Origin of the sequence: Frankia sp. AgPm24, assembly GCF_023243055.1 — a bacterium.
GTDB lineage: Bacteria > Actinomycetota > Actinomycetes > Frankiales > Frankiaceae > Frankia > Frankia umida.
In genome coordinates, this window is sequence record NZ_JALKFW010000204.1 from 1 (window position 1) to 56,386 (window position 56,386).

Below are 56,386 nucleotides of genomic sequence, written 5' to 3' on the forward strand. Positions count from 1 at the left end.
CGAGGAGCAGCCAGACCCGGAACCGGCAAGTAGCTAGTTTTCGAACAACACTGCCTCAAACAGCTTGACGGGTTCCGCCGCACCGAGCGGTTGGCTGTGCTTCAACGGGTCGAGGCCCGCCTTCAGTCGCTCGCCGCGATTCTGGCCATTGCACGTTCCTTGCTGATTGTTTCCGTCCGTCAGCACAGGAACATGTCTTCCACGCGCGAGCGGGTACCTTCGTGGCGAGAGCGTCGACCCGGAAACGCCCAGCGGCCGTGGAGAACCCCGTGTCCTTCTTGGCCGCGAGGACATAGCCGATCCGGTGTGCTTCCAGCCAGTCGATTGGCTCGGGGTAGGCGCCATAAACCCCGATCTGACAGTTCTCGATCCTGCCTACCGTGCCACTGCACTGACGTTACACTCCTGCCGACATGGTTCCTTTCTTCACGAAACCTGTCTCATCGACCACCAGCACCTCGTCCGGTTCGGTCAGATGCTCCACCGCATAGGCCGCTACCACGTCGCGTACCCCGTCGGCGTCCCACGCGTACTCGTTCAACAACCGCTGCATCTTCTGCGGCCCGGACTCACAGCCGAACTCCGCGAGCGTCCACCCGTACTTCCGCTCGGTCCGAGACAACAACCCTGCCTCCCACATCACCACATCCACCTCGGATACACTCTGAGCCGCGGCCACCGTGGTCTCTCGCTTTGTTTCCACAAAACATGGAGAAACACACGGTGGCCGCTCTGTCGCCCGCACCGCACCGCACCCGAAGCAAGAGATCACATGCCGACCACTGTCACTGTAATACTGGTCCGAGAACGGACCAGCGCGGTTGGTCAGACCTCGGCGACGTCGCCGGTGTAGGTCGTGAACGTCGTGCCGCAGCCCGCCGCGTGGTTGCGGACCTCGGCCCTCTCGGGCGTCGCGGCCCAGGCATTGAAGGCGTCCTCACTGTGCCAGAACAGCTCGGCGACGAGGTACGGCGTGCCGCCCTGTGGGTGACTGAGCTGGAAGCTGACCAGCCCGGGCGAGGCCTTGACGAGGGGGATGTGCTCGTCGGTGTAGCGGCGGTCAAAGGCATCTTTGTCGGCAGGCTCGTCATAGACCACGGTCAGTCGGTACATCGGGCAGTTGCCTCCTTGAGTGGTTGTCGAATCTCTTGGGGTTGTTGGGGATATCGTAGGCGGCGTCACAGAGCTGGCCCGAACACCGTCCAGCTTCGCGCGGTGAGCAGCGCGATGAGTTCGGTCTCGATGTTGCGCCGGAAGTGCGATGTCCGCCGATGCTCCGCGAAGGCGGCTTGCGACTCGTAGCGTTCCACGAGCGCGAACTCGTCTGGGTTGTCGATGCTCTGGTGGGCGTCGAACTGTAGGCAGCCCGGCTCGGCTGGCAGCCGCAGCGCATGCACGGCGAAAGAGATCGCGTGGTACCAGCCGCGGAGCAGAAGCAGGTCGGCCGCGGCGTCCTCGACAACCGCGTCCAGCCGCGTCCAGCCGCGTCTGCCACTCGGCGTCGCCGAGGTCGGCGCAGCTGGTGCGGAGCGTCTACGGTCGTGGGGACGGCACGATCTGCAGGGGCGGTCCATCAGGCGTCTGCTGGGTCCCCGGTGGCCAGCGAGGCGACCTGTTCGTCGGTCAGGCCGGTCTTTCCGGCGTGGACAGCGATGTGGATGCCCCTTGGATGCTTTGAAGGAAGACACCGCGGCCTGCGACCTCACGACACAATGGAGCGTGCCCGAGGCCTCGTGTCGGAGGCAACCATCATCAGCCGCGCCCACGGGATCATCGCTGGCCTACAGCTGGTGGACCTCGTCATGCACCACATTGACCCCAGCGTCAGTATTAAACCTTACCTCGCCGGCGGCGACACCGCGAAACCGGGAGACATACCGGTTCAGCTGCACGGTCCGGCTCGAAGCCTCATCACCGGTGAACGGGCCGTCACTGAGCCTTTCCCGTGCGCCCAGCAGACTGGAGGTGACGCCGTGTAAACGGCTGATCTACCTTTCGTAAGCTCGTCGTCGCTTGCCGGTGGAAGTCCGGTCCGGGTAGCTGCCAGGAGGCCCGGTAGCAGGCTGGCGGCTTCGTCTGGAAACGGGTGGGGTCGAAGCCCAGCGTCAAAGGCCCTGTAAGGGGGAGCGACAGTGCGGTCCGTAGCATCACGCGAAGCCTGCGGCGTCGTTACTCAGCCCGTTCTGTGAACGGGACAAGGGAGTGCCGAGCCTCTCGGGATCGAGGCGAAGGCCATGGAAGCGGCGAAGAACCTGGAATTGCAGCCGTGAGGAACTCCCCGGCGTATAGGGGTGCGGAACGTACTGACAGTGGCGGCGGGAACTGGGGAGGCCCTCCCTGGCCCGGCAGGCTGCGGAAACCTGCCGGAGAGCTGTGCCCTATAACCGGTGATCCCGGGAAGTGGGTTACGGGCCGGGTGGGCGTCGGAGGCGGCCATATTACCGATCGAGCTGACCGGACAACATAACCGGCGGTGAGGGAAGGGCCGCTGCTTCGTCGATGCGTGGAGTTGAAAGGTGGGGCCCGGTGAGTGCCATGGTTGCTAGTCCCACCGCTGGAGGATCCCGTGCGGATTCGGTCCGAGCCTTGCAGCACACGCTCTACCGGACGGCCAAGGCCGATCCCGGACGGAGGTTCCATGCGCTCTCGGACAAAGTCCACCGTAGGGATGTCTTGGAGCGCGCGTGGGTTCAGGTGCGCGCCAACAGGGGGGCATCTGGCGTCGACCACACCACGGTGGCTCAGGCCGAGGAGTACGGAGTTTCCCTGCTCCTGGACGAGCTGGCCGCCGAGCTGCGGGAAAGAACGTATCGGTCACTACCGCTGCGGCGGGTCCTGATCCAGAAACCTGGGGTGAAGGGCGAGCTCAGGCCGTTGTCGATTCCCGCTGTTCGTGACCGCATCGTGCAGACAGCTACGAGGATCGTGCTCGAGCCGGTCTTCGAGGCTGACATGGCCGAATGTTCGTTCGGGTTCCGCTCACGGCGTTCGGCGCACGACGCCCTGCGGGTCCTCGTGGATGAGGCCGCGCGGGGCAAGCGGTGGGTGGTGGAGACGGATATCGCCGACTGCTTTACGGCGATCCCGTTTGACGGGTTGATGAGAGCGGTCGAGGAACGGGTCTGTGACCGGGGACTGCTCAGGCTGGTGCGCGAGATCCTGCGTGCCGGCGTGATGCGGGACGGCGAGGTCCGGCGGGAGGCCAGCGGGGTCCCGCAAGGGGGTCCTTTGTCCCCGTTGCTCTGCAATGTCTACCTACACCGGCTGGATCGGTCGTGGGATGAGGGTGACGGGACGCTGGTACGTTTTGCCGATGACCTGGTCGTGATGTGCTGGTCGCAAAGCCAGGCGGAGCGGGCGCTGGAATGCCTGACCCGGTTGCTGGCTGACCTGGGCTTGGAGCCCAAGGCAGCCAAGACCCGTATCGTCTGCCTCCAGCCCGGTGGAGGGGGCTTTGATTTTCTGGGCTTCCACCACCGGCTCGTGCGGTCCCGAGGAGACCGCGGCAGGCGAAAGATGACATTCCTCGCTCGCTGGCCTTCGGACAAGGCGATGCGACATGCCCGTGACCAGATTCGGGAGATTACCGACCGGTCGCGGCTGTTGTTATCGCCGCAGGTGATCGTGGAACGGCTCAACGCGTTCCTGCGTGGTTGGGCTGGCTACTTCCGCTTCGGGCATTCTGCCCGGCGCCTCGGCGCGATCAGGAGGTTCGCGCAGGAGCGACTGGCCCGGTTCGTACGGGCCCGTCATAAACGCAGCATGGGGTTCGGCTGGTGGGTGCTGTCGCGCTCGCGGCCGGTTGACCTCGGCCTGATCGGCCTGTATGGGATCACTGTTTCGCCCAGGGCTGGGAAGACCTGGCGGGAGAAATCGAATGCCGGCGGTGAACGGCGTCGGTAAGCCGTGTGCGGGAGAACCGCATGCACGGTTTGACGGGGGGCGGCTGGAAACGGAGCATTGCCAGGGACGGCCGGGATGAAAAACGCGCGGGAAACCGTACGGACAAAGGTACCGGACCATGTGCCTACAGCGAGATGCCGCCGCGCCAGTCGTCTACCCTACTGTAACTGGTCGTCGCGTTCCGTCTTCTGGCGGCGGAACGTGAGCGTGTCGGCACGCGGAACGGGAGGCGGAAGCTTGGCTGCGCCGACCAGGCCATGGTCGTGATCCGCTGGTTCTGCGACGGCACCAAGGTCAGAAGGCTCTGCGAGGATCACGGGATCAGGAGGAGTGTGTGCTACCGCGCGATCCACGAGGGTCGCGCGCTGCTGGCCTGGCAGATGCCTGACCTGCGCAATGCTCTGATCGCCGCGAAGATGGCCGGCTACGACCATGTGATCGTCGACGGCACGCTCGTGGAGACCGACCGTCTGTGCGTGCCCGGCCCGACGAAGAGCGTGGACCTGTGGTGGTCGGGCAGGGCCCACCACCACGCGGGCAACGTCCAGGTCGTCACCGCCCCGGACGACGGCTTCCGGTTGTGGGTCTGCGATGTCCGGCCCGGCCGGGAGCACGACCTGACCGCGCTGCGCGCCTCCGGGGCGATCCCGGTCCTCACGGAGTGGACAGGCGACGAGCTCCACCGGGTCCTGTTCGATCTCGGTTACGAAGGGTGCGCAACTCAGGAGGGTCCGCTCGCGATCCCGTTCAAGAAGCCGAAGGGTGGCTCCCTCACCGACGACCAGAAAGGCCACAACAGGATCCACAACGCGCTGCGCGCTGTCGGCGAACGCGGAAACGCCCTGCTCAAGGGCACTTTCGGTGTCCTGCGTAATGTCACGATCGACCCCTGGCGGATCGGCTCCGTCGCGAAGGCATGCCTCGTGCTGCTCCACATGGAGCACCAGCGCACCACCTGAAGACCAACCCATACACACAGGGTTGTCGCTACTGAAAGCGACGACAGGTTACCGGGAAAGGCTCACTGTATCGCCCCGGCTAGTGCCGTACGCGTACATCCGGCGGAAATGCGTCCTGACCATCGGTCGAAACATGCTTGACCTGCGCCGCGTCCTCGACCTCGAGCAGGGACTCGGCGTGTCGCTCCGCCTCGAACGCCGCCGCCCCGCCGCGCACCCCGAACAGTCGTTTGCTGGCGATCAGATAGGCGACCGCGGCGACGTTGACGACCAGTGCCCCGATTCGCAGCACCGTGATGCGCTCGGTCAGTTCGTAGATCTCCAGCGGTAGGAATGCCGATGTGGCGACGACCGCGAAGTACTCGCCCCAGCGCTTGAGCAGCCACAACCCGACCGCCTCGACGATCTGTACCGCCGCATAACCGAACAGCAGGCATGCCACCAGCAGCAGAGTGTTCGGCTCGGTGTGGAGAAGATGGCGCAGATGTTCGATGGTCGGCGAATGGTCCAGGTCGAGATGCAGCACGTCCGCCAATGGCCGAGCGGCGGGCACCGCCCGGTCGAACAGCTGCTGGACCTGCCCCTCCGAACGGCGAAACCGCAGGATGGCGTACCCGATCAGCACCATCAGCAGGGCCCGGACGAACCGCTCCGCCGCGAGCAGCCGCAGGACGGTGGCGTCGCGCAGCGCCCGTCCGCGCAGCAGCAGCGGCGCGTCCTGAGCCGGGCCGGCGAGCTTCGGCGCGCCCGGCACGAAGTCCCCGCACCGCAGGCACCGCCAGCTCGGGCCGGCCGGCGTCACCGCCGTCAGCCGCGCGGCGAGCTCCGGCTCGTCCGGCCGGTAGGTGACGTGCCCCTTGCGCGCACAGGCCCGCAGCTCCCAGTCCACCCGCATCCCCTTCAACCCGGCCGTCAGCGTCGGCCGTCGACGCCGACGGTCACCGAGTCTGGCAGCTTCGCCGACCGGTCGAGCGGCGCCTGGCGCTCACCCGACACCTCGGGGCGATGCGGCGGCGGCGGTTCGGCGATGGCCGGGCGTCCGGCCGTGACGGTGTGCACGCCGGCGGCCAGCAGGGCGAGGGCGGCAGACCCGGCGATCAGCAGGCAGACACCGGTCCAGCCCAGCAGGTCGTACTGGGCGACGGTGTGCTGTCCGGCCTGCCCGCCATGCGGCCCCCCTGGATCGAGAACCAGTCATACTGGTTCTCAAGGTACCAGTTAGACTGGTTCGACGAGGCGTATCGTCGGATCATGGCCTCCGCCTCCGTCGGGCACGCCTTTCGGTCCGGGTCGGGCCGCCTGTGCCTCGACTTCATCCGCACGCTGCGCCACCGCGGCACCTCCACCCAGGTCGAGGAGCTGCCCGACGCCGCCGCCGTGGCGGCCTGGCTCGACCGGTTCGGCCCATGGTCGGCGCTTCCCGGCCCCCGGCCGGTGCTGGACGGGCGGGCGGCCCAGACCCGCGAGCTGCGCGAGGCCATCCACCAGCTGATTGTGGTCGGCCGCGGTTCGGGCGGTTCCGCGCAACCCCCTGCCATCGTTGGCTGCCCCCCGTCCGCGCGGGAGATCGTCAACGCGGTGGCGGCCTGGCCGGTGCCGGCGCCCCGGCTGGACGACACCCTGGGCCTGTCCTGGCATGCGGACGACCCGGTGGCCGCGACCCTCGCCCTGATCGCCCGGGACGGCCTCGACCTGGTCGCCTCGCCCGCGCTCGCCCGGGTGCACGAGTGCGCCGGCCCCGACTGCCGCGCCCTGTTCCTTGACGGCTCCCGGCCAGGGCAGCGTCGCTGGTGCTCGATGAACACCTGTGGCAACAAGGCCAAGAAGGAAAACCTGCGCACCGCCCGTCCCCGGTAGGACGGCGCCGCGGCGGGTCACGGGAACCATGCGGATCACGGAGACCAGCGCGGTTCCGGCCGGCACTGGATTCACGACGTCGATTCCGCAACTGATCCCACCGAGCTGTGGGAACGGTTCTACGCCGAGGGTGAGCCATGGAGCGGTCGAGCCAACCCGGCCCTCGTCGACGAACTGGCCGAGCGCCCCATCGTGGTCCGCCCGGCCGGGTCCATCCCGTCCGGCACCGTGCTGGATCTTGGCTGCGGCACCGGGGGTGACGCGATCTGGCCGGCTGGTCAGGGCTGGCAGGTCGATGCCGTCGACATCTCCCCGACCGCACTGGCGCGCGGGGCCGCCGCGGCGCAGGCGCTTGGCCTCGGCGAACGGATCCGCTGGTCCAGCCACAACCTCGACACCGACGTCCCCGCCGGCAGCTGGGACCTGGTCACCACGGCCTACCTGCACTCGCCGGTCCGGCTGGACCGCGAGCAGATCCTGCGCCAGGCCGCCGCGGCGGTGGCCGCGGGCGGCACTCTGATCATCGTCGGCCACCTGGGCGCGCCGTCCTGGATGACCGAGCCGCCGGCACACCTCGACCTGCCCACCCCCGAGGAGATCGTCGCCTCCCTCGACCTGGCCGGCTGGACCGTCGTCGCGGCCCGCGCCGTCGTGGTCCCCAGCGTGGCGTCCCCCGAGGGTGTGCCCGGCACCCGCACCGACAGCGTCGTGCGGCTGCGGCGCACCGGCTGATCCGGGTCTCAGCCGCGCTGGCCGGCGGTGGACGTCGGGTGGGAGCGGGAGCGGGCGCGGATGTGGACGCGTTCGCCCTGCGGGCCGAAGATGCTGAGAATCTCGACGGGATGCTCGTCGGCGCCGCCGAACCAGTGCGGTACCCGGGTGTCGAACTCGGCTGCCTCACCCGGGCCGAGCACGAAATCATGCTCGGCGAGAACGATCCGCAGCCGGCCACTGAGCACGAACAGCCACTCGTAGCCCTCGTGGCTCCTCTGGTCCGGCTCGCGCCGCTGGCTTCCGGCGGGAAGGATCATTTTGAACGTCTGGATCCCGCCGGGCCGCCGCGACAGCGGAATCGCCGTGATGCCACCGAAGGAGATCGGCGTGCCGTGCACGCGGGGATCGCCGGTGGGTGGAGAGCCCACGAGCTCGTCGAGGGGCACCCCGTAGGCGCGGGCCAGCGGTAGCAGCAGCTCCAGGGTGGCCTTGCGCTGCCCCGACTCGAGTCGCGACAACGTGCTGGTGGAGATGCCGGTGGTCGCAGACAGGGCCGCCAGCGTCGTCTCCCGCTCCTGCCGCAGTCGCCGCAGCCGTGGCCCGACGGCCGCCAGCGCCGTCTCCAGTTCGCCGTCGTGCGCCTCGCGTGCCATTCCAGCAATCTATGCGCAACACGGGCGGTGCGTCGCACGCCGCCCGCTGTGCACCGGCCGTTGATGACCGCCCGGCTGGGTCAGGTACCGCGTTCGCGGTGCGGTACCGCCCAGAAATGTTGCATAGAGCACATAAATGAACGCCTCGAGTGGTCTTTCTGTCACTCTTCCCTTTCATATGCTCGCTTTGAGTGGCCCCCGGTGGCGCAGTGGTCGCCGCGGTGGACGAGCTCGAGCGGCGCACGGATCGATGAGAGATCGACGTTCGGGGGCATCTCAGTGGATCTTCATCTGGACGGTAAGGCTGCGCTGGTCACGGGCGGATCGCGAGGCATCGGCCGCGCCATCGCTCGGCGGCTGGCCGCGGAAGGAGCTCGGGTCGCCCTCTGCGGACGCGACCCGGAGACGCTCGCTCGCACCGCCCGCGACCTGGCGGCCGAGGGGCCGGACGGCGCCAGCGCCGACGTGTTCACCTGCGTGGCCGACGTGACCCAGCCCGGCGAGGTCGAGCGCTTCGTCGACTCCGCGGCCGGGGCGTTCGGCCGGGTCGACCTGCTGGTCGCGAACGTCGGCGGCATCGTCGGCGGTGGCCTGCTCGAATCCACCGCGCAGGACTGGGCACAGACCTTCGAGCTCAACGCCGGCCATGCCGTGCGCGCGCTGCGCAGCGCCGTCCCGCACCTGACGGCGAGCGGCGGCGGCTCGGTGGTCATCATCTCGTCGGTCGCCGCGGTGAAACCGGCTCCGTTGGCCCAGTACGGTGCGTCCAAGGCCGCGGAGGTCTACCTCGCTGCCGCCTTTGCGCGGGAGCTGGCCCCGTTGAAGGTGCGGGTCAACGCGGTCAGCCCGGGCTCCGTTCTCTTTCCCGGTGGGGCCTGGGAAAGCTACTCCAAGCAGGACCCGGACGGGTTCGCCGAGTTCGTCCGCCGGGATTTCCCCGCCGGTCGGCTCGGCACCGACGACGAGGTCGCCGACGTCGTCACCTTCCTGCTGTCGGAACGCGCCGCCTGGATCAACGGTGCCGACATCACCGTCGACGGCGCCCAGGGCCGCCCCACCGCCTTCGGCTACTGACCACGTCCCGGTGTCAGGAGTCAGGGGTGTCGGGAGTCAGGGGTGTCAGGAGTCAGGGGTGTCGGGAGTCAGGGGTGTCGGGAGTCAGGGGTGTCGGGAGTCAGGGAGGAGGGCGAGCCACGGCACCGCGCTGCGGGCGGCGACGAGGGTCTCGGCCTCGCTCGGATACTCCAGGCCGGAGAAGTACAGGACCGGCGTCCAGGCGCCCATGTCCTCCGGATCGCGGCGGAACTCCTCGAAACCGAACGTCCCGTCGGGGCGGCGGAAGATGTCGACACAGCGATCAGCCTCAGCAGTCTGCAGGCTGGCAAGTACCACCCAGGATCGATCGAGTCGCGCGGACATTCCTGGATGGTAGTGCCGCCCGCCGGCTGCATTCAGGCCGGCGGTGCGGTGCCGTTCTTCCATCCGCGGAAAGCGGTGAGCAGGGTTTCGCGCAGGTCGGGTGTCAGATCGTCCGAGGCCAGTGCGCCGGTGAGTCGTACGGTCTGGCGCATCTGTTCCACGTAGGTGCCGCAGCCGTCGCACAGGTCAAGATGATCGGTGAAACGGCGCCGGGTGTCCGGGTCGAGGGCGTCGTCGAGATAGGCGGTGACGAGCTCGACGAGCTCGTTGCAGTCGATGTCCAGGCCGCGGGTCAAGAACATGCCTCCGTCCTCATGCCGGTTCCTCGTGGATGTAGTCCTCCAGCGCCTGGCGGATGCGCGCTCGTCCGCGGTGCAGCAGCACGCGCTGGTTGCCCGGTTCGAGGCCGAGGATCGCGCAGACCTCGGCCGCGTCAAGGCCCTGGACGTCGCGCAGGTGCACGACCGCGCGCTGGCCGGGTGGCAGGGCGCGGATGGAACCGGCCCGGATCGACCGTCGGGCCGGCCTGCGCCTGCGGCCCGGTCTGATCGGTGGGAAAGGCACTGCTGAACGGGACGCTGCGGCGTTCCCGCGCGCCCCGAGTGCGGGCGATGTTGAGCAGGATGCCGAACACCCAGGTCCGCAGGCTGGATCGGCCCTCGAACCGGTCCAGCCCGGTGAGCACGGCCAACCACGTCTCCTGCACGACCTCCTCGGCCACGGTCCGGCCGGGTACCCGATCAGCTCCGCGAACGCCTGCTCATCCCCGCAGCGCCCGCACCAGATCGGCCTCATCGGACGTGGTGGTCGACGCCGACCCGGTATACCTCGGTTGCCGAGCCTCCACACCGACACCATAGGCAGTTTTCGTGAGTCAGGGGCTCCACGGTCGAGGTGCGAGGCGCGGTCGCTGGGCACGGCGGAGATCGGGCTGAGCGACCACGGCTCGTGGGATGGCTCCGAGCCTGGCAGCGACAGAGCCGCACCGCGCACGGGTGATGGTCGGGTGGTGCCGGCCACCCGACAGCAGATCGGCGAAGATGATCGGGCCCGCCCGTAACAGCGGGCCGGTTCAGCGCACTCACCGGTATGACCACTGTTCGCCACAGCCCACAGCCCACTGCCCGCCGGTCCGCGCTCGAGGCAGCTCCCGGGTCCGCCGGCGGCGCCGCATCCAGGTGTCGGAGGATCGCCGTTGTTCTGTGACCCCGCCCTCGCCGCCCGCATCGAGCGGGCCGAGGTGCAACTGATCACTGAGAGCAGTGTCGCCGCCCACGGCCGTCGACGGGGCGACCCGCCGGGGTTCGCGATCCCCGTGGCGAGCTTCGCCGAGGACGGGTCGCCGCTCAACAAGGTTGCCGGGCTCGGGTTCGACGGCGTGCCGGAGCCGGCCGAGCCGGCCGAGATCGAGCGGGCGTTCGCTGATCTCGGCACGCCGGTGCAGGCTGAGGTCGCCACGCTCGCCGACCCTGCGATCGTCCTCCTGCTGACCGGACGGGGCTACCGGCTCGTCTCGTTCGAGAACGTGCTCGGACGTGCGCTGCCCGGTGACCACTGCCCGGTCACCCCGGCCGGGATCGAGATCAGGCCCAGTGGGCAGGATGAGATCGACCGATGGCTCGAGGTCATGGCGGACGGTGTCGCCGTCGCGGACACCGACGGGGTCCCGTCGCACGAGGAGTTCGCCCGGGAGGTCCTCCTCGGGGCCATGCGTGATCTCGCAACGGCCGACGGGGTCAGGCGGTATGGCGCCTGGCACGACGGGGTGTTCGCCGGCGGCGCCAGCCTGCGGATCTCGGCCGGCATCGCGCAGTTCGGCGGGGCGGCGACCGTGCCGGCACACCGTCGCCGCGGCATCCAGTCCGCGCTGCTCGCGGCCCGGCTCGCCGACGCCACCGCGGCCGGCTGCGAGGTCGCCGTGATCACCACCCAGCCGGGTTCGACATCCCAGCACAACGCCCAGCGCCGCGGATTCGACCTGCTTTACACCCGAGCCATCCTCGTCCTGGAGACACGATGACCGACCCCTCCCAGCGGCCCGGCCCGGTGCGGCCCGCCGGCCAGGCCGGGCCGAACATCCAGCTGTACGAAGGGGACCGGCGTGAGCTGCGTGCCCTGTTCGAGCTGGCCGAGGACTCCGCCGTCCAGCTTGCCGCCTACCTGTCACTCGGCCGGGTGCTGGTGGCTCGGATCGGCACGGACCTGGTGGGACATCTCCAGGTGGTCCCGACCGAGTACCCCGACCACCCCGACCACCCCGTTCAGCCCGGTTCGTCCGAGGGGCGAACGCCCGAGATCCGGAACATGGCGGTGCTGACGGCGTACCAGGGCCGGGGTGTCGGCCGGGCCCTGATCGCGGCGCTGGTCGATCTGCTCGTCGGCGAGGGGGCGACGTCCCTGCTGGTCGCGACCGGGGCGGCGGACGTCGGCAACCTGCGTTTCTACCAGCGGTGCGGCTTCCGGTTCCGGTCCGTCGAGCGCGATGCCTTCACCGCGGCCACCGGGTATCCGCCGGGCCTCGTCGTCGACGGTATCGAGCTGCGGGATCGCGTCTGGCTGGACCTGGACCTGCCCGCCCGGCCACCACGCACGGGCCGCCGGGCCAGGTAGAGGAAAGGTAGGAGAAAGGTCAGTCTCCCAGTCGCACGGAGCCGCAGCCGGGCCTGCCCGACACGGCGTCGTTGTCCTGTGGCAGGGCGTCGAGGGGGGCCGGTGGGACGGTCATGCTGCGCAGGCGCACGAGACGGGCACCATCGAACCGGTAGTACGTCCGGGTCAGGGTATAGACGTTCGGGGCGGTGCTTGGTCCGTTCGCGATGGCGAGGGCGGCGTCCGGGACCGTCGAGGGCCGACACGACCAGGACTGGACCGATCCGGTCGAGCCGCCGTACGCCAGGGCTGCCTGATCGCCGTCGAGGGTGACCAGAAGCAGGTGACCGTCGACGTACCGGAACAGGGTCGAGACCTCGAAACCGGCTCCCCGGTCAGCCTGGACGAACACCTCGGCATGGCCGTCGCGGTCGGCATCGGCGGCGCCCAGCACGCGCACGCTCGAGGGGTCGCCGACCTGGAAGCCGACGCTGTCCGATCCGCCGCCGGAGTAACGCGTCAGCAGCCGGGCGCCGGTGACGCTCAGCGTGTCGGGTCGGCCGTCACCGTCGACGTCACCGTCGATCGCGGGTCGGTTGGCCGGCGGTGATCCGTGCGGGGGGGTCCCTCCCCCCGCCCCCGGCGTTCCCCGGCCGGCACCGCTGCCGGGTGATCGATGTGGTGTGGCCGCCCCGCCCGGGGCGGTCGTGGCCGGCGTGGTGACCGGCACGGCGGACGTGGAGATGGTCGTCGGGCTGGGCGGGACCGTGCCCACCGCTGCGGGTGACGAGGAACCGGCGGAGCAGCCTGCGCTGAGGAGGATGCCGGCGATGACCGTGGTGGGGGCAAGCCGGCGGGTGATCATGAGAAGGGAGCGCACCTCGAGGAACTCCTCGCAGAGTCGTGGCGGGAGGCGGTCATGGGCGGACCGTCAGCGGCAGAACCCGGTGACGTCCACGAAGATCTGGATGACGTCCCAGGCATCCGGTTCGACGATCTTCTGGACGGTTCGGGCGATCGGTACCTGCTTCGTCCTCGCGTCGAGCCGCTCCCGGGCGTGGGCCCGGGATCCGCGGTCCGGGGCGAGCGCCCTGACCAGCCCGGCCGCGCCGACGAGGGCCAGCAGGACGGCGGTGCGGTCGTCCACCGTGGTGTCCACGGTGAGGGCGGCGCGGGCCCGGGCGACGACGGCGTCCCGAAGGTCGGTCCGCAGCACCGGGTGCCGGGTGACCGGGACGAACAACACCTGGTCGCGACGTCGGCCGAGCAGTCCGCCCGCCACCATGTGATCCACCAGGCGAGATCGCATCCCGTCGAACTTCTCGTCGAGCCGGCGCAGCTGGGTGGTGCCGCGTCGCCCCCGGACGGTGCCGAGGTACTGGTGTACCTCGGCGAGCAGGGGGTGCGGGGGCGGGCCGCCGATCGACACCAGCCGCCCACGTTCGACCGTCGCGTGCCCCGAGAGGGCCAGCTCCGCGACGAACGCACCGCACAGGGCGACGGAAACCGTGTCCCCGGACGTGCCGAGCGCAGTTCCACGCTGCGGATCCAGCGCCAGCAGCAGCAGCTCCTCGGCCAGCAGCAGGGGGTCTCCGGCGGTACCACCGTGATCCATCCAGGGCGGGGTGACGCCCGTCGTGGTGTGGTCAGCCCCGGCGCCCGGTGGCGACTGCCAGGATTCGCTACTCATCGTCACTCCTGCTCGGCTGGTCGACCTTCACCTCCATGGCGTGACGCGGCTGTTCCCGCGCCGTGCCATGTCCAGAAGTACCGGCCTGCGAAGGTGACAGGGGAACCTCGGCAGGGGGATCGCCGACCGGAACCCCGGTGATCATCTGACTGCCGATGCGTTCCGAGCGGGCCTGGGACGGACCACGGCCGGTTGCCGCCATGGCACGCCGATGGCACGACCGTGGCACGACCTCGGCTGCTGACGTCGGCTGGATGACAGCCCGGCGGGGGATGGCGGCACGGCTGCTGTGGGTTGCCACCGACATGCCGCTGGGCGAATTCGACAGTAGTGTGCACTCACGGTGACAGCCGACGTGGTGAGGGTCGAGATCGAGCCTGAGGCCGAGATCGCACCCGTAGCCGGGCCTGTCGCCGGGCCCGCGGTCGCGCTCGGGATCGAGGCGCAGGCGCCGCGTGGCCTGCGGCGGTTCGTTGGCCGGGAGCGCGAACTGGCGATCCTCGCGCGGGCTGCGGAGCTTGCGGCGGGTGGGCGTCGCCAGCTGGTGGTGGTGTCGGGCGAGGGCGGGATCGGCAAGACCCGGTTGTGTGAACAGGCCGCGGAGCAGGCCGAACAGCGGGGGTTGCGGGTGGTGTGGGGATACTGCTGGCCCTACGGCGGAGCTCCACCGCTGTGGCCGTGGTCGGCGGTCCTCACCGGAATCGTCGGTGATCAGGGCGCGCGGCTGCTGGCCGACGATGACGGCGGCGCGACGGTCGACCGGGAGCGGTTCGCCCGCTTCCGCGCGGTCGCGGACCTGCTGGCCCGTGCCATCGACGGGACACCGACCATGGTGGTCATCGACGATCTGCAGGCCGCCGACGAGGGCACGCTGCTGCTGACCCGTTTCGTCGGGCGAGTGCTCGGCCGGGCCCCGCTGCTGGTCGTGCTGGCCCGGCGTCCGGGCGGGCGGCCCGGAGAGGCGGCCCGCGGCGTCGAAGCAGGTGGGAAGGCCGGGGAAACGGTCGAGGAACCTGACGACTCGGATCAGGCCCGACTGCTCGCTGATCTCGAGGGGGACGCGGTCGTCCTCCCGCTGCGCCGCTTCGACCTTGCCGACACGGCCGCCTTCCTGACCGCCCACGGTCTGGGCGGTCAGAACACCGCGGGCGCGGACGGCGCGGCCAGGACCGAGGGAGCGGTCGGTACCGAGAAGGCCTCGGATGGCCGGCGGCTGGCGCGGACGGTGCTGCGGGTCACCGGGGGCAGTCCGTTGCTGCTGGGGCGGGCCGTGGCGCGGGATTCCGTTCGGCCGGGCCTGGCCGGAGTGGAATGGATGATCGACGGAGCGGTGGCCGAGCTGTCCGCGGCGAGCCGCCACGTGCTGGGGCTGTGTGCCGTGCTCGGTCCCGGTGCCTGGGCCGGGGACATCGCGGCACTGGCCGGGCAGCCTGTGCCGGTGGCGCTCGAGGCGCTCGCCGAGGCCCAGCGCGCCGGGCTGGTCGAGCCGGCGGGCCTGGACCGTTTCGCCTTCGGCCACGACCTGGTCCGCCAGGTTGCCGCGACGACGCTCACCGCGGCCGAGCGGTTCGACGCCCATGCCGCGGCCGCCGCACTGCTGGGTGGACGGCGAGGCGGTGAGCCCGAGCCGTGCCCCGAGGTGCTGCTCCGCCGGGCCCACCACGCCCTGGCGGCTGCCCCGCGTTCGGGGATCGACGCGGCCCTCGCGGTCGAGGCCGCTCGGGCGGCGGCCCGCGCGGCCCGAGCCGCCTGCGACCACCGGCAGGCCCTCGCCCTGGTGGAGTCGGCGGTCGCCGTGGCCGACACCCACCCACAGCTGGCCGGGCGCGCCGAACTCCTGGCCGAACTACTGGTGGAACGCGCCGAGGCGCTGCTGGCCCTCGGCCGGCTGGCCCCCGCCCGGGTCGCCTTCGCCGAGGCGGCAGCGCAGGTCGACGGCAGGCGCACCCCGCAGCTGTACGCCCGGGTTGCGCTGGGCTCGGGCGGCAGATGGCTCAACGACCAGCGTGACCCGCTGGACCGTCGTCGGATGCTGGCGATGACGCGGGACGCCCTCGCGGGTCTGGCGACCGAGGAAGACGCCGTGCTCCGCTCGTTGCTGGCCGTGCGCCTGGCGGCGGAGGCCGTCCACGACGGTGGTTCGCCGGACGCCGTGCAGGTCGCGTTGACCGAGGTCCGCCGCACCGGCAACCGCAGGGCACTGGCCCAGGCGCTGTCCCTGGCCCACCACAGCATGCTCGGCCCCGAGCAGGTCCACACCCGGCTCACCCTGGCCGAGGAGATGCTCGCCGTCGCCTCCGCCGCGGGCGAGGAGACTCTCGCGCTGGTCGCACTGATGTGGCGGACCGTCGATCTGCATCAACTCGGTGCTCCCCAGGCGGATCACGCCTGGGCACAGCTGCGGAAGCGGGCCGAGGCACAGGGCAACGAAAGCGTCCTGCACATCGCCGCCGCGATGGCGGTGATGCGACTCATCCGGGCCGGGCGTCTCGACGAGGCGGAGGCCGCCGCGCGGGAGTGCCGTGATCTGGGTAACCGGGTCGGTGATCTGGACGCCGTCGCGTACTACGTCACCCAGATCGCCAGCCTGCGCTGGTTGCAGGACCGCAACGTCGAACTGCTCGACCTGGCCGCCGCGGTCACGACGACCCCCGACCTGCCCGCCGCGGACTTCGCCTTCGCCGCCGCGACCGCGGCGATGGCCGCCAGAGCCGGGCGGGTGGACGACGCCCGGGTGGCGCTGGCCCGGCTCGTCGGGTCAGGCCTGAGAAACCTTCCCAGCTCCAGCACCTGGCTTGCCGGCATGAGCGCGCTCGCGGAGGCCGCCGCCCTGACCGGCGACCAGGCCGTCGCGGACGAGGCCTACCGGATGCTCCTCCCGTTCGCGGACCTGCCGGTGATGCCGTCGCTGGCGGTCGCCTGCCTCGGCTCCGTCGAACGGGCGCTGGGGACGGTCGCCCGCCACCGGGGCGATCCGGACCAGGCGGTCGGGCACCATGAACGCGCCCTGAGCGCCAACCTGACGTTCGGGAACCGGCCCGCCGCGGCGATCTCCCGGGCCGACCTCGCGGATGCACTGGAGGCGCGGGCGAACGCGGGCGATCGTCGCCGGGCCGGCGATCTGTGGGCGCAGGCCCACGCCGATGCGGTGGCGATGGGCCTGACGGTTCGGGCCGAACGGTGGTCGGCCCGGCTGACCGTCTCCGCCTCGGGTGCCCTCGCGGTGCTGTCCCACGAGCCGGGTGGCTGGACGATCCGCGCGGACGGCCGCAGCCACACCCTGCCCGACCTGCAGGGGCTGCGTTACCTGGCAGTGCTGCTGGAACGACCGGGTCAGGACGTCACCGTGCTGGAGCTGCGCGGGGCGGCGCTGCTCGAGGCCGGCCACCAGGAGACGGCCGACCGCCAGGCACTCGACGCCTACCGCCGCCGGCTGCGGGAACTCGACGAGGCCCTCGCGGACGCGCAGACGGATGCCGAGTCGGCCGCCGCTCCCGCCTCCGCCCTCGACCGCATCCGCCGACTCCGGTCGGAACGGGAGACGCTGCGTGACCACCTGGCCCGCATCTCGGGTCTCGGCGGACGAAGCCGGACCTTCGCCTCGTCCCAGGAACGAGCCCGGACCGCCGTGCGCAAAGCCGTCACCCGCGCGATCGACGCGATCGACGGGGGCTCACCCGGCCTCGCCGCCGAGCTGAGGACCGCCGTCACCACCGGTCTGACCTGCCGGTACACCCCAGATCCAGACCATGGCCGGCAATGGACCGTGCGCCACTGAGCGCCGGGGATCCTCAGGTGAGGCTACGGCTGCCGGCGACGTCGTACTCCACCACCGAGGCGGACAGCATCGCGGCACCCTGGTCGTCACTCGGGCCGCTGCCGCGGAACGCCTCGACGTCGGCCTGCGTCTCCCACCGCTCGAAGATGTTGATGCGGCCCGGGTCCACCAGGTCGGCGGTGATCGAGAAATCCAGGCACCCGGGTGCACTGCGAGCCTGCTCCACCACCCGCACGCAACCCGCGAGATAGCCCTCCCGCTGGTCCGACGCCACCACCAGATGCCCCGCGACAATCACCATCCGCTGCTCCCATCCTCGTCCCCGATGCGGCCAGTCCTCGTGGCCCACTCTGATGGCCCATCCTCACGGCCCATCCTGGCCGCCATCGGGCACGGCCCCTACGCCTGGCGGTCCGGGCTCCCACGCGCAAAGCCGTGGTCGCAGGTTGCCACTGACAGTGACCGCAGAAGGTGAAATAGTTTTTACCACGAAGAGCCTTATTCATAAGTCACCATCCGAGTCGGTAGAACTCCAACCGGGCGACGATTCGGATGATGTTGGGGAGTTCGGTGAGGCGGCCGCGGTGGCCGGTCGCGAGGATCCTCCAGTTCTTCAGGTGTGCGATGGCGCGTTCGACGGCTGAGCGGCGGCCGGAGATCGTCTTGTTCACGGCTTTCTGGTAGTCGGTGAGCTCGTCGTTCTTCGGTTTCTTGGTGGGTGTGGTGGCGGTGGCGCCCTGGTAGTCGGGGTCGGCGGTCCAGACGGTGGTGTCCAGGAGCGGTTCCCAGCCGCACTCGGTGATCGCTTTGCGGTCGTGGCGGGCGCCGGGGACGGGGGCGGAGACGGCGAGCAGGGTGCCGTCGAGGTCGGCGGCGACCTGGATGTCCAGTCCTTGCCGGTGGCGCTTGCCGGAGTAGTTCTCCTTCGTCCCGGCCCGGTTGCCGGTCGGGACGTCGGTGCCGTCGACGAGGGTTTCCCGGTTGGCCAGGACGTCGACGAAGACGGGTTCGTGCGGGCAGAGGACCTGATCGAGCAGTGGCATGAGCCGTCGGTAGCGGCGGGCGGCCCGTGCGACGGGAGGCGAGGACCTCCTCGATCCGGCCCACGATCTCGGCGATCTCGTCCGTGGACAGCCCCACGGTAGACTGGTAGCGCACCGGCTCCTGCTTCTGTCGAGGGTCGCGATGGCGTCCGCGGCGAGCCGTTCGGTGATCGCGAGCACGGAGGCGTCGGCGGCGCCGAGTGGGAAGTCGCTACTGGGCTTGCGCGGCGGACAGCTGTTGCGCGGACCGCTTGGCCCAGCGCAGGTCGATCTTGCCGGTCGGGGTCCGGGTGAGCGCGTCGACGATGTGGATCTCTCTCGGTACCTTGTAGCCGGCCACGAGGGTGCGGCAGTGCGCCTGGAGTTGCGCGGCGTCGATGCTGTGTCCGGTCCGTGCGACGACGAGGGCGACGACCCGCTCGCCGTAGCGTGGATCGGGTGCCCCGACGACCACGGCGTCCGCGACGGCGCTGTGGTCGGTGAGCGCGTTCTCGACCTCTTCGGGGAAGACCTTCTCCCCGCCGGTGTTGACGACCGAGTTCGCCCGACCCAACAGCACGGCCGTGCCGTCCGCCGCGATGGTGGCCAGGTCGCCCGGCAGGACCCAGCGCACGCCGTCGGCGTCGGTGCGAAAGGTGGCCGCCGTCTTGACCGGGTCGTTGTGGTAGCCGAGCGGGATCCGGCCGCGCCGGGCGATGCGCCCGATGACACCGGAGCCGGGGACGACCGGACGCAGGTCGGTGTCGTCGAGCACCGCGGCGTCCTCGGCGAGGCGGAACGTGCGTGAGCGGCGGGACCAGCCGGTCTCCGTGCCGGTGTGCGCCATCTCCGAACTCCCGAAGACGTTGAAGATCCGTACACCGGGCAGCAGCTCGCCGATCCGGTCGCGCGTCGGCTCCGACAGCGGAGTGCCGCTGTTGACCAGCACGGTCAGCGCGGACAGGTCGTACCGGTCGCGGCCGTAGGTGTCCAGCAGCGGGGCCGCCATCGCGTCACCGACCATGGCGATGGAGCCGACCCGCTCGGCGGCGGCGATCGTCAGGATCCGGGTGGCGTCGAACCGGCGGCCGGTCCACAGCACCACCGTGCCCGCGGCCGCGAAGGCGGTGAGGATGGCCATCGTGGCGGTGCCGTGCATCAGCGGCCCGAGTACGAAACTGCGAGTGGGGGGCGCGGCCACGTGCCGGGTCAGGAACTCCTCGAGTGGCTCGGGGATCGACCCGTCCGGCAGCGGGCGGCGGCAGCCGGCGAAGAACATGTCCTCGCCGCGCCAGATCACGCCCTTGGGCATCCCGGTCGTGCCGCCGGTGTAGATGATGAACTGGTCGTCCCCCGAACGCGGGATGCGCACCGGTGCGATGTCTGCGGGCTCCTGCTCGTACGCGAGCAGCGCGTACCCGGCCGGCCCGGTCCCGGCGGCAGTTCCTTCCCCCACGGGAGTCCCGTCATCCACGGGAGTCCCGTCATCCACGGGAGTTCCGTCATCCACGGGAGTTCCGTCGCCCACGGGAGTCCCGTCCTCAAGGACGACGACGGAGCGCACGCTGGGGACGTCCGGCAGCACGTCGGTCAGGGTGGGCAGGTAACGCTGCTCGACGACGACACTGACCAGGTCGGCGTCGTCGAGCAGGTAGCGCAGCTCCGCCGCGACGTAGCGGAAGTTGACGTTGACCGGGACCGCCCGTAACTTCAGGATGGCGATCATGGTCTCGACCCATTCCGCCCGGTTCATCGCGTACAGGCCGACGTGATCGCCCGGCCCGACTCCGGCCCCGCGCAGCAGGCGCGCGGCCCGGTCGGCCCGCGCGTCCAGCTTGGCGTAGGTCAGGCGTACGTCCCCGGCGACCAGGAAGAGCTGCTCGGGCACGGCGTCGGCGACGAACTCGAAGATGTCCGCGAAGTTGACCGTCAGATCTCCGGCATCGCTCATGAACCCCCCTTGTCGTCCATGTCCCGCCGGGGGGCGTCGGCGAGGTCGGCGGAGCAGCCCGCGGCGATACCTGTTCCGGAGCGTTCCAGGACTACCGCGTCCTCGTCCCGGACGACGGCCTGAATCTGTGGGGTGTAGTCCTTGAAGAAGGCAGCCACCGCGTCGTCGGCCAGCGGGAACCGGGACAGGACGGTGTGGCGGATGGTGCTGCTCGCCGGGGTCGGTCCGGGGTAGAACCGCAGCAGCTCGCCGCCGAGCGGTGACGTGGCGATCACCGAGCACGGGTGGATGCAGTAGATGCAGGTGATGTTCTCGCCGGGAAGCGGTTCCGGTTCCGCGCCGAGCATCTTCAGCGGCACTCCCAGCCGGTGGTGGCGGCCGAACTGGTCGAACGTCACGATGTTGGCGACGGTGCCATGGCCGACGAGTGACTGGGCGTGGACGTACGGGAAGTGGTATGTCTCCTGGAACGCCTCCAGGGCGCATTTCCAGTTCGCCTCGACCTTCACCTCCATCGTCGCCACGACGTCGTGGTGCTCGTAGTCCCAACGCGCGAGTTCGGCATCCAGCGGCCCGAGCTGCCGGTGCACGTCGATCACCCCGTGGGGATCACGGACGGCCCAGACGAAACCGTTGCGTTCCTCGCTCGGGGGTTCGACGAGCCCGCGGGTGGCGGGGTCGTCGAACCCCTTGCGCCGGTCGGGTACCCCGACGAGGGAACCGTCGCTGTCATAGGACCAGCCATGGTAAGGGCAGGTGAACCGGCGGGTGCAGCCAGATCCCTCGGCAACCGTCGCGCCCCGGTGCCGGCAGGCGTTGACCAGCACGCGGGCCCGCCCATCGCCACCTCGGGAGACGATCACCGGCGTACCCATCAGGTCGAACGTGAGAAAGCTGCCCGGTTCGCGGATCGCCCCGCTCGGCGTCACCAGCAGCGGCGCGGAGAACGCCGTGCGCAGCTCCGCCGCCGCGATCCGCGGATCGGTGTAGTTCGCGTTGGGGATACGCATCGTCGTCGGGGCACGATCCCCCACGCCGGCGAGGACGGCGGCGTGCACCCGCGGGGTGAGTTCGCGGATCGGAGCCGGAATCGCGGTGGCGTTCATGACCGCACCCCTCGGGTCAGGCAGGTGTCCTAGTTGAAGGGCTGGAGGCTGTTGGCAACGATCCACATGGAGAAGTACTGGCTCTGCGCGCCGTAGGCCATTCCCAGCGCGACCTTGGCGCCGTCGACCTGGTGCTCGCCGGCAGCGCCGCGCACCTGGTTGGCCGCCTCGGCGAACCGCAGCAGGCCCGAGGCGCCGATCGGGTTGGTCGAGAGCACCCCGCCCGACGGATTGATCGGGAACGACCCGCCGAGTTCGGTCTGGCCCTTGTCGACCAACTGCCAGCCAGCGCCCTCGTCGGCGAGGTGATGGGCCTCCAGCCACAGCGGCTCGTGCCAGGAGAACGGGACGTAGAGCTCGGCGGTGTCGATCTGTTCCCGCGGGTTCGTGATCCCGGCTTCCTGGTACACGTCCTGCGCGCACTGCAGGCAGGCCTGCGGGCGCACCGGGTCGCGGCCGGGGAAGCCACCGGCCTCGCTGCGCGAGGACATCCCGAGGATCCACGCCGGCGGGCGGCCGTCGGCCGCGGCGGCCCGGCCACCCTCCTCGTCGGTGATGACGACCGCGCAGGCCCCGTCGGAGGACGGGCAGGACTCCAGGTAGCGGATCGGGTCCCACATCATCGGCGAGTCGCGGACCTTGTCGATCGAGATGTCGGCGATCTTCAGGTGGGCGTAGGGGTTCTTCAGCGCGTTGAGCCGGTCCTTGACCGCCACCGTCCAGCCGATGTGCTCGGGTGCCCCGCTGCGGTGGATGTACGCGCGCACGAACGGAGCGAAGGAACCGCCTGCCCCCAGCGACGCGCCCCGCCCGCTGCCCAGGGCGAACTGGGCGTTGCCCTCGGACTGCTTCTCGAAGGCGACCGCGAGCACGGTGCGGTGCTTGCCGGCCCGCACGTGCGAGGCCGCGACCAGCCCGGTCGTGCCGCCCACGGAGCCGGCGGTGTGTACCCGGAACATCGGCTTGCCCACCGCGCCGAGCGCGTCGGACAGGTACAGCTCCGGCTTCATCACCCCCTCGAACAGGTCCGGTGCCTTGCCGAGGACGACCGCGTCGATGTCGGCCATCGTCATCCGGGCATCGTCGAGAGCCCGGAACACCGCCTCACGGACCAGGCCGCCGAACGACACGTCGCGCCGCTTCGACCTGTGATGGGTCTGGCCGACGCCGACCACCGCGCAGGGAATCATGACCGGCCCTCCAGCACACAGATCAGGTTTTGTTGCAGGCACGGCCCGCTCGTCGCATGGGCCAGCGCCCGGGTACCGCCGGCGAAGACGTGGTCGGCCGCGTAGCCGATGCGGGCAAGGCCCGTGGCCATGATCGGGTTGGCCCGCAGGGCGCCGCCCGACGGGTTGACCGCCACGTCATCGCCCAGTCCCAGCACGTGGCGCAGCAGCAGCTCCTCGTGGGTGAACGAGGCCTGCAGTTCGGCGACCTCGACCGGGGCGCCCGTACCGAGCCCGGCCTCCCGGGCCGCGATCCGGGTGGACGGCGAGTCGTCGAGGCGGCGAAACGCCGGGTTGTGGCATTCGGTCCGGTGGTCGAACCCGGTGATGTAGGCGGGACGCTCGACGAGCTGACGGGCCCGCTCCCCGGTCGCCAGCACCATGGCCACCGCACCATCGGTGATGGGCGGCAGGTCGTGGCGGCGCAACGGCTCGCGGACGTACTCGCCGGCCAGCAGTTCCTCGACGCTGCCCTTGCCCCGGCTGCGTACCGCCACCTCGGCCATGGCCTTCTCGTCGGCAAGACCGGCGGAGATCACCGCACGGGCCTGCAACGCGGCGAAGGTGACCAGATCGGCCCCCAGCGGCGCCAGGACGTAGGGATCCATCTCCATCGGGTAGATCAGCGACGGGTCGCCGGTGGACGTGCGACCCGAGCCGGTCACGACCGCGATGTCGATGTCACCCTCGTGCAGGCGCAGCCACGCCTCGTAGAGCGCCCAGGCGCCGTCCATCTCGACGTGGGAGTCCCGCTTGGGCGGCCAGGCGCCGATCGCGTCGAGGTTGGCGACGAACGAGAACGCCTGCCCGGTGATGTAGTCGCATGACCCCAGACAGGTGAAGTCGACATCGGCCCGGGTCAGGCCGAGCGGCGTCAACGCGTCGGTGATGGAGGTCATGAGCATCTGGGTCTCGGTCTGGTCGGTCCGCCGCGAGATCGCGGCCTGCGCCCATCCGATGACGGCGATGTCCGTGCTCGTCCTCGGGGACGTGCTCGTGTCTGTGGTCATCAGTAGATCCGATTCACGAGGTCGGGGTCGTTGACGTCCGGCTCACCGCTCGGTGTCCACCCGAGCAGGCTGCCCATCGGACGGCCGATGCCACTGAACGTGTCGACCGGTGCGTCCCTGGGCGCCCACACGGCCGCGACCCGGACGCCCACGTGGATGTCGCCGACCGGCAGGTCGATCACGGGCTGGTAGGTGAGCACCACGTCGGTGCCGTCGAGCAGCACGAACACCCGCGCGAACGGCTCGGTGACGGTCTGCCCCGGATACTGCACCGGTTCGACCACGATGAAGTTGGTGATGGTTCCCACGTTCGGAAGGTCGACCTCCGCGTCCGCGTCGAGCTCGAGGGCGTCGACCGGGCAGTACGGCCGGTCACCTCCCACGTACACCCGTTCGCAGGTCGGGCAGCGCAGGCCGATCAGCCGGTGCTCCCGGGTCGCGGCCAGGGCATGATCGGCCATCGCCAGCACCGGTGTGCTGTAGGTGACCGCGGCCGTGTAGTCCATCAGCTCGACCGGCTGCCCCGGCCCGCCGACGTCGTCGCCGTCGACCTCGGACCGTTCACCGGGCACGAAGCAGGCGATGTCGGTGATGTGGCCGACGCGCCGCCCCCGCCAGCGTGGCGCCACCCGCATCCCCGCGGACAGCGCCGCGGGCGAGGCGGCGTCCACCGCGTGCAGCAGCGGGCTGGACGCACCGTCGAGGCGGATGAACGCGAACGCGAACGGCCGGTCGAGCGGATGCTGCTCGGTCGGCTCCGGCACCCAGGTCCACGACTCGACGGTGCCCGCCGGTCCGACCTCCACCAGATCCGCGCCCAGTTCGGCGCCGGTGGCGGGATCCCATTCCATCGGCGGCACCAGCACACCCGCATCGCTGCGTACACCGAGAATGCGCTTCTCGGCGAGAGCGGTCATGAAGGCACCCGTCACCGGCCCCAGCGATCGCTTGTACGGGAACGTGATGGTGCTCTCGGCATACCTGGTCATAGAACTCCTCGACCATCGACGGCGGGACGCAAAAAGATTCCGCTAATCCTGAAACGTGATGACGCCGCGGACGATGTCCCCCGCGGCCTGGTCCGCGTATCCCTGGTTGACCTGGTCTAGCGGGTAGGTCCGGGTGACCATCTCGTCCAGCTTGAGCCGGCCCTGCCGGTACAGGTCGAGCAGGTACGGAATGCGCTCACGGGGGCTTCGGCTGCCGTAGATCGTCCCGACCAGCGTCTTGTTCATCATCGCGAAGGTGAACGCGTTCAGCTGGGCGTCGCTTTCGGCCTGCGGCGCGATGCCGGTCAGGCAGCACACGCCGCCCTTACGGGTCAGCTGAAGCCCGGGCTCGATCATCGAACCGTGCAGCGTCGACGGCGAGAGGATCACGCGGTCGGCCATGACGCCCCTGGTCAGCTCGCGCACGGGCTGCAGTGCCTCGGCCATCGAGGCGAAGGTGTCGGTCGCACCGAAGATCTTCGAAGCCTCGCGCCGGCTCGCCAACGGGTCGACCGTGATGATGCGGGACGCCCCCGCGAGACTCGCGCCCTGCACGGCGGACACGCCGACCCCGCCGACGCCGACGACCACCACCACGTCACCCGGCTGGGTGCCCGCCCGGTCGACGGCGGAGCCGAAGCCCGTCGCCACACCACACGACACGAGGGCGACCGCGTGCCACGGGATGTCGGGGTCGACCTTGACCACCGACTGCTCGGACAGCAGCTGCCGTTCGCTGAACGCACCGAGCTGGGAGAACCGGGCGATCGCGCGGTCACCGATGCGGTGGGCGATCCGGTTGTCGGCCATCATCCCGACCTGGAAGAGCTTCGCGCCCTCGTCGCACAGGTAGGACATCCCCTGCGAGCACCACCTGCAGCGACCGCAGGCGGGTACGAACGACAGCGCGACGTGGTCGCCGACCGCGACGCTGGTGACGCCGGCCCCGACCTCGACGACCTCACCGGCACCCTCGTGACCGCCGATGAACGGAAAATGCGGCACGGGCAGGTCACCGGTGCGGACATGCTCATCGGAATGGCACATGCCGCAGGCCATCATGTCGACGACGACCTCCCCCGGCCCCGGGGCGTCGATGTCGACCTCCTCGATCTTCCAGTCCTGGCCCGTTTCCCACAGCACCGCGGCGCGTGTCCTCATGAAAGCCCGTCACTCCACATCGTTCGCTCGGCCCACATCGTTCGCTCGGCCCACCGGGTTCGCTCGGCCCACCGGGATTGTTCGGACACCGGGTTTGTTCAGCCCACCGGCGGAATGATGGTCTGGGTCTCGAGGTACGCCTCCAGGCCCTCACGGCCGAGCTCGCGGCCGAGCCCCGACTGCTTGAAACCACCGAAGGGGTTCAGCAGGTCGAGCACCGCCCCGGAGTTGACCGCGAAGGATCCGGTCCGGATGCGCTTGCCCAGAGCGATGCCGTGCTCCACATCGCCGGTCCAGACCGAGCCGGAAAGCCCGTAGTCCGAGTCGTTGGCGATGCGGACGGCCTCGTCCTCGCCGTCGTAGGGAAGCACGGCCAGCACCGGGCCGAAGACCTCCTCGCGGGCGATGCGCATCTGGTTGTCGACGCCGGCGAACAGGGTCGGCTCGACATACCAGCCCCGGTCGAGGTCGGCGGGTCGGCCACCGCCGCGGACCAGCTGGGCGCCCTCGCCGACACCGGCCTCGATGAGCCCCTCGACCCGGGTGCGCTGGCGTTCGGCCACGAGCGGCCCGACGAACGTCTCCGGGTCCGCGGGATCGCCGACCTTGAGTGCACCGATCGCCGCGTCGAGCGCCGCCACCACCTCGTCGTGGCGGTGGCGCGGCACGAGCACCCGGGTCTGCGCGACGCAGGCCTGGCCGCTGTTCATGAACACCGCCGGCAGCAGGCCGGGGATGGCCGTGGCCAGGTCGGCGTCGTCGAGCAGGATCGACGCCGACTTGCCGCCGAGTTCGAGCGTGCACCGCTTGAGCTGCTCGCCGCAGATCGCCCCGATCCGGCGGCCCACGGCGGTGCTGCCGGTGAACGACACCTTGTCGATTCCGGGGTGGCGGACCAGCGCCTCGCTCGCCTCCCGGTCGGCGGCGATCACGCTGACGACGCCGGGGGGCAGCCCGACCGAGTCGAGGATCTCGGCCAGCAGATAGCCGGTGAGCGGCGCCTCGGGCGCCGACTTGATGATCAGGGTGGCGCCGGCGGCCAGCGCGGCACCGAGCTTCATCGCGATGATGAACAGCGGCACGTTCCACGGCGCGATCGCGGCGGCCACCCCGACCGGCTGCTTCACGACCTGGCAGCTCCGTCCGCCGAAGCCCGGTCGTTCCTCCTCGAACGCGAAGTCGTCGGTCAGGGTGGCGAACCCGTCCAGCACGAGCGCGGACGCGTAGGTGTTGCCCGCCAGGGCGAAGCTGCGCGGCGCCCCCATCTCGGCGGTCGTCGTGTCGGCGATCTCCTGCGCCCGCGCCTTGATGGCCGCGCTGATGGCGCGGATCACCTCGGCGCGGTCCTTGGGCGACGTGTGGGGCCACGGGCCCTCGTCGAAGGCCCGGCGGGCGGCGGCGACGGCGCGGTCGACGTCACCGCTGTCGGCCTCCGGCACCGTCGCGACCAGTTCCTCGGTGTGCGGGGAGATGACACTGATCGTGCGGGAACTGTGCGGATGCACCCATTCGCCGCCGATGTACAGGGTGTCCTTCGTGATGGTCATACTTCCTCCTTCGCCGAGCGCGCGGGCGCCGGCGGGACGCGGTTGGCCTCAGCTGTGGTCGTCCCTAGTGGACAAGCCGGTCGGCACCGGCCCAGTACTGTGCGCGCAGCGCCTTCTTGTCCGGCTTGCCCAACGGGCTGACCGGGATCGCGTCGACGAGGTCGATCGACTTGGGCGCATGGTGCGAACCCTTGTGCTGCTTCACCAGCGCGATGAGCTCCGCGATGTCCACCGTCTGCCCAGGCCGGGGCACCACGACGGCCTTTACCGCCTCGCCCCACTTGTCGTCCGGGACGCCGACGACGGCCACCGCGGCGACCGCGGGATGCCGGGAGATGACATCCTCGATCTCGCGCGGGAACAGGTTGAACCCACCCGAGATGATCATGTCCTTCTTGCGGTCGACGATCGTCAGGAATCCCTGCTCGTCCTGTCGGCACACGTCTCCGGTGTGCAGCCAGTCGCCCTCGAACGCCTGCGCCGTCTCGTCCGGCTTGTTCCAGTAGCCCCGCATCACCAGCGGACCACGCACGCACAGCTCGCCGGGCTCGCCCCTGTCCACCTCGTTGCCGTCGTCGTCGAGCAGTGCGATCCGCGCCCAGGGGACGGGCCGGCCACAGGACGCAAGCCTCGCCAGGTCGTCGACGAGATGCTCCTCCTTGCGCAGGACGGAGACGGTCATCGGGCACTCCGTCTGCCCGAAGAACTGGACGAAGATCGAGCCGAACTTCTCGATCGCCTCCCGCAGGCGGGACGGCGACATCGCCGACCCCCCGTAGTAGATCGACTCCAGGCTTGACAGGTCCGTCTCGGCGAACCGCGGATGATCGAGCAGGGCGTAGATCATCGAGGGGACGAACATCGCGGTCGTGATGCGATGGCGCTCGATCGCCTCGAGCACCGCACCCGCCTCGAACGTCGGCAGCACGAACATCGCCGCGCCCTGTAGCTGCAACGGCACGAAGATCGACGAACCGGCATGGCTCAGCGGGGTGCACACGAGGTGGCGGACCTCGTCGGGCCACTGCCACTCCGTCATCATGATCTGCGCCATCGCCGCGCTGCTGCGATAGGTGGCCATCACACCCTTGGGCCGCCCGGTGGTGCCACCGGTGTAGGCCAGCGCCGAGATGTCCTCGGCGTCCACGTCCGGGGCCACCAGCGGCTCCGGCTCGAACGCCGCCGCGAGGCCCAGCAGGTCCTCGCCGACCGGTGCCTCGCCGTAGGAGAGCAGCAACAGGTCGGGCAGGCGTTCGCCGAGCTTGCGGACGTGCTCCGCAAAGGACGGATCGAACAACAGCGCCTTGATACCAGCGTCCTCGAGAACGTAGGCGTGGTCCTCCAGCGAGCCGAGCGGGTGCAACGCGGTGTTACGGCACCCGGACACCATCACCGCGCCCATCGAGAACAGCACCTCGACGCGGTTCTTCGACAGGGTCGCCACACCGACGCCCCGCACCATGCCCCGGGAGCGGAAGGCCTGCACGAAGCGGCTGATCTCATCACGCATCTGGTGGGCGGACAGCATCTCGCCATCGATGTGCACCGCGGGTCGGTGGCCGTTTCTTTCCAACGCGCGGATCAGGAGATCGGGCAGGAACATGGGACGGTACAGGTCTGTCATTTCGCGGCATCCTCCCGTGGCGACGGCATCAGCGCACCTGGTGGTGCGGACCATGCGTTCGGACACCGCGGGCTGACCGCAGCCCGCGGTGTCCGAGGTGACCTCAGCTGAGCAGATGGGCGGGAACGAACTGGTCGAGCTCCTCCAGGGACCACGGCGGGGACGTCTGCGCGTCGCCGCGGTAGATCGCCCGAACCTCCTCGTAGTCCGACCACACGCTCACCTTGCCACCCCGGGCGTTGAACACCCGGCCGGTGACGTCCGCGGCGGCGTCGGTGCACAGCCACGTCACGATCGGCGGCACATGCGTCACCGGACCCGGGCCTGCCTTGGCACCCTCGAACACCTCGCGGGTGATCTTTCCCTCCTGGTAGGCCTGCTCCAGATGGGGAACCATCACCTGGGACAGCCGCGTGGTCGCGCCGGGTGCCAGGCAGTTGGCGGTGACACCCGCGCCCCGATAGTCGTTCGCGATTCCCTTGACCAGGGAGACCACACCGCCCATCGCCGCCGCGAAGATCGGGTTGCCGACGGTGCCCCGCGCCCCCTCGGACGTGGCGGCGATGAAACGCCCCCAGCCGCGCTCGGCCATGCCCGGGACGGTCGCCCGCGCCAGCCAGAACTTCTGGGAGAGGAACAGGTCGATGAACCTGTGGTACGACTCGTCCGACGCGTGCAGATCACCGGGCAGGATCGCCCCCGCGCAGCCGACGACGATGTCGACCGGACCGAACGCCTGCTCGGCGATGTTCACCGCGTTCGCCACCCCGGCCGAGCTCGCGACCGAGTCGTAGCTGGGCTCCGCCTGGCCACCCGCGGACCGGATCTCCCGCGCTGTGGCGTCCGCGGCGGAGGCGCTCTCGCCCTGCGCGAACTCGCTGGTCCCCAGGTCGTTCACGACCACCGAGGCGCCCTCGGCCGCCAGCGCGAGCGCGCAGGCCTTCCCCACACCGTTCCCGGCCCCTGTCACCAGGGCGACTCTGCCCTTCAGTCGGCCACTCATCACTGTCTCCTCACTCGTCGAGCATCGCTGCTGGCGCGCTGCCCTCTTCGACTGTGATCAACTTTGTGCTTCCTGTCGCGGGTCGAGGCCGGCGGGCTTCGACCCGCGGCGCCGAGCACGTGCGCGCCATCCGTGACCGCGGACCATCGAGATCACGCGACTCACCTATGCGAGAGCGGACCGAATCTGCCGGTGGATGTGCTGGCATCCCGGCTCGTTGCGGCCCAGCAACGCGAAGTCATGCGCCGCGTCGCTGATACCGCCGCCCGAGGAGGTGATCGCAGGCCCATCCTCATCACGGATGACGGCCCTGATCGCCTGGAGGTACTCCTCATTGGTGTGTGCGGCGACCAGTTCCGGATCGACCTTGCTGAGAAAGGTGTGCCGCAGCACGGAACGGCCCGGCGAGCCGGCCGGCCGAGCCTCGATCAGTTCACAGCCGAGCACGGTGTTGGCGATGATCAGATTCGGATAGACGAAGTAGAGGACGCTCATGTGGATGTCGGCGGGGGAGGCGTCGTCCGGAAGACCCTGCATCTGCACGCCGGGCACACCCAGCCGGGCGTGGGCGCCGAAGGCGTCGTACGACACGATGTTGGCGATCGAGCCCTTTCCCACCATCGACGTGCTGTGCACGAACGGGAAGTGGTAGGTCTCGAAGAAAGCCTCGAGCAGGCACTTCCAGTTGGCCGACAGCTCCACTTCCATGGCCGGGTTGGCCTGGAAGGAGGCGTAGTCGTAGCTCGCGAGCGGCTCCGCGAAACTGCCCAGATGCGCCGTGACTCCCGGTGAACCGGCTGGCACCAGCCAGACGAAGCCGAAGCTCTCCTCGCTGGGCAGCTCGGCCAGACCGAGATCGCTCGCCTGGACGTCATCGAAACCCGGCCGGCCGGGCTGACCGACGAGCGCGCCCGTGGAGTCGTAGCTCCAGCCGTGGTAGGCGCAGGTGAACCGGCGGGCGCAACCCGAACCCTCGGCCACGCGGGCCCCACGGTGCCGGCAGGTGTTCACCAGGACGCGGGCGACGCCGTCCTCACCGCGGGAGACGATGACCGACCGACCGTCGTGGAGCTGCCGGGTGAGGTAGGCGCCTTCGCCGTGTAGGGCGGCGCTCGGGGCGAGCACGAGCGGGCTGGCGCCGAGGACGTGCTTCAGCTCGGCCTGGAGAACCTCGGGATCGCGATAGTTCCCCATGGGAATCTTCATCGTCGACTCGGCGAATTCCGTACGACGTGCTCGCACCAGTGCGGAAACCCGCGGAAAGAGCTCGGAAACCGACTCCGACGCCTCGGTCAACACGGACATAAGCATCGCTCCATGATGGTGTGGCGAATATCCCGCTCCCGCAGTCGAGGATCTCCGGATCCGTGCCGCTCGTCGGCCCTGGCGATGGGGATGGTCGTCATCATCGGCGCTGGAAGTTCGGTGCGCGCTTCTCGGCGAACGCCCGCGGGCCCTCTTTGGCATCCTCGGAGGCGAACACCGCGCGGCTTCGGTCCAGCTCCCTGGCGAAGCCCTCGTCCTCGGTCAGACCCGACGACTCGCGGATCGTCGCCAGAATCGCCTCGACGGCCAGGGGGCCGTTCGCACTGATCTGGTCGGCGATTTCACGTGCCGTGGTGAGCGCCTCGCCGTCCTCGACGACGCGCCCGATCAGCCCGATGCGTTCGGCCTCCTCGGCGTGGAGGTGCCGGCCGGTCAGCAGGATCTCGGCCGCTCTGGTGTAGGAGATCTGCCGCGGCAGGCGGACCGGCGAGCCCATGTTCGGATACAGCGACCAGCGGGCCTCGGACAGGCCGAAGCGGGCGCTGCGGCCGGCCACCCGGATGTCGGTGCCGAGCAGGATCTCGGTTCCGCCGGCGATGCACACGCCTTCAACGGCCGCGATGATCGGCTTCGGCGGCCGGCCGATCTTCAGGAAGCCCCGTTCGACGTACCGCGAGTCGGTGATCCGCCGCTGGGCGAGGTCGGCGGCGCCCTCGTCGTCGGGATCACCCGCCATCGCCCGCAGGTCGGCGCCCGCGGAGAAGTTCCCCTCGGCCCCAGTGATCACGATGCAGCGGATGTCGTCGTCGACGGCGGCCTCGGCACACGCGTCGACGATGGTGGCAAGCATCGTGCTGGTGATGGCGTTGAGCCGTTTGGGACGGTTCAACGTCAGCTGCATGACCGCGCCGTCACGCTCGACGAGCACCTGCGCCATGGCAGTCCCCTCTCGGAATCTGGTCGACCTCGGGTTCCCGGCAGCTGACGGCGTCGCGCGCCGTGTCAGATCTGATCACGCACGGACCTCCTCGGCCCCGATCGGCCGGGTGGGGGTGAAACGCACCGGAACGCTCTCGTAGCCGCTGACGAAGTTCGCGGCCCGGTGCCTGGGCTCCTCGGTGCCGACCAGCGTGAGATCGGGCAGCCGGTCGAGGAGCTGGTCGAGCACGGAGTGCAGCTCGAGCCGGGCAAGGCTCGTTCCAAGACAGTAATGGGGACCGAAACCGAAGGCCACATGTTCGTTCGGGCTGCGCCGGATGTCGAACGTGAACGGGTCCTCGAACGCGGTCTCGTCCCGGTTGGCCGACGGGTAGAGCAGCAGCAGCTTGTCACCGGCGGCGATCTGCTGACCGGCAAGCTCGACGTCGGTGGTCGCGGTCCGGGCCATGTTCTTGATCGGGCTGACCCAGCGCAGCATCTCCTCGACGGCCGAGGGGATCAGCTCCCGGTCGTGACGCAGCGCCGCCCAGTTCTCGGGCGTGCGCAGCAGCTCGTAGATGCCGCCGGAGATGACGTGCCGCGTCGTCTCGTCGCCGCCGTTGAGGATCAGCAGGGACTCGCTGATGATCCCGGCGTCGTCGAGGTGGTCGCCGTCGACGTCGGCGTGTACCAGGATGCTCATCAGGTCGCTGGTCGGGTTCTCCCGCCGGGCGTCGATGATCCGCTGGGCGTAGGCGTAGTACCCGCCGCCCGCCGCGGCGGCGATCTTCATCGCCTCCTCGTCGGCCTGCCCGAGCGCTCCCATCATGGCCTCGCTCCACCGCAGCAGCTGCTCGCGGTCGGCCGGGTCGACACCCAGCTCGTTGGCGATGACGATCAGCGGCAGCCAGGCCGCGATGTCCCAGACCAGGTCGCACTCGCCGCGCTCGCACACCCGGTCGAGGATCACGTCGACGATGCTGCGGATCGACGCTTCCTTCTCCCGTACCCGCCTGGGCGTGAAGCCCTTGTTCACCAGCTTGCGTCGCTGCCAGTGCTCCGGATCGTCCATGTCGATCATCATCGGCGCGGCCGCGTGGTCCGGCCGGATCCCGCCGGCGCTGCTGAACAGGTTCGGGTGGGTGGCGACGTGCTTGACCAGGTCGTAGGTGGCGACCCCCCACACCCCGGTGCGCGGGTCGCGCCACACCGGCGCGTTCGCCCGTAGCCAGGCCAGTTCCTCGTGCGGATTGCGTCCCCAGAAGAAACCATCAACAAGATCAATGCGCTCTTCGATGCTGCTCATGGAGCCTCCAAGTCGGCCACTGTCGCCTGAACCCGTTGTCGTGAAACGTCGCCCGAACCCGCTGCCCGGCACTCGGGGAGCACGGCTCCACGGCTGTTCGCGGCCGCCTCGACCAGGGTCGACGGCGACGCCCGCACCCCTCACTGCTGGCTGCGTCCCTGCCCGGTAGGCACTGCATCCATGCCCGGTAGGCACTGGCCGAACAGCTGCTCAAGGGGCGCACGGACACGCCGTGGCCGTCGAACCTCCGCCCTCCGCCTCGCCTGATTACACACAAACGGCCTACATGTATCTTCAGATAGACTTAGTCCGTTGATCACTGAAAGTCAACCGGTGCGGCGGTGCAGGGGCTGGAGTGGCCCGCCCTCCGGAGACGGCGCCGCGCGCGCCGCTGGCGCCGGGGTGGACGCTGTCGGTGTCGGGGAGGCGCCGGCTGTCCCGAGGGGTCAGGTGCTGTCCCGAGAGGCCGCGGTCAGGGGCACCGCCGGTGTCTCCATCCGTGCTGAACACGGACGGCAGCTCGGGGTTCGGCATCATCAACCGGGGCGGCAAGCTGGACGAGGCCATTGCGAAGGCCGCTTTTTCGAATGGGTATGAGTTTTTTTGTACTTATCTCGTCCGGCTCGGTGGTGCAGGAGGTGTCACCGGAGTCCTGTTCGGCGACGCGAACCCCTCGGGTCGACTGCCTGTCACCGTCGAGGTGACCAACACCGATCACCGGGCCGTGGCCGTGGCCGTGGACGTGATGGTCGGACCCAATGCCGCCGACACGGTCTCGATCGAACTCGAGGTTCTGCGCCGATCCCGCCGCCTGAAGATACACATGCTGTTATGTGTATCTTCAGATAGGATTCGACCGTGGATCAGCGAGAGTCGACCCGAGTTGGGGCGTAGGGGCTGGGGTGGTTCGCCGCCCAGGGACGACGGCGACGCGCGACAGCGGATCCTCGAGGCGGCCATCCGGTGCATCGAGCAGCAGGGGCCGGCCGGGACCACGCTGTCCGGCGTCGCCCTCGAGCTCGGCATCACCCGCAGAACCATCTACCGCTACTTCACCAGCACCGAAGATCTCTTTGGCGGCGTCACGAACCTCGTGCTCGACGACTGGGTCGAGCGGGTGCGGGCCGTCGCCGAGGAAGCCGGCAACCCGACCGACATGGTGGTCGAGTCGGTGGCCTACGTCATCGAGGGGCTGCCCAACGAGGTCTTTCTGACGCTCCTGCTCGGCAGCGGACGGGCGGAGCTGTTCAGCCGGCAGATGCTGACGCCCACCGTCATCGCGCGATGCCGGAGGATCTTCCTGGGTGGTCGTGTCGACTGGGCCGCGCTCGGCTACGACGACCTGGCGCTCGACGAGTTCGTCGAGTTCCTGCTCCGCATCATCCAGTCCATGGTCGTGGCCCCATCCGAACAGCCTCGTTCCGGCGATGACCTACGCAGGTACCTCCGACGCTGGGTCGCACCGGCGCTGTACGGCGCGGCGACGGACGCGGTGGCCGACAGCTCGGCCCGGAGTCCGGTCGGATCCCGCGGGTAACACCACGAGAGCACGAGAGAAGGGCGACCGTGACCGAAACCCCGCAACAGGCGACCATGTCCGCAGGCATCTCACCGGATGGCAGGCCGGCACGGTCCGGCCGGGGGCCGCTCGCCGGGCTGCGGGTCGTCGAGCTGGCGAGCATCGGGCCGGGGCCGCACGCCGCCATGGTGCTCGCAGACCTGGGCGCCGACGTCATACGGGTGGAACGACCGGGGACGGGGCAGCCGACGGACCACACACTGCGTAACCGGCGTTGGATTCGTGTGGATCTCAAGGATCCAGCCGGTCGCACGACCGTGCTGGACCTGCTCGACCGTGCGGACGTCCTGCTCGAGGGCTACCGGCCCGGTGTCGCCGAGCGGCTGGGGCTGGGGCCGGAGGTCTGCCTGTCCCGTAACCCACGCCTGGTGTACGGACGTATGACCGGGTGGGGTCAGACCGGGCCGCTCGCTGACCACGCGGGGCATGACATCAACTACCTCTCCCTGACGGGACTGCTGCACGCCATCGGCCCGGCGGACCGGCCCCCGGTGCCGCCGCTCAACCTCGTGGGCGACTTCGGGGGCGGATCGATGCTGCTGGTCTGCGGGGTGCTCGCGGCGTTGTGGGAACGATCGGTCTCGGGCGTCGGGCAGGTGGTCGACGCGGCCATGGTCGACGGTGCCAGCGTCCTCGCGCAGCTGATGTGGGCCTTCCGGGGAATGGGCCTCTGGACCGACGACCGGGAGGCGAACACCCTTGACGGCGCCGCCCCCTTCTACTCGACCTACACCTGCTCCGACGGCCGGTATGTCGCCGTGGGGGCCCTCGAACCGCAGTTCTACGCACTGCTGCTGGCGGGCCTCGAGCTGGCCGGGGAAAACCTTCCAGGTCAGTACGACCGGACGGGCTGGCCCGTGCTCAGAGCCCGGTTCGCCGGGGCCTTCGCCAGTCGGACCCGCGACGAGTGGGCGGCGGTCTTCGACGGTACCGACGCCTGTGTCACCCCCGTCCTGACGTTCGCCGAAGCGGGCAGTCATCCACACCTGGCCGCCCGGTCGACGATCGTGACCATCGACGGGGTCGAGCAGGCAGCACCGGCCCCCAGGTTCTCCAGAACACCTCCGGCGCCGCCCCGCCCACCCGATCCCGGTGCCACCGACGCCACCGAGACCCTGCGCGTCTGGACTCCGTGACCGGGACCTCGTGCATCTGAACGCGACCGGCTACCAGGCGTGGGTCGAGGTTCTGCGTCGGCACTGTCGCGTTGGCGAAGTCCGCCATCTCGGCTACCGACCAGTGACCGTCCACCGGTGGGTGCGCCGGTCCACCCCGATGCTGATCGACGCGGCCCGGCCATGCCGACACACACCGGGTGATCGTTGGTCCGTCGACGAAACGTACGGGTAGGTCGCCGGACGATCGACCTACCCGTACCGGGCCGCCTCCTGATCCACCCCACCTTTCCACAATCTGGAGAGAACAGAACAACGCGACGTTAGGGGATCGGGCTGGCGCCGACGACGTGGTAGGAGGACGGCTGGCCCCTGCCGTCCAGCTGTGCGGCCAGACCGCCGCGGGTGCACACCGCCGGGGTGGCCGGGTATGCCCTGCCGTTGCAGCGGAACCTCAGGCCACCGGCCCCCGGAATCTCCTTCTCCGGCATCGACTTGAGCGTCGAGATGACCGTGGCCGGGGTGATGGCGCCCCTGATATCCGCCAGCGCTGTCTGGAAGGCGCCCAGCTCCGCGAACATGTCCATGCCGATGGCGTCGTCGGTGTCGATGTTCTTGCCGTAGGCCGCCACGACCGCCTTGTACAGCCGGGTCGACGGGTTGTCGTTGTTCACCGGCGCCACCGCGTTCACCGTGACCCGCTCCAACACATCCGCCGGAACCGCCTTACGGGTCGCATCCGTGATGCACGGCCCGATCGCGAAGTACGGGCCGGTGAAACCGGCCGTGCGCAGAGCATTGAACGCGCTGATGCAGAACGCGTCGTTGCCAACGATCTCGACGACACCCGGTGCGCTGCCGGACAGGCCCTGCAACTGAGGGGTCATGTCCGCCGTACCCAGCGGGATGGGGATCAGCTTGAGTTTGATCCCGGCCTTCTTCAGCACCGCCGCGTTCTCGCCCTCGAACTGGGCCAGCGCCGGCGGCACGTCGATGACGATCCCGGTCAGGTTCCTGGTCTTCGCCTTCTCCGCCAACGGCAGGATCCCGCCGACCACAAGACCGTTCGGGTCACCCAGGATGAAGGTCGACTGGGTGTCCTGCAGCTGTTCCGGGATGGTCGTCGAGAAGAAGAGCACCGGGATCTTCGCCGCGTGCAGCGGGGGCCAGATGGTCTGGGCCACCGCGGACGCGCCCACGACCACAGCCGACACCTTCTGCTCGATCGCCTGGTTCGCGCAGTCGGCGCCCCTGCTCGGATCGTTCGCCGTCTCACACGTGACCAGCTGGATCGGTCGGCCACCGATACCGGAACGACGCTCGTTGAGGAACTTGACGGTCACGTCCGCCGTCCGCAGCTCGATCGAGGTGTCACTGGACGGAGCCTTGCCGTCCGAGATCAGACCGATCTTCACCGGGGCCCCCGCAGCGCGTGCCACCGGACCCAGCGGCGCCGCACTGTCCGCGGCGCTGGTCGTGGCACCCGAGGTGGCCCCCCCGCCGCCATCGCTGCCGCTGCTCCCACAACCAGCTGCCACCGCCAGCAGCACTCCTGCGGATAAGGCGGCAACGGCCACGCTCTTGCGCGGCTTTTTCCACCCAGACCGGGGGCGCCTCGAATCCGCTCGGTGGCGGAGAACGCCAAAACGATTTCTGAATGTGAACATATAATTCCGATCTCCTGGCTCATTGCCCCGCACAGACGGCCTGCGCGACGCTGCCCGGCTCCTGGACGTGCACCATGCCACTTGTCGGGTCCAAACGTCCTGCCCGCGAGCCGACGGCAACCACGACAACCGCCCAGAAACGTCTGGATCAAATATTGTTTGCGGTCTGGCGTCTGAGTTGCGCTTTTAGGATTTTTCCGGTTGAGGTGCGGGGGAAGTCGTCAACTCGGTGATCGTGAGGCGGCCCGTCGCGTCGAGAACGCCCACGTCCTCTGTCCGGTACCAGCCGTCGGCGTCGAAGAACGCGGCGGTGAGCGCCGGATCGGTGTAACCGACGCTGAGGTCTGGTCCGCGAGACCAGACCTCGCCGGGCTGTCCGGTCGAAACCGGCTCGCCGGCGTCGTCGAGCAGCTTGATCTCCACCCCGGCGAGCGGGCGGCCGTCGGTGTGAAGGCGGGACCGCGCGTCGTCCTCGTGGCGGGAGCCGGTGATCGACGGATGCTCGGTCGAGCCGTACATGCGAACCACCGACACGCCCGCCGCCGTGGCCTTCTCGGTGAACGCCGCCGGTATGGACGCGCCTCCGAGGCCCACGTGGCGGATATGGCGCATGTGGTCGTCGGTCAGGTCGGGATGATCGAGCAGGCTGCCAAGGAAGTAGGCGGACCCGGAGCCGGCGGTCAGGCCGTGCTTCGCGACGATGGCGAGCACTCGGGCGGGATTCCAGACGTCGATCAGAGGGACGGGTTGACCGTTGCGCAGCGGTAGTTGCAGGCCGCCCTGCATGCCCATGAAGTGGCCGACCGGGGTGCCGGTCAGAGACGGTCGGTCTCCGCCCGCGTTCATGCCACCCAGCTGGTTCGCTTCCGCGCAGATGGTGTTGTGGGTGTGGATGACCCCCTTGGGGGCCGCAGTCGTGCCGGACGTGTAGGCGATGATCGCTGGCGAGTCCGGGTCGGTTCTGGCCGCCTCGACCAGCGGGGCACCGATGTTCTCCAGCGCCTCGAACGGGACGGCCTTCGCCGGGAGGGTCCCGTTGTCCGCGCCGACGACCGCGACCACGGACAGCGAGGGAACGTCCTGGCAGACCTCGGCCAGGTCGTCGAGGTAGCTCCGTCGTCCGAACCCCGCCGCGGGCGCTCAGGCCGCCGGCCAGGGCGAGCGCCCGCCTGCGCAGCGCGGCATACGAGCCTGTCCAGGGCCGCTCCAGAGAATGAACCTGAAACGTCTGCTCGCCGTGTGCGCGCAGCGCCTGGTCGATCATCTCACCCAGCGGGATGTCGGCCCATAAGCCGTCCTGTCGGTACCGCGCCGCGAGGTGCGAGGGCACGGCCCGGGTATGCAGATGCTGCAGTGACACGGCGATATCCTCAGTGCTCGGGCAGGTACGGCGACCTGCCGGCGACCTGCCACACCGGATGTGACCCGGAGGTCAGAACGTCGCGATCGGGTTCACGGGACTGCCGCTTGTGCCGGCGAAACGGACCGGGCACACCGACAGCTGGAAGTCCCACTGCTTCAGCCGCGCCGCGGTCGAGGCGCAGGCTTCCAGGTCACAGTTGTCGACCAGCCACAGGCCCATCGCGACCAGTCCGACGGCATGTACCGGCATGAAGATCTCGGCGTAGCCGCTGGGGTTCACGTCCTGCGCGGTGTCGGCACCGATGTAGGCGACGTCGCGCTCGCGCAGCCAGGGCAGGCAGGCGGCATGCCAGCCTGCCTGCTGGTACGAACCCTCCTGCGCCCACTCGCTGCCGGTCGCATGGCGGCGGCGGCCGTGGCCGGTCCGCAGCAGCACCGCGTCGCCGGGCTGGACCCGGACGTTCTGGCGCCGCTCGGCCGCCTCGAGGTCGGCGGGTACGACCGGTTCGCCCGGCTCGAGGGCGTCGACGCCGCGTACGGCCGGGATATCGAGCAGAATCCCGCGCGTGACCATGCCGTCGGCGGCGGCCGTCACCGCTCCCCAGGTGGCCCCGTCGCGCGGGTCGACGAGGTCCGCCCCACGGCCGTTGTACATCGTCCCGTTCCAGAAGATGTGGCTCAGGGAGTCCACGTGCGTGTAGGCCCCGCCATGAAACGTGAAGGTGAGCGATTCGGCGGAAAAACCCCAACCGTGATCGTGGGCCTCCGTGGGTCTCCCGCCCGCGTCCTGCGACAGCTCGGCGACCCGTGGCACCGCGTGCGTCGCGCGCTCCAGCACGCCGGGGCCGACCTGGACCTCCCACGCGCAGGAGACGCTGATACCGTGGCGCACCGCTGCGGCGGCCCGCAGGCGGGACTCGGCATTGATGTGGTTCAGGGTGCCGAGCTGGTCGTCGTCGCCCCATCGGCCCCAGTTGGACAGGCTGTCGAAGTAGCCGAGAACGTCGTCCTGCGTGGGTAAGGGAGCCTGGTCGGATGTCATGATAAAGCCCTCTCTCCTTGATCCTGAACCGGATCAGATCCGCGGATCGCTCTGCCGCGCGACGCCATCGTCGAGCAGCCGTTTCACTGTGTCCGGAGCAAGGCCAAGTCCGGTCAGGACGTCGATCGTGTGATCGCCGGGCAGAGCCGGGCGGCCGGGCGATGCCGGCGGTGTCTTCGAGAACCGCGGTGACGGCGCCGGCTGCCGCACACCGTCGACGTCGACGAACGTGCCACGGGCGACGTTGTGCGGGTGGCTCGGAGCCTCGGCCAGGCTCAGTACCGGTGAGGCGCACGAGTCCGGGGTGACCAGATCGCGTTCCCACTCCTCGCGGGTGCGTTCGCGAAAGCGAGCCGCCATTGCCCTGCCGTGCCGGTCCCACGCCTCATGGTCGTCATAGTCCTGCGGCACCTCGACGCCGAGCCGGGCACACAGCTCGGTGTAGAAACGGCTTTCCAGCGCGCCGACGGCGAAGTGCCCGCCGTCAGCCGTCTCGTAGGTCCGGTAGAAGTGGGCGCCGCCGTCGGTCAGGTTCGCCTCGCGCCGGTCCCGCCAGGTTCCCTGGGCGAGCATTCCGTAGAACACCGCCATCAGCGTGGCCGAACCGTCCAGCATGGCGACGTCGACCACCTGCCCGGTACCCGACCGGGCCGCCTCGAGGATGCCGGCCAGCAGGCCGACGGCCAGCAGCATGCCGCCTCCGCCGAAGTCACCCAGAACGTTCAGCGGTGGTACGGGACGCTCGGCCGGCCCGCTCGCGTGCAGCGCCCCGCTCAACGCGATGTAGTTGATGTCATGCCCGGCCATCTGGGCGTACGGCCCGTCCTGCCCGTAACCGGTCATCCGGGCGTACACGAGCCGCGGGTTACGCGCCCGCAGGTCCTGCGGACCAATGCCCAGGCGTTCGGCCACCCCGGGCCGGTAGACATCGACAAAGGCGTCGGCGTGCTCGATGAGCGTGTGGATGAGCTCCAGGCCCTGTCTGTTCTTGGCATCGAGGGCGATGGAGCGCTGGCCCCGGCGCAGGACGACGTCCACCGGTGGGGGCGCGCCGACCTCGCTGGGACGGTCGATCCGGACAACCTCGGCGCCGAGGTCTCCCAGCAGCATCCCGGCGAACGGGCCTGGGCCGAGACCGCCCATCATGACGATCCGGACGCCGGACAGTGGGCCGGCGGCGGTCACCGCCTGCTCCAGGCGGCCCGGGCCCGCGCCGCCTCCACGGTGGCATGCGTGATGACCTGATTGCGGTTCTCCACCTCGAGTGCGGCTGCCAGGCTCGGGGCATCGGTGTTGAGCTGCAGGGCTCGTTTCGTCATCGCGACTCCCAACGGCGAGTGCGAAGCAATCACGGTGGCGGTCTCCATCGCGCGCGCGAACAGCTCCCCGTCGGGGTGGACGGCGCTCACCAGCCCGGTCCGCAGCGCCTCGTCGGCGGCCACCAGCCGCCCGGTGAGCATCCAGTCGGCGGCCACGCTCGTCCCGACGACGCGCGGCAGGTGGTAGCTCATCCCCATCTCGGCACCGGACAGGCCGAGGCGGATGGCGGCGTTGCCGAAACGGGCGGAGGCGGCGCAGATCCGGATGTCGGCGGCCAGGCAAAGCGCGAGCCCGCCGCCGACCGCCACCCCGTTCACGGCGGCGACCACCGGTTGGGGGAGCGCGCGCAGGGCCTCCGGCAGCGCGGCCATCATCTCCTGGAACCGGAGCCGGTCGATCGCCGGCGCCTGCGGGCCAGGTACGTCCGGCCCGAAGCCACGCAGGTCGATCCCGGAGCAGAAACCACGGCCGGCGCCGGTCAGCACCACCACCCGGACCGCACGGTCGCCGGCGATCGACGCGCAGGTGTCGCGCAGCGCGTCCGCCAGCGTCGCGTTGATCGCGTTGAGCCGGTCGGGGCGGTTCAGCCGGAGCACGGCCACTTCATCCGATCGCTCCAGGACCACCACGTCTGAGTCTGGTGCCGGGGTCATACCCATCGGTTCCTAGCCGTCATGGTCCTGGTCCACCCGCGCGGTCGCATAACCACTGATCACCTCGATACCGTCGCCGTTCACGGTCACCACCTCGAGATCGACCAGATCCTGGCCGTCTGACTCCCGGACCGCCGTCACTGTCAACCGGGCCGTCAGCGCGTCCCCCGGCCACACCTGACTGCGGAACCGCACGCCATAGCGGACGAGACGGCCATCGCCCACCCAGTCGGTCAGCGCCCGCGCCGTCATTCCCATCGTCAACATGCCATGCGCGAACACCCCCGGGTATCCGGCCACCTCCCGGGCGTACACCTCGTCGGTGTGCATCGGATTGAAATCGCCCGACACACCCGCGTACATCACCAGCTGGGTCCGGGTCAGATCTCGCGTGAGCACCTGCTCATGGATGTCTCCCACGGCGAGATCCCTGCCGCGCAGGCTCATGCACTCTCCTCGGCATCGACCGTGTGCTCCGGCCGCACAATAATGTTACGGCTCGTGATTATCAGTTCACCCTTGGCGTCCCGGTACTCCGAAATCGTCTCCTCGAAACGGAGCCTGCCGCCGCGCCGGCCGACCTTCTCCCAGGCCTTTCCGGACCGGAGGGTCACCGTCAGCACATCGCCGGGCCGAATGTGGCGGTGATACTCGAAATGCTGCTCCGCATGCAGACCGCCACTGTGCGGCGCGGGCTGAGCGGTCCCGGTCGGGGTTCTCCCCGAGCCGAACCAGGGTTCCCCGACCATCGGCCGCAGCGTCCAGTCGGGGTTGTAGTGCGCACCGCTCTGGACGAACGTCGGGGGCGCGATGATGCTGCCGGCCTCGGACTCCGCTGCGGCGACCGGATCGGAGTACGCCGGATTCGGGTCGCCCACCGCTCGTGCGAAGAGCATGATCTGGCCGGCTTCAACCGGAAAGCTGAACTCGGTCACGCCCACCTCCACAGTCCCGCTGGCCGCTCCCGCCCCACCGACCCCCTCGCCGACGCGGGAGTGGTCACAACGCAGCGTGGTCACGACGCAGGATGGTCACGGACCGGCTCGAGCGCGTCCTCGGGCCAGCGGCGGGAGCGTACCGCAGCATCGAAACCGACGTCGAATTTCAGTCGATCAGCCTGCCCGCCAGGCCGGCTGGAGCCGGTCCTGGCGACGGCTCCCCTTACGGCGGTGGGGTGGAAGGGCGTTGTCGTTGCGGGTGCGAGGGTGAGGCGTTAGCCTGCGCCAGGTGGAAACCGATGTCGGATTCGAATAATGACCCTGTTCGATCCGGTGACCTTCATCGACGAGATCGACACGCTGTCGACCGACGGCCGGCGGAAGATCATGGGTGCCAACCTCGCCAAGGTGATGGGCATCGACCCGAGCGTCAAGGTCCTCACCTCAGCCTGAGTGGACTCTCCGACCCAGGACAACGGACGATGGTTCCAGTCCTGCAGGACCGGTAGCAGCCGGGACGGTCGGTCCGTAGGGGGCCGAACCGTGCCGCCATCTGAACAGGGGACCTGCCATGGAGCATCGCCCGCTCGGCAGCACCGGATCCGCCGTCTCGATCGTGGGACTGGGTTGCAACAACTTCGGCATGCGTCTCGACGCGGCCGGCAGCGCCGCGGTCGTCGGCGCCGCACTGGAGCACGGGATCACGCATTTTGACACGGCCGAGATGTACGGGGCCGGAAGATCCGAGGAGTACCTGGGCACGGCCCTCGGCGCCCGCCGGGACGAGGCGGTCATCGCGACCAAGGTCAACCGTCGGCCGAAGGGAGAGGTCTACCAGCCGGGGGCGCTGCGGCGGCGGATTGTCGAGGCGGCCGAAGGCAGCCTGCGCCGTCTGGGCACCGACCGGATCGATGTTCTTTACCAGCACTACGTCGACGAGGAGGCTCCGCTGGAGGAGGCGATGGCGACCTTCGACGAGCTGGTGCGTTCGGGCAAGGCGCTGCACATCGCCTGCTCGAACGTCGACGCTGGGCAGATCGAGGCCAGGGCCGCATACGCCGCGGAGCGCGGTGTCACCGCGTTCACCGCGGCCCAGATCGAGTGGAACCTGCTCGAGCGGGCGGTCGAACCGGAGATCGTCCCGGCCGCCCGGAAGGCGGGCATGGGGATCGTGCCCTACTTCCCGCTCGCTTCGGGCCTGCTGAGCGGCAAGTACCGGGCGGGCGAGCCGTTTCCCCCCGGCACCCGGCTGGCCGCCAACGCGTACTTCGCCGCAGTCGCGACTGAGGAGAACTTCGCCTACGTCGAGGCGCTGACCGCGTTCGCGGCCGAGCGCGGACACTCGGTGCTCGAGCTGGCCATCGCCTGGCTGGCCGCGCAGGATGGCGTGGCCTCGGTCATCGCCGGGGCGACCAGGCCCGATCAGATCGCGGCGAACGTCGCCGCGGCCGGCTGGCAGCTGACGGCGGACGACCTGGCGGCACTTCCCCACCCGGTGTCCGAGTAGGCAGCTCGCGGCCGCGCCAGCAGGTGGGGCCCGCAGGCGGCGCGCGCCACCTGCTCTCGATGTTGTCGGGCGGCGGCACCCGGGCGCCCCAGGCCTGCCGTCAGGTCTTCTTCTCCTCGTGGTTGGGTGCGATCGGGGTCGTCGCCGCCTGCTCGCGAAGGTGCTGCTTGACGACCTTGCCGGTGGCGTTCAGGGGAAGCGCGTCGATCACCTGCACGTACCGGGGGACCTTGTAGTTCGCCATCCGCTCACGCGACCAGGTGACGAGCTCGCCCGGTGTCGTCACCGCCCCCGGGCACAGGACGACGAACGCCATGCCCACCTCACCGAGCCTTCCGTCGGGGACACCGATCACCGCGGCCTGCTTGATGTCGGGGTGGCCCAGCAGGATGTTCTCGATCTCGGCCGGGTAGGTGTTGAAGCCGCCGACGATGAACATGTCCTTCGCCCGGCCGACGATGCGCAGCAGACCGGCATCGTCGATCGTTCCCAGATCGCCGGTACGCAGCCAGCCGTCGGCCGAAAGCACCTCGGCCGTGGCGGCGGGATCGTCGAGGTAGTGCGACATCACGGTGGCGCTGCGCAGCTGTATCTCGCCGGGCTGCCCCCCTGGCAGGACCCGACCGTCGCCGTCGACGATGCGCAGCTCGACACCCGGGCGACGCCGCCCCACCGTCGTGGCGATGGTCCGCGCATCGTCCGTGAGCGAGGTGCCGGTGGCGGTGCCGCCCTCGGTCAGCCCGTAACCGGCGAGGACGTCGGTGAAGGGCAGCTCCTCGAGCACACGCTGGATCAGCGTGACCGGGATGTCCGCGGCCCCGGTCACGGCCAGGCGAAGGCTGGAAAGATCGTAACGGTCGCGTTCGGGATGGTCGAGGATCGCCTGATAGAGCGTCGGTGGACCGGGCAGTACGGTGACCTTCTCCTCGACCACGCGGCGCAGCACCTGCCCGACGTCGAACACCGGCTCGGGCAGCATCGTCGCACCGGCCACGAGGGCGGCGAGAACACCGGACTTGAGGCCGAACATGTGGAAGAACGGGTTGACCATGAGATAGCGATCGCCTGTTGCGAGGCCGGTCATCGCCACCCAGTCCTGGGCTGCCTGCAGTGTGGAGCGGTGCGTGTGCACGACTCCCTTCGGCTGACCGGTCGTGCCGGAGGTGAAAATGATGTCCGACACGGTGTCGGGCGTGAGTGCCGCGGCGCGGCGGTCCGCCTCGTCGCGCGTGGCATCAGTCGCCCGGGCCAGGAACTCCGGCCAGGGCACGGTCGCTGTTCGTGTGTCGGATGTGTCGGATGTGTCGGTGGTGACCGTGGTCGCGAGTGCGGTCAACTCGACTCCGGCGCCGCGCAGGAGGGTGACGTAGTCGTTGCCGAGGAAACCTGAGGTCGTGACCAGCAGCCGGACCTGGGCCCGGCGCAGAATGCCGGCCGCCTCGGCGCCCTTGAAACGGGTGTTCACTGGGACCAGTGATGCGCCGACCTGGAACACTCCGAGAGCCGCGACCACCCACTCGGGGCTGTTCGGGGCCCAGATGGCGACGCGGTCACCCACGTGTATGCCAGTGGAGACGAGAGCGGCACCGAAGGTGCGAACCTGCTCGTGTAACTCGCCGAAGGTCAGGGGGCTGTTCTGGTCCGCGACGGCCTGATGCTCCGTGAAACTCCCGACTGCCGCGGCGAGTGTCTCGGGTATCGTTCTGGCCGGGCCCACGACGCACATTGTCGCCTCCTCCAGATCTGACTACGCAGGGTCAGAAGCAGGGCATGTTTCCGTATCGCGCAACGGTTTGCCCGGTCAGTATGACGTCTGTTAGTTTGAATCCGCGCAGATCCGCGCTGACCGGTGTTCCCAACCGACCTTCCCCAGATCTGGTCTCCAGGTCAGGGCCGTTCTGGTGTGCGCCTGGGACGCAAAACAACGATAGCTTTCTTTGCCCTGAGAAGCCACCCCCGACCGTGTGGCCGGATCGCCTCACGACGTCGCCAACGATAAGGATCAAATGTGGATGGTGCAAGTCCGCTTCTGGAACTCGGCCTACGTGTCCAGCTCGACGAGGATTCTGTTTCTGGGCAGGCGGAGGTGACCTCGCGGATGTGCGGACCGGGCGAGACCGCCGTGCGCACATCGATTCTGGCGACCTGGTCCGACATGATGACCGGATCGCTCGCAGTGGTCCTTATGGGGCCGCAGATCCCGATCACTCTGGACCTGCAGGTGGATGTCATCGAGCCAGCGGGGCCCGGTGACGTGATCAGCCTCGAGGGCACGGTTCTCAAACGCGGCCGCTCTGTTCTGGTATGCGAAACCCTGTTGCGGCGGGTGAACAGCTCCGCCGTCCTGGCGATCGCCCACACGACCTTCATGGCCTCACCGGATCCCCGGCACGTCTTTCCTGACGGGTTCCGGCCACGGGTGCCGGATCCCGTCGGGCACCTGCCGGTGCCGTTCGCCGAGCGCGTCGGGTGCACGGTGGTGGAACCAGGAACCGCCGAAGTGGCCCGGCGGACCGGTGGGCTGAACGCCGCCGGGGCGATCCAGGGCGGCGTGATCGCGCTGGCTGCCGAGGAGGCCGCCTTCTCGCTGGCCGGTGACGCGGGCTACCACGAGTCCCTCGGTATCCGGTACCTGCGTCCGTTCTCGGTCGGGCCGGCGCGTGCTGTCGCCCGACCGCGGGGCCGGGTCTGCCAGGTCCGTCTGCATGACATCGGCACCGGCAAGCTTGGCGCTGTCGCCACCATCCGCTCCCGACCGCTGCTCTGACAGTTGTGTTTCCGGCCGGTCCAGCCCGATTCCGTCGGCGCGGACCGGCCTAGGATCGCGGCGGTTCCGGCCTGACGCCGAGCGCGTTCGCCCACAGTATGGTCAGCTGTTCGACAGCTTCGTCGAAATCGTAGTCCCGAAAGTTCTGGACCAGCCAGAGCTCGGCGAATCTCGCGGTCATCGCGCCCAGGGCGTCCGCGGCGAACGACGGGTCAAGTCGGTGATCCGCAGCACCTTCTTTCTGCATCCTGATGATTGCCCGCTCGGCCCGCGTGACGTAATGCTTCATGGTGGCCATGCGAGCCTCGTTCACGGGCGGGTCGTACCGCGACACCTGCTCGATCACCCCGATGATCGCCGCCTCGTCCCGATAACGCTCGAGGTAGCGGCGGTTGGATCGTCGAATCCGCTCCCAGACCGAATCACTGCCGGCTGCCGAGTGCTCGGTCGGCGCGGTAAGCAGCTCCTCCTGGGCGCGGGCCACCTCGCGGAAGATCTCCTCCTTGGAGTCGAAGTAGTGATAGAAGGTGCCCAGTGCGATCTTGGCTGTCTGGGCGATGTCGGCGATCCGTGCTTCCAGGAACCCGTCCCGCTCAAAGACCGTTTTTGCCGCGTCGATCAGACGGGCCCGGGTTCGTATCCCCTTCGCGGACAACGGGCGCACCGAGGCGGCCTGCCGTGGATCCCCCACCTTCGCCGGTGGACCGGCTGTCTCCGGCGAATCGGAGGCCTGCGGATCCTGGGGCTGCGGCACCGCTGGGGTCACCGTCGCCTCGCCCTGACCGGGAGCCGGGACGCCGGCGTTGGTAGCATGTGCAAAGCGCACTGCCTCACTTTGCGAAGTCGATGTCGGTTTCGGTTCTCCACTCTACCGGCTCGTTCACAGCGACGGGCTCGCATCGTGCTGGAAGATCGCGGTGGGCATCGGTGTCGTCCGCTGATCACACGCGTTCAAGGATCGTGGCGGTGCCCATGCCGCCGCCGGTGCACATGGTGACCAGGCCGATGGTGCGGTCCTGGCGCTCCAGTTCGTCGAGCACGGTACCGAGCAGCATCGCACCGGTCGCGCCGATCGGGTGGCCCAGCGCGATGGCACCGCCGTTCACGTTCACCCGCTCCGGATCGAGCTCGAGATCGGTGATCGTCGTCAGAGCGACGGCGGCGAACGCCTCGTTGACCTCCCAGAGATCGACATCCGCGACCGTCATCCCGGCCCTGTCGAGGCAGCGCCGGGCGGCGGGCGCCGGCGCGGTGAGCATGATCACCGGTTCTGAACCGACGGCCGCGGTGGCGCGGACACGGGCCCGCGGGGTGACGCCGTTCGCCCTCAGCCAGCGCTGCGAGGCGACCACGACCGCGGCGGCACCGTCGACGACTCCGGAGGAGTTGCCGCCATGGTGGACATGGTCGATGTGGTCGACCCGCGGGTAGCGGGACAGCGCGAGTTCGTCATAGCTGAGCGGCCCGTCGTCCGGCCGGGCAGCACCGACGGCGGTGAACGCCGGACGCAGTCCGGCGAGCCGCTCGACGGTCGTTCCGGGGCGGGGGTGCTCGTCCTGCCTGAGCAGGACGTCACCGGTGGGCCCGGTGACCGGGATGATGCTGGCGGCGAACCGGCCCTGCGCGATGGCCGCGGCGGCCCGGTCCTGGCTGCGCACGGCGAACGCGTCGACGTCCGTGCGGTCGAGCCCGGCCAGAGTGGCGATGAGGTCCGCCGAGACGCCCTGGGGAACGGTGGGGTACAGCTCGCGCAGCGCCGGATTGTGGCCGTCGATGGTGACGGAGCCGGCGGTGAGGTCCCAGCGTGACATCGACTCCACGCCGCCGGCGACGACCAGGTCCTGGGCCCCGCTGGCCACACCGGTCGCGGCGACGGTGACGGCCTGCTGGCCCGACCCGCAGAAACGGCTCAGCGTCAGCCCGGGCACCGTCCGCGGCCAGCCGGCGAGCAGGGCCGACAGCCGGCCGATGCAGTCACCGTGGTCACCGGCGAGGATGCCGTTGCCGACGACGACGTCCTCGACCTCGGCCGGGTCGAAACCGACCCGGCCGGCCAGCGCGCGCAGACACTGCGCCAGTAGTTCCTGCGGATGCACGTCGTGCAGTGCGCCGTCGGGCCGGCCCTTGCCGCGAGGGGTCCGCACGGCGTCGACGATCCAGGCGTCCACGTCAGCTCACCTCATGGAACAGCGTGCGGGGGCGGGCGTCGGCGAGCAGCCGCCGGACCGCCTCACCGACCTCGCCCGGCGAGGTGACGGGATCCACGCCGGGTCCCCGGTGCCAGCCCTCGGCGACCGCCAGCACGAGTCCCGATGCCTCGATCACCTGGCCGGACACGTCATGGGAGTCGGCCGACGCCAGCCAGGTGATCACGGGTGCGACGGCGGCTGGCGCGAACGCCGCGCGTACCTCGTCGGTGATCTGCAGGTTCTCGGTCAGCCGGGTCAGCGCGCCGGGGGCGATGGCGTTGACGGTGACGCCGTACCGGCCGAGTTCCTGGGCCGCGATCTGGGTGAGCGCGGCGATGCCGGCCTTGGCCGCGCCGTAGTTGGACTGCCCGGGGTTGGCGTAGAGACCGGACACGGAGGTCGTGTTGATGATGCGGGCGTCGTTGGTCACGCCGGACTTGGCGCGCTCGCGCCAGTAGGCGGCGGCATGCCGGCTCGGGGCGAACGTGCCCTTGAGGTGCACGCGGATCACCGCGTCCCACTCGTCCTCCGACATCGAGAACAGCATCCGGTCACGCAGGATCCCCGCGTTGTTCACGAGGACGTCGAGGCCACCGAAGCTGTCGATCGCCTGCCGCACGAGGCTGGCGGCGCCATCCCAGCTGCTGATGTCGTCCGCGTTGGCGATGGCCGTGCCACCCTTGGCGACGATCTCCTCGACGACCTCGTTCGCCGGACCGCTGCTGCCGCCGGCGCCGTCGCGGGCGCCGCCGAGATCGTTCACGACGACGTTCGCGCCGTGCTCGGCCAACGCGAGGGCGTACTCCCGACCCAGGCCGCGCCCGGCGCCGGTGATGATGCAGGTTCGGCCCTGGCACGTGATGGCTTCACTCATGGTAGACAGTCAATATCGATGTCGATTTCGATGCAAGGGAAGGGGGCGGACGGGCATGGCTTGGGACTTCTCGACTGACCCGGACTACGCCGAGCTTCTGGCCTGGGCGGACGCGTTCGTGCGCGAGGAGTGCGAGCCCCTGGACCTGGTGGTCCGGGAGTCGCACGATCTCGGCGATCCGGTCCGGCAGGCACTCATCCCGCCGCTGCAGGCGGTGGTGCGGGAGAAGGGACTGTGGGCGACGCACCTGGGGCCCGAGCTCGGCGGCCCCGGCTACGGGCAGGTGAGACTGGCCCTGCTCAACGAGATCATCGGGCGATCGGTCTGCGCGCCCATCGTCTTCGGTTCGCAGGCGCCGGACTCCGGAAACAGTGAGATCCTCGCCCGCTTCGGCACGCCGGAACTCAAGGAGCGGTACCTCGTGCCGCTGCTCGACAACCGTATCGTGTCGTCGTTCTCGATGACCGAGCCGCAGGGCGGGGCCGATCCGAAGATTTTCACGACCACGGCGCGGCTCGACGGTGACGAGTGGGTCATCAATGGCGAGAAGTGGTTCACGTCCTACGCGGCCCTCGCCTCCTTCCTGATCGTGATGGCGGTGACCGATCCCGACGCGCCGACCTACCAGCAGCAGTCGATGTTCGTCGTTCCGGCCGGGACGCCCGGCGTGCGTATCCTGCGCAGCGTCGGAATGGGCTACGAGCCGGTCGGCGAGGGTATCGAGGGTTATGTCCGCTATGAGAACGTCCGAGTGCCGGCAGATCACATGCTCGGCCCCCGCGGCGGCGCTTTCATGGTTGCTCAGACCCGACTCGGAGGTGGGCGTATCCATCATGCGATGCGTACCGTCGGTCTGGTACGAAGAATCTTCGACATGATCTGCGAACGCGCCGTGTCCCGCTTCACCCAGGGCGAGGTTCTCGGGGACAAGCAGCTTGTTCGGCAGATGGTCGCCGACTCGTGGATGGAGATCGAGTCCTTCCGGCTGCTGACCCTGCAGACCGCGTGGAAAATCGACAGGTACCAGGACTACAAGGTCGTGCGGGCGGACATCTCGGCCGTCAAGGCGATGATGCAGAAGGTGCTGCACGACGTCAGCGCCCGCGCGCTGCAGCTGCACGGCTCGCTCGGCACGACGCACGAGATGCCCTTCGTCCACTACCTGGTCGAGTCCTTCGTGCTCGGGCTTGCCGACGGGCCGACCGAGGTCCACAAGATCACACTTGCCCGGGAGCTGCTCAAGGGCGTCCCGGCTTCGAAGGATGTGTTCCCCTCGGGGCATCTGCCACGGCTGCGCGCCGAGGCCGAGGCGAAGTTCGCCGATCGTCTCGCCGGCATACCGCGGACCTGATGACCGGCGGTCATCGGCCCGGCCGCGACGCCGCCCGGCCAGGCACGGCGCAGCCGGACCCCGACCCCGGGCCGCTGGGAGCCCGAGGCCGGCACGTGTCAGAGCGGCTGGTCGAGCAGGGCGGCGGCTCGGGCGAGCAGGCCGGGCAGTACGTCGGCGATCTGTTCGGCCAGCGGGTTCGGGGTCGGCCCCTGTCGCGCGTGCTTGACGATCAGAGACCAGGTGGCGGTGGCCTTGAAACACGCCAGTGCCTGGAACCAGGGCAGCGCGGGTACCTCGCGGTCAAGGTGCCCGGCATAGGCCTCGGCGAGATCGGCAGGGGCGGGCAGCAGGCCCACATAGCGGCTCGGGCGCTGGTAGGTGGCCGGATCGGCGTTGATGAGAAACCAGCCGAGATCCACCCGTGGATCGCCGACCGACCAGATCTCCCAGTCGATGACCGCGGTGACCGTCGGGCCTGTGGCCAGCAGGTTTCCGAGACGAAAATCGCCGTGCACGATGGCGGCGCCCATGGCTGCCGGCACGGAGCCAAGAAGTGTCCGCGCGATCCTCGCCCATCCGGGCGCCAGGTTCTCGTCGACGGTTCCCAACGCGCGTGTCCACCGCCGCACCTCGTCGACCAGGCTGATCCGGGGCTCGTCGGCCAGCCCGAGCTCGGCCGGGTCCAGCCGGTGCAGGGTGGCGAGGGCGCGCACGGCGTCCTGGACGCGGTCGGTGAGCACCGCCGGATCGTCCGCCTCGGTCGGGTCCGCCGGATCGTCGGTGTCGAACAGCGGCTCGACCGAGGTTCCGGGGACGAAGGACATCACGAACAGGGGTGGGACGGCGGGGGGATCCCCGCGGTCCTCCCACAGGACCGTCGGCACGGGGACGTCGGTCGGCGCCAGTCTGCGCAGCAGCAGGGCCTGGCGCAGGACATCACGGTTACGCACCGGCTTCAGGCCTGGCGGAGCGACCTTGACGACGACCGGACGGGAGGCTCCGTCAACAGTGGCCGTTCCGGTGTAGGACAGGCTGGACGCGCCGCCGGACAGCCGGCGCAGCCCGCCGAGCTCGATGGCCGTGAGCCGGGTCTCCAGCGTGTCGAGGTCGATGTCGATCGCCATCATTTCCTCTCGTTGGGTTGATATCAGGGAGACAACATGTCAGGGCTGTGCGAAGGCAGGACGGCGCTGGTCACCGGGGCAAGCAGAGGTCTCGGAAAAGCCATCGCCCAGCGGCTTGCCGCCGAGGGTGCCACGGTGATCATCACTGCGCGTACCCTGGAACCGGATGAGCGGTATGTAGGTTCCCTGCGGGAGACCGCAGAGGAGATCAAAGCGGCTGGAGGGTCTGCGATCGCCATTCCTTGCGACCTTTCCCAAGATAGCGAACGTGAGCGCTTCTTCGCCGCTGCAGTAGCTCAGGTCGGGTCACCGGATATTTTGGTCAACAATGCTGCTGTGACTTTTCTCCGCACGCTCGAAAAATTCCCCGAACGCCGGGCCAGGCTGATGCTCGAGATGCATGTCATCGCTCCGATGCATCTTATTAGGCTCGCTGTTCCGAGTATGCGGGAGCGTGGTGGTGGCTGGATTCTTAATCTCACCTCCGTCGCTGCCAGGCTGCCCGTCGGACCGCCGTTCTCAACCTTTGACGCGACGGCCGGATTTGGTCTTTACGGTACGGTCAAAGCCGCGCTCGACCGGCTGACCGGGTCCTTCGCGGCCGAGCTCCATCCCGACCGGATCGCGGTGAACGCGGCGGCCCCTTCCAATCCGGTGGCCACCCCGGGGGCTGGGACCCTGGACCTGGCGAAGGAGGAGACCGAGGAGATCGATCTGATCGTCGAGACCGCGCTCGCTCTCTGTACGGCTGACCCCGCCACCACGACCGGCCGGATCGTCCACACGCAGTCCTTTCTCCGGGAGCTCGGGCGCCAGGTCTGACAACCCGGACCGTGTACCTCAGGGCCGGGAGAGTCTGCTACTCCGACGTGGCACACGCCCATCTTTCGACTTCGACGTCGGTTTCAATACTGTTGGAGTGGCGGGTTCGGCGTCAACCCCAGCCCGGCGACGATCGGATGTGCAGCGATCGTGACACCTCCTCTTCGATCACCATGGATCTTCGACTTCGACAACCACCAATTCGACAACCACCGATAGGAGGCGGAAGACGCCTTCACCCGCTACCAGGATCGGAGCCTGCGCTACCGGGGTGTGCGGTGGGCGGACGTGGACGGCGGGCGCCGTCTGCTGGTCGGCGGGACGACCAACTCGTATTCGACTCGGCGCGACCTGGCGGGACGGCGCGATGCCGGTCAATGTGTCCGGTGGCCTGGAGTCCAAGGGGCATCCTGTGTCGGCGACCGGTATCGCCAACATCTGGGAGGTCTGCCATCACCTGCGTGGTGAGGCCGGCGACCGTCAGATCGAAGGCGCCCGGGCTGGCGTCCGCGCGGCGTGCCACGCGTTCATGGGGTCGTGGTCTGTTGGATTCTGCGGATCGCCAGGGCAAGCTGCAGACGCAGCCGGCCGGCGGGCTCGCGGACGGGCCATCCGAGGGCGACCTCGGCCTGGGAGAGGCGTGCCTGCAGGGTGGAATGGTGCACGTTCAGGAGCCGGGCGGCGTGGCGCAGGCTGTCGGCGCGGGCCAGAGCATCGAGAGTCGTCAGCATCCAGGTCGTCGTCGCACCGGCGTGTGCCAGCGTCTGAACGTCGGGTACCGGGCCCGCGTCGAGATCGACGGCGCGGACGAGCAGCGCGAGACCGCCCAGCTCGTCGGCGTACACCACGCGCGGTCCCGGGTCCGTGGCGTTGCCTTCGGCGGTCAGCCGCAACGCCAGCCGGGCGCCGTCCCAGGAGGAGGGCAGGTCGGCGATCGGTACCGCGCAGCCGACCCCGGCGCACATCGTGGTGGGCGCCTCGGCGTCATGGGCGATGACGCGCGCGGACCCGTCCCGCAGTGCGACCACGCGGGCCTTGGCAGGTAACCCCAGCCGACAGGCGATGCTCACTCGGTCGGCGGTGGCCACTCGGGAGTCGAGGACAAGCTCCAGCGCGGTGGAGTGGTCGAACATGCCTCGTCCGCCGCTGTGGTCGAGTGCTGCCCGTACGGCGGTCGCGGCGCGTTCCAGCACCACGGCCTGGAGGGTGCTGACGGGTCGGGTCGCCTCGAGCCAGAGCGAGTCGCCCGCCCGGTTGACCGATACGCAGGGCCAGCCAGGATCCGGGTCGCCCGAAGGCGGCTCGGCGCTGCGATCGGGTAAGGCCCGCACGAACACCAGCCGCGTCGGGTCGGACAACCGGACCGGACAGCCGGAGAGCTCCGCCGCGCTGGCCACCACCGTTCGCACGTCGGCCCGCCTGGCCACCATGAGATCAAAATGACTGATCACCTGAACGGCTACGGCCGCCTCGGCATCCAGGTCGGCGAGTCGTACGGCGAGCTCTCTCATCTCACCATGGTGTCGCCACCCCGCTGGACAGACCAGCCCAAGGCCGGCGTGTGATCCGCAGGTCCGCCGGGGCGGCCCTGCCTGGCAGCCATGGCGGTTCGGACGCCGCCTGGCGGAGACGACCCGTCGGATGGCGGCTGGTGTCGGACGACGGTGTCTCGCAGACTCCTCCTGACGAGTACGGAGATGGCGGCCTGTCGTGGTCGCGGGCTTCGGCGAAGGAGAGCCACCATGAGCGAGCCGACCCAGGTTCCGGTTCCGACGAGTGTCAGTGAGGTCGCGCGCCAGTTTCTGGCGGTACCGGCGGCTGCTGCGTGGAGCTACCCGGCGCTCGATGACGTGCAGGGCTGGCTGGGTTTCGTCGAGTCGGTGGATTCCACTGTGCGCGAGCGGCTCACCGGCTTCGATTTCCCGGTGGCGGTGGAGGACACCGAGATCGCCGGTGTGCGCGCCTATGTCATCGCCCTGCCGGGTACGGACACCGAGACAACACCGATCTATCTGGACCTTCATGGCGGTGCGCTGATCCTGGGAGGCGGCGAGCTGTGTCGGACGATGAGCTCGGTGACGGCCATGACCAACGGAATGATCACCTGGGGGGTGGACTACCGGATGCCGCCCCTGCATCCCTATCCGGCCGCCCTCGACGACTGTCTCGCGGTGTACCGGGAGGCGCTGAAGCAGCGGGACCCTTCGGAGATCTTCGTGGGTGGCGGTTCCGCGGGTGGAAACCTGGCGGTGGCCCTGCTGGTCCGCGCGAGGCAGGAAGGACTGCCCATGCCCGCGGCCCTGGTGCTGCTGACTCCGGAGGTCGATCTCACCGAGTCGGGGGACACCTTCCACACCAACCGCGAGTTCGACAACGTCCTGAGCAGCCTCCGCGAGGTGA

The 56,386-nt window shown here is 69.5% G+C and carries 53 protein-coding genes and 4 pseudogenes (1 of these 57 cut by a window edge); 19 read left to right on the forward strand and 38 right to left on the reverse strand.

Features of this window, described 5'->3' with window-relative positions; translation table 11 throughout:
• Positions 1-169: 169 nt before the first annotated feature.
• From MXD61_RS28945 to MXD61_RS18870, 3 genes and pseudogenes are all read right to left on the reverse strand, one after another.
• Positions 170-631: pseudogene (locus MXD61_RS28945) on the reverse strand (transposase); the annotation flags it as partial.
• 194 nt (positions 632-825) lie between these two features.
• Entirely contained in the window at positions 826-1,113 is a 288-nt protein-coding gene (locus tag MXD61_RS18865) for an EthD family reductase (protein WP_248814802.1), read from the reverse strand.
• A 65-nt stretch (positions 1,114-1,178) separates the two neighbouring features.
• Positions 1,179-1,574 (reverse strand): putative quinol monooxygenase, encoded by a 396-nt coding sequence (locus MXD61_RS18870; RefSeq protein ID WP_248814803.1) that lies wholly within the window; start codon positions 1,572-1,574, stop codon positions 1,179-1,181.
• 138 nt (positions 1,575-1,712) lie between these two features.
• Here MXD61_RS18870 and MXD61_RS28950 point away from each other — a divergent pair, with 138 nt between their 5' ends.
• The 3 genes from MXD61_RS28950 (at position 1,713) to MXD61_RS18880 (ending at position 4,862) form a co-directional block, all read left to right on the forward strand.
• On the forward strand, positions 1,713-1,979 hold the full coding sequence (locus MXD61_RS28950) for a hypothetical protein (RefSeq protein WP_374629176.1): 267 nt from the start codon (positions 1,713-1,715) through the stop codon (positions 1,977-1,979).
• A gap of 607 nt (positions 1,980-2,586) precedes the next feature.
• A complete protein-coding gene (gene ltrA / locus MXD61_RS18875; protein ID WP_248814804.1) occupies positions 2,587-3,903 on the forward strand; it encodes a group II intron reverse transcriptase/maturase in 1,317 nt (438 codons plus the stop codon).
• A gap of 167 nt (positions 3,904-4,070) precedes the next feature.
• A complete protein-coding gene (locus tag MXD61_RS18880) occupies positions 4,071-4,862 on the forward strand; it encodes a transposase family protein (RefSeq protein ID WP_248814905.1) in 792 nt (263 codons plus the stop codon).
• 79 nt (positions 4,863-4,941) lie between these two features.
• On the opposite strand, the gene MXD61_RS18885 is transcribed toward MXD61_RS18880, so the two are convergent.
• The gene (locus MXD61_RS18885) at positions 4,942-5,757 is read right to left on the reverse strand and encodes a DUF2127 domain-containing protein (protein WP_248814805.1); all 816 of its coding nucleotides are present in this window, start codon (positions 5,755-5,757) and stop codon (positions 4,942-4,944) included.
• A gap of 110 nt (positions 5,758-5,867) precedes the next feature.
• Here MXD61_RS18885 and MXD61_RS18890 point away from each other — a divergent pair, with 110 nt between their 5' ends.
• Both MXD61_RS18890 and MXD61_RS18895 read left to right on the forward strand, forming a co-directional pair.
• On the forward strand, positions 5,868-6,719 hold the full coding sequence (locus MXD61_RS18890) for an ABATE domain-containing protein (protein WP_248814806.1): 852 nt from the start codon (positions 5,868-5,870) through the stop codon (positions 6,717-6,719).
• 192 nt (positions 6,720-6,911) lie between these two features.
• The gene (locus tag MXD61_RS18895; protein ID WP_248814807.1) at positions 6,912-7,451 is read left to right on the forward strand and encodes a bifunctional 2-polyprenyl-6-hydroxyphenol methylase/3-demethylubiquinol 3-O-methyltransferase UbiG; all 540 of its coding nucleotides are present in this window, start codon (positions 6,912-6,914) and stop codon (positions 7,449-7,451) included.
• A gap of 8 nt (positions 7,452-7,459) precedes the next feature.
• Here MXD61_RS18895 and MXD61_RS18900 read toward each other — a convergent pair whose 3' ends face one another.
• Complete coding sequence (locus tag MXD61_RS18900) at positions 7,460-8,086, reverse strand: helix-turn-helix domain-containing protein (protein WP_248814808.1); 627 nt, start codon at positions 8,084-8,086, stop codon at positions 7,460-7,462.
• A 279-nt stretch (positions 8,087-8,365) separates the two neighbouring features.
• Here MXD61_RS18900 and MXD61_RS18905 point away from each other — a divergent pair, with 279 nt between their 5' ends.
• Positions 8,366-9,160 carry an SDR family NAD(P)-dependent oxidoreductase gene (locus tag MXD61_RS18905; RefSeq protein ID WP_248814809.1) on the forward strand — a complete coding sequence of 265 codons (795 nt, stop codon included), beginning with the start codon at positions 8,366-8,368 and terminating at the stop codon, positions 9,158-9,160.
• A gap of 84 nt (positions 9,161-9,244) precedes the next feature.
• On the opposite strand, the gene MXD61_RS18910 is transcribed toward MXD61_RS18905, so the two are convergent.
• From MXD61_RS18910 to MXD61_RS28530, 4 genes and pseudogenes are all read right to left on the reverse strand, one after another.
• The gene (locus MXD61_RS18910) at positions 9,245-9,505 is read right to left on the reverse strand and encodes a hypothetical protein (RefSeq protein WP_248814810.1); all 261 of its coding nucleotides are present in this window, start codon (positions 9,503-9,505) and stop codon (positions 9,245-9,247) included.
• 32 nt (positions 9,506-9,537) lie between these two features.
• Entirely contained in the window at positions 9,538-9,807 is a 270-nt protein-coding gene (locus MXD61_RS18915; protein ID WP_248814811.1) for an anti-sigma factor, read from the reverse strand.
• Between the two features lie 10 nt (positions 9,808-9,817).
• Positions 9,818-10,069, reverse strand: a complete 252-nt coding sequence (locus tag MXD61_RS18920; RefSeq protein ID WP_248814812.1) for an RNA polymerase sigma factor — start codon at positions 10,067-10,069, stop codon at positions 9,818-9,820.
• A 76-nt stretch (positions 10,070-10,145) separates the two neighbouring features.
• A pseudogene (locus MXD61_RS28530) lies at positions 10,146-10,226 on the reverse strand (RNA polymerase sigma factor); the annotation flags it as partial.
• Between the two features lie 474 nt (positions 10,227-10,700).
• Here MXD61_RS28530 and MXD61_RS18930 point away from each other — a divergent pair.
• Positions 10,701-11,525 (forward strand): GNAT family N-acetyltransferase, encoded by an 825-nt coding sequence (locus tag MXD61_RS18930; RefSeq protein ID WP_248814813.1) that lies wholly within the window; start codon positions 10,701-10,703, stop codon positions 11,523-11,525.
• Complete coding sequence (locus MXD61_RS18935; protein WP_248814814.1) at positions 11,522-12,115, forward strand: GNAT family N-acetyltransferase; 594 nt, start codon at positions 11,522-11,524, stop codon at positions 12,113-12,115. Before MXD61_RS18930 ends, MXD61_RS18935 begins: the two co-directional genes overlap by 4 nt.
• Positions 12,116-12,134: 19 nt before the next feature.
• Here MXD61_RS18935 and MXD61_RS18940 read toward each other — a convergent pair whose 3' ends face one another.
• Both MXD61_RS18940 and MXD61_RS18945 read right to left on the reverse strand, forming a co-directional pair.
• Entirely contained in the window at positions 12,135-12,974 is an 840-nt protein-coding gene (locus tag MXD61_RS18940) for a VCBS repeat-containing protein (RefSeq protein WP_248814815.1), read from the reverse strand.
• Positions 12,975-13,025: 51 nt separating this feature from the next.
• On the reverse strand, positions 13,026-13,784 hold the full coding sequence (locus MXD61_RS18945) for a GPP34 family phosphoprotein (protein WP_248814816.1): 759 nt from the start codon (positions 13,782-13,784) through the stop codon (positions 13,026-13,028).
• Positions 13,785-14,127: 343 nt separating this feature from the next.
• Between MXD61_RS18945 and MXD61_RS18950 the strand changes: the two genes are divergently transcribed.
• Positions 14,128-17,562: an AAA family ATPase gene (locus tag MXD61_RS18950; RefSeq protein ID WP_248814817.1), complete on the forward strand. Its 3,435-nt coding sequence runs from the start codon at positions 14,128-14,130 to the stop codon at positions 17,560-17,562.
• Between the two features lie 13 nt (positions 17,563-17,575).
• Here the strand turns inward: MXD61_RS18950 and MXD61_RS18955 are convergent, their stop codons facing one another.
• The 14 genes from MXD61_RS18955 to MXD61_RS19020 all read right to left on the reverse strand — a co-directional run bounded on the left by MXD61_RS18955 (position 17,576) and on the right by MXD61_RS19020 (position 33,694).
• Positions 17,576-17,863 (reverse strand): putative quinol monooxygenase, encoded by a 288-nt coding sequence (locus MXD61_RS18955; RefSeq protein WP_248814818.1) that lies wholly within the window; start codon positions 17,861-17,863, stop codon positions 17,576-17,578.
• Positions 17,864-18,071: 208 nt separating this feature from the next.
• Positions 18,072-18,605, reverse strand: coding sequence for a transposase family protein (locus MXD61_RS18960; protein WP_248814819.1), 534 nt, complete (start codon positions 18,603-18,605; stop codon positions 18,072-18,074).
• Between the two features lie 211 nt (positions 18,606-18,816).
• Complete coding sequence (locus MXD61_RS18965) at positions 18,817-20,535, reverse strand: AMP-binding protein (RefSeq protein ID WP_248814820.1); 1,719 nt, start codon at positions 20,533-20,535, stop codon at positions 18,817-18,819.
• Complete coding sequence (locus MXD61_RS18970; RefSeq protein WP_248814821.1) at positions 20,532-21,641, reverse strand: Rieske 2Fe-2S domain-containing protein; 1,110 nt, start codon at positions 21,639-21,641, stop codon at positions 20,532-20,534. Before MXD61_RS18970 ends, MXD61_RS18965 begins: the two co-directional genes overlap by 4 nt.
• Before the next feature lie 29 nt (positions 21,642-21,670).
• Positions 21,671-22,831, reverse strand: a complete 1,161-nt coding sequence (locus MXD61_RS18975; protein WP_248814822.1) for a thiolase domain-containing protein — start codon at positions 22,829-22,831, stop codon at positions 21,671-21,673.
• The gene (locus MXD61_RS18980) at positions 22,828-23,880 is read right to left on the reverse strand and encodes a lipid-transfer protein (RefSeq protein WP_248814823.1); all 1,053 of its coding nucleotides are present in this window, start codon (positions 23,878-23,880) and stop codon (positions 22,828-22,830) included. The genes MXD61_RS18975 and MXD61_RS18980 overlap by 4 nt, the downstream gene beginning before the upstream one ends.
• On the reverse strand, positions 23,880-24,869 hold the full coding sequence (locus tag MXD61_RS18985) for a Zn-ribbon domain-containing OB-fold protein (RefSeq protein ID WP_248814824.1): 990 nt from the start codon (positions 24,867-24,869) through the stop codon (positions 23,880-23,882). Before MXD61_RS18985 ends, MXD61_RS18980 begins: the two co-directional genes overlap by 1 nt.
• 42 nt (positions 24,870-24,911) lie before the next feature.
• On the reverse strand, positions 24,912-26,030 hold the full coding sequence (locus MXD61_RS18990) for an NDMA-dependent alcohol dehydrogenase (protein WP_248814825.1): 1,119 nt from the start codon (positions 26,028-26,030) through the stop codon (positions 24,912-24,914).
• 98 nt (positions 26,031-26,128) lie between these two features.
• A complete protein-coding gene (locus MXD61_RS18995) occupies positions 26,129-27,577 on the reverse strand; it encodes an aldehyde dehydrogenase (RefSeq protein ID WP_248814826.1) in 1,449 nt (482 codons plus the stop codon).
• 64 nt (positions 27,578-27,641) lie between these two features.
• Positions 27,642-29,201 carry an AMP-binding protein gene (locus MXD61_RS19000; RefSeq protein ID WP_248814827.1) on the reverse strand — a complete coding sequence of 520 codons (1,560 nt, stop codon included), beginning with the start codon at positions 29,199-29,201 and terminating at the stop codon, positions 27,642-27,644.
• Between the two features lie 103 nt (positions 29,202-29,304).
• On the reverse strand, positions 29,305-30,204 hold the full coding sequence (locus MXD61_RS19005; RefSeq protein WP_248814828.1) for an SDR family NAD(P)-dependent oxidoreductase: 900 nt from the start codon (positions 30,202-30,204) through the stop codon (positions 29,305-29,307).
• Between the two features lie 165 nt (positions 30,205-30,369).
• The gene (locus tag MXD61_RS19010; protein ID WP_248814829.1) at positions 30,370-31,398 is read right to left on the reverse strand and encodes an SRPBCC family protein; all 1,029 of its coding nucleotides are present in this window, start codon (positions 31,396-31,398) and stop codon (positions 30,370-30,372) included.
• Between the two features lie 211 nt (positions 31,399-31,609).
• Positions 31,610-32,407 carry a crotonase/enoyl-CoA hydratase family protein gene (locus MXD61_RS19015; protein WP_248814830.1) on the reverse strand — a complete coding sequence of 266 codons (798 nt, stop codon included), beginning with the start codon at positions 32,405-32,407 and terminating at the stop codon, positions 31,610-31,612.
• Between the two features lie 75 nt (positions 32,408-32,482).
• The gene (locus MXD61_RS19020) at positions 32,483-33,694 is read right to left on the reverse strand and encodes a cytochrome P450 (RefSeq protein WP_248814831.1); all 1,212 of its coding nucleotides are present in this window, start codon (positions 33,692-33,694) and stop codon (positions 32,483-32,485) included.
• 487 nt (positions 33,695-34,181) lie between these two features.
• Between MXD61_RS19020 and MXD61_RS19025 the strand changes: the two genes are divergently transcribed.
• From MXD61_RS19025 to MXD61_RS19035, 3 genes and pseudogenes are all read left to right on the forward strand, one after another.
• Positions 34,182-35,231: a TetR/AcrR family transcriptional regulator gene (locus MXD61_RS19025; RefSeq protein WP_248814832.1), complete on the forward strand. Its 1,050-nt coding sequence runs from the start codon at positions 34,182-34,184 to the stop codon at positions 35,229-35,231.
• A gap of 56 nt (positions 35,232-35,287) precedes the next feature.
• Positions 35,288-36,409, forward strand: a complete 1,122-nt coding sequence (locus MXD61_RS19030; RefSeq protein WP_248814906.1) for a CaiB/BaiF CoA-transferase family protein — start codon at positions 35,288-35,290, stop codon at positions 36,407-36,409.
• 97 nt (positions 36,410-36,506) lie between these two features.
• Positions 36,507-36,620, forward strand: a pseudogene (locus tag MXD61_RS19035) (IS6 family transposase); the annotation flags it as partial.
• Positions 36,621-36,711: 91 nt separating this feature from the next.
• Here MXD61_RS19035 and MXD61_RS19040 read toward each other — a convergent pair.
• The 7 genes from MXD61_RS19040 to MXD61_RS19070 form a co-directional block, all read right to left on the reverse strand.
• Positions 36,712-37,803 (reverse strand): ABC transporter substrate-binding protein, encoded by a 1,092-nt coding sequence (locus MXD61_RS19040; RefSeq protein WP_248814833.1) that lies wholly within the window; start codon positions 37,801-37,803, stop codon positions 36,712-36,714.
• Positions 37,804-38,241: 438 nt separating this feature from the next.
• On the reverse strand, positions 38,242-39,117 hold the full coding sequence (locus tag MXD61_RS19045) for an AMP-binding protein (RefSeq protein ID WP_248814834.1): 876 nt from the start codon (positions 39,115-39,117) through the stop codon (positions 38,242-38,244).
• A 370-nt stretch (positions 39,118-39,487) separates the two neighbouring features.
• The gene (locus tag MXD61_RS19050; RefSeq protein ID WP_248814835.1) at positions 39,488-40,459 is read right to left on the reverse strand and encodes a cyclase family protein; all 972 of its coding nucleotides are present in this window, start codon (positions 40,457-40,459) and stop codon (positions 39,488-39,490) included.
• A gap of 33 nt (positions 40,460-40,492) precedes the next feature.
• Positions 40,493-41,644 (reverse strand): CaiB/BaiF CoA-transferase family protein, encoded by a 1,152-nt coding sequence (locus tag MXD61_RS19055; RefSeq protein ID WP_308222788.1) that lies wholly within the window; start codon positions 41,642-41,644, stop codon positions 40,493-40,495.
• On the reverse strand, positions 41,641-42,432 hold the full coding sequence (locus MXD61_RS19060) for an enoyl-CoA hydratase-related protein (RefSeq protein WP_251080222.1): 792 nt from the start codon (positions 42,430-42,432) through the stop codon (positions 41,641-41,643). The genes MXD61_RS19055 and MXD61_RS19060 overlap by 4 nt, the downstream gene beginning before the upstream one ends.
• A 12-nt stretch (positions 42,433-42,444) precedes the next feature.
• Positions 42,445-42,879 carry a MaoC/PaaZ C-terminal domain-containing protein gene (locus MXD61_RS19065; protein WP_248814837.1) on the reverse strand — a complete coding sequence of 145 codons (435 nt, stop codon included), beginning with the start codon at positions 42,877-42,879 and terminating at the stop codon, positions 42,445-42,447.
• Positions 42,876-43,451, reverse strand: a complete 576-nt coding sequence (locus MXD61_RS19070; protein WP_248814838.1) for a MaoC family dehydratase N-terminal domain-containing protein — start codon at positions 43,449-43,451, stop codon at positions 42,876-42,878. The genes MXD61_RS19065 and MXD61_RS19070 overlap by 4 nt, the downstream gene beginning before the upstream one ends.
• 234 nt (positions 43,452-43,685) lie before the next feature.
• Here MXD61_RS19070 and MXD61_RS19075 point away from each other — a divergent pair, with 234 nt between their 5' ends.
• Entirely contained in the window at positions 43,686-43,823 is a 138-nt protein-coding gene (locus MXD61_RS19075; protein ID WP_248814839.1) for a hypothetical protein, read from the forward strand.
• 118 nt (positions 43,824-43,941) lie between these two features.
• On the forward strand, positions 43,942-44,877 hold the full coding sequence (locus MXD61_RS19080) for an aldo/keto reductase (RefSeq protein WP_248814840.1): 936 nt from the start codon (positions 43,942-43,944) through the stop codon (positions 44,875-44,877).
• A 100-nt stretch (positions 44,878-44,977) separates the two neighbouring features.
• On the opposite strand, the gene MXD61_RS19085 is transcribed toward MXD61_RS19080, so the two are convergent.
• A complete protein-coding gene (locus MXD61_RS19085; protein WP_248814841.1) occupies positions 44,978-46,603 on the reverse strand; it encodes a FadD3 family acyl-CoA ligase in 1,626 nt (541 codons plus the stop codon).
• 282 nt (positions 46,604-46,885) lie between these two features.
• On the opposite strand from MXD61_RS19085, the gene MXD61_RS19090 reads away from it, so the two are divergent.
• Positions 46,886-47,644, forward strand: coding sequence for a hotdog domain-containing protein (locus MXD61_RS19090; RefSeq protein ID WP_248814842.1), 759 nt, complete (start codon positions 46,886-46,888; stop codon positions 47,642-47,644).
• A gap of 49 nt (positions 47,645-47,693) precedes the next feature.
• Here MXD61_RS19090 and MXD61_RS19095 read toward each other — a convergent pair whose 3' ends face one another.
• The 3 genes from MXD61_RS19095 to MXD61_RS19105 form a co-directional block, all read right to left on the reverse strand.
• Positions 47,694-48,410, reverse strand: a complete 717-nt coding sequence (locus MXD61_RS19095; protein ID WP_248814843.1) for a TetR/AcrR family transcriptional regulator — start codon at positions 48,408-48,410, stop codon at positions 47,694-47,696.
• Positions 48,411-48,585: 175 nt separating this feature from the next.
• The gene (locus tag MXD61_RS19100; protein WP_374629199.1) at positions 48,586-49,800 is read right to left on the reverse strand and encodes an acetyl-CoA C-acetyltransferase; all 1,215 of its coding nucleotides are present in this window, start codon (positions 49,798-49,800) and stop codon (positions 48,586-48,588) included.
• Positions 49,801-49,813: 13 nt separating this feature from the next.
• The gene (locus MXD61_RS19105; protein WP_248814845.1) at positions 49,814-50,707 is read right to left on the reverse strand and encodes an SDR family oxidoreductase; all 894 of its coding nucleotides are present in this window, start codon (positions 50,705-50,707) and stop codon (positions 49,814-49,816) included.
• 55 nt (positions 50,708-50,762) lie between these two features.
• Here MXD61_RS19105 and MXD61_RS19110 point away from each other — a divergent pair, with 55 nt between their 5' ends.
• Positions 50,763-52,058, forward strand: a complete 1,296-nt coding sequence (locus MXD61_RS19110) for an acyl-CoA dehydrogenase family protein (RefSeq protein ID WP_248814846.1) — start codon at positions 50,763-50,765, stop codon at positions 52,056-52,058.
• Between the two features lie 98 nt (positions 52,059-52,156).
• Here MXD61_RS19110 and MXD61_RS19115 read toward each other — a convergent pair whose 3' ends face one another.
• A complete protein-coding gene (locus MXD61_RS19115; protein ID WP_248814847.1) occupies positions 52,157-53,167 on the reverse strand; it encodes a phosphotransferase family protein in 1,011 nt (336 codons plus the stop codon).
• A gap of 33 nt (positions 53,168-53,200) precedes the next feature.
• On the opposite strand from MXD61_RS19115, the gene MXD61_RS19120 reads away from it, so the two are divergent.
• Positions 53,201-53,986 carry an SDR family NAD(P)-dependent oxidoreductase gene (locus MXD61_RS19120; protein ID WP_248814848.1) on the forward strand — a complete coding sequence of 262 codons (786 nt, stop codon included), beginning with the start codon at positions 53,201-53,203 and terminating at the stop codon, positions 53,984-53,986.
• 340 nt (positions 53,987-54,326) lie between these two features.
• Positions 54,327-54,494, forward strand: a pseudogene (locus MXD61_RS19125) (thiolase family protein); the annotation flags it as partial.
• A 19-nt stretch (positions 54,495-54,513) separates the two neighbouring features.
• Here the strand turns inward: MXD61_RS19125 and MXD61_RS19130 are convergent.
• Positions 54,514-55,497 (reverse strand): helix-turn-helix domain-containing protein, encoded by a 984-nt coding sequence (locus MXD61_RS19130; protein ID WP_248814849.1) that lies wholly within the window; start codon positions 55,495-55,497, stop codon positions 54,514-54,516.
• 231 nt (positions 55,498-55,728) lie between these two features.
• Here MXD61_RS19130 and MXD61_RS19135 point away from each other — a divergent pair, with 231 nt between their 5' ends.
• Positions 55,729-56,386 carry the 5' portion of an alpha/beta hydrolase gene (locus MXD61_RS19135; RefSeq protein WP_248814850.1) on the forward strand. 284 nt of this gene lie beyond the right edge of the window, so 658 of the gene's 942 nt are visible here — the first part of the coding sequence; its start codon is at positions 55,729-55,731; its stop codon lies beyond the right edge, outside the window.

Bases quoted from the DNA above. Each gene is read 5' to 3' on its own strand.
- MXD61_RS18865 (WP_248814802.1), bottom strand. From the start codon at position 1,113: ATGTACCGACTGACCGTGGTCTATGACGAGCCTGCCGACAAAGATGCC.
- MXD61_RS18870 (WP_248814803.1), bottom strand. From the start codon at position 1,574: ATGGACCGCCCCTGCAGATCGTGCCGTCCCCACGACCGTAGACGCTCC.
- MXD61_RS28950 (WP_374629176.1), top strand. From the start codon at position 1,713: ATGGAGCGTGCCCGAGGCCTCGTGTCGGAGGCAACCATCATCAGCCGC.
- MXD61_RS18885 (WP_248814805.1), bottom strand. From the start codon at position 5,757: ATGCGGGTGGACTGGGAGCTGCGGGCCTGTGCGCGCAAGGGGCACGTC.
- MXD61_RS18890 (WP_248814806.1), top strand. From the start codon at position 5,868: ATGCGGCGGCGGCGGTTCGGCGATGGCCGGGCGTCCGGCCGTGACGGT.
- MXD61_RS18900 (WP_248814808.1), bottom strand. From the start codon at position 8,086: ATGGCACGCGAGGCGCACGACGGCGAACTGGAGACGGCGCTGGCGGCC.
- MXD61_RS18910 (WP_248814810.1), bottom strand. From the start codon at position 9,505: ATGTCCGCGCGACTCGATCGATCCTGGGTGGTACTTGCCAGCCTGCAG.
- MXD61_RS18915 (WP_248814811.1), bottom strand. From the start codon at position 9,807: ATGTTCTTGACCCGCGGCCTGGACATCGACTGCAACGAGCTCGTCGAG.
- MXD61_RS18935 (WP_248814814.1), top strand. From the start codon at position 11,522: ATGACCGACCCCTCCCAGCGGCCCGGCCCGGTGCGGCCCGCCGGCCAG.
- MXD61_RS18945 (WP_248814816.1), bottom strand. From the start codon at position 13,784: ATGAGTAGCGAATCCTGGCAGTCGCCACCGGGCGCCGGGGCTGACCAC.
- MXD61_RS18955 (WP_248814818.1), bottom strand. From the start codon at position 17,863: ATGGTGATTGTCGCGGGGCATCTGGTGGTGGCGTCGGACCAGCGGGAG.
- MXD61_RS18960 (WP_248814819.1), bottom strand. From the start codon at position 18,605: ATGCCACTGCTCGATCAGGTCCTCTGCCCGCACGAACCCGTCTTCGTC.
- MXD61_RS18965 (WP_248814820.1), bottom strand. From the start codon at position 20,535: ATGAGCGATGCCGGAGATCTGACGGTCAACTTCGCGGACATCTTCGAG.
- MXD61_RS18970 (WP_248814821.1), bottom strand. From the start codon at position 21,641: ATGAACGCCACCGCGATTCCGGCTCCGATCCGCGAACTCACCCCGCGG.
- MXD61_RS18975 (WP_248814822.1), bottom strand. From the start codon at position 22,831: ATGATTCCCTGCGCGGTGGTCGGCGTCGGCCAGACCCATCACAGGTCG.
- MXD61_RS18980 (WP_248814823.1), bottom strand. From the start codon at position 23,880: ATGACCACAGACACGAGCACGTCCCCGAGGACGAGCACGGACATCGCC.
- MXD61_RS18985 (WP_248814824.1), bottom strand. From the start codon at position 24,869: ATGACCAGGTATGCCGAGAGCACCATCACGTTCCCGTACAAGCGATCG.
- MXD61_RS18990 (WP_248814825.1), bottom strand. From the start codon at position 26,030: ATGAGGACACGCGCCGCGGTGCTGTGGGAAACGGGCCAGGACTGGAAG.
- MXD61_RS18995 (WP_248814826.1), bottom strand. From the start codon at position 27,577: ATGACCATCACGAAGGACACCCTGTACATCGGCGGCGAATGGGTGCAT.
- MXD61_RS19000 (WP_248814827.1), bottom strand. From the start codon at position 29,201: ATGACAGACCTGTACCGTCCCATGTTCCTGCCCGATCTCCTGATCCGC.
- MXD61_RS19005 (WP_248814828.1), bottom strand. From the start codon at position 30,204: ATGAGTGGCCGACTGAAGGGCAGAGTCGCCCTGGTGACAGGGGCCGGG.
- MXD61_RS19010 (WP_248814829.1), bottom strand. From the start codon at position 31,398: ATGGGGAACTATCGCGATCCCGAGGTTCTCCAGGCCGAGCTGAAGCAC.
- MXD61_RS19015 (WP_248814830.1), bottom strand. From the start codon at position 32,407: ATGGCGCAGGTGCTCGTCGAGCGTGACGGCGCGGTCATGCAGCTGACG.
- MXD61_RS19020 (WP_248814831.1), bottom strand. From the start codon at position 33,694: ATGAGCAGCATCGAAGAGCGCATTGATCTTGTTGATGGTTTCTTCTGG.
- MXD61_RS19030 (WP_248814906.1), top strand. From the start codon at position 35,288: ATGTCCGCAGGCATCTCACCGGATGGCAGGCCGGCACGGTCCGGCCGG.
- MXD61_RS19050 (WP_248814835.1), bottom strand. From the start codon at position 40,459: ATGACATCCGACCAGGCTCCCTTACCCACGCAGGACGACGTTCTCGGC.
- MXD61_RS19060 (WP_251080222.1), bottom strand. From the start codon at position 42,432: ATGACCCCGGCACCAGACTCAGACGTGGTGGTCCTGGAGCGATCGGAT.
- MXD61_RS19065 (WP_248814837.1), bottom strand. From the start codon at position 42,879: ATGAGCCTGCGCGGCAGGGATCTCGCCGTGGGAGACATCCATGAGCAG.
- MXD61_RS19075 (WP_248814839.1), top strand. From the start codon at position 43,686: ATGACCCTGTTCGATCCGGTGACCTTCATCGACGAGATCGACACGCTG.
- MXD61_RS19080 (WP_248814840.1), top strand. From the start codon at position 43,942: ATGGAGCATCGCCCGCTCGGCAGCACCGGATCCGCCGTCTCGATCGTG.
- MXD61_RS19085 (WP_248814841.1), bottom strand. From the start codon at position 46,603: ATGTGCGTCGTGGGCCCGGCCAGAACGATACCCGAGACACTCGCCGCG.
- MXD61_RS19105 (WP_248814845.1), bottom strand. From the start codon at position 50,707: ATGAGTGAAGCCATCACGTGCCAGGGCCGAACCTGCATCATCACCGGC.
- MXD61_RS19110 (WP_248814846.1), top strand. From the start codon at position 50,763: ATGGCTTGGGACTTCTCGACTGACCCGGACTACGCCGAGCTTCTGGCC.
- MXD61_RS19115 (WP_248814847.1), bottom strand. From the start codon at position 53,167: ATGATGGCGATCGACATCGACCTCGACACGCTGGAGACCCGGCTCACG.
- MXD61_RS19120 (WP_248814848.1), top strand. From the start codon at position 53,201: ATGTCAGGGCTGTGCGAAGGCAGGACGGCGCTGGTCACCGGGGCAAGC.
- MXD61_RS19130 (WP_248814849.1), bottom strand. From the start codon at position 55,497: ATGAGAGAGCTCGCCGTACGACTCGCCGACCTGGATGCCGAGGCGGCC.